We start from the raw sequence: 52,639 nt of genomic DNA on the forward strand, positions 1-52,639 counted from the left end.
TGACATACTCCTGATATAAAAATCAGGAATATCTCATAAGTTATTTGAAATTAACAATTTTTAATGCGTTTGCCCTGCCCCCCCCCCTTACTTTAAAGCACTTTTTTAATGAGACATCAAAACGGGAACGATCATAGACTTAAGTAATATCGCTGAGACACTGCCAAATACTTTCTGTTTTAAAGTGGGTGTTCCGTAACCGCCAATAATCAATAAATCGATATCATATTCTGAAATTTTATTAAGAATTGTTGTGGGTACATTATTCGAGCCGGGATTGACGCGCAGCAGTTTTGCGTTAATCTCATGATGCGATAAATGCCTAATTAAACGATCTTCCAGTAAATTTTTCTTTTGCTCTTTTTGCTTTTTACTTTCAACAATAAGAATAAAGACTTCCTGGGTTCTTGCTAATAAAGGTATTGAATCATGGACTGCACGGCTTGCCGCTGGGGTACCATCCCAGGCAATCATCGCTTTTTTAAATCCTGTTCTTCTAGTGCCAATGTATGGCATGAACAAAATTGGCCGACCGCTGCGAAGAATGACTTCTTGAGAGAAGCCCTCTAGCCTTGAGAAATTGTCTCTAGATGGGTCAGGTTGCCCGAGTATTACAAGGTCTGCATTACGAGCGTATTGCGCCATCTTGAGGGCACTTTTAGATGCGCCTCCGTTAATCACTAGTGATTCGACATTAATGCCTTCAGTCTCAGCATTTTCGGCGAATTCACCAGCTATTTTGTGGGCTTGTTTATCCGATATGCGCATGAGGACTTCCTCATTATCGGACTTTGCGTGAATTGGCTTCATAGAAGCCAATGAGGCCCCTGTTAAATGGGCCCCATGTGCTTTGGAAATATCAAATGCAGCATTAACTCGATCTTCGTGTCCGGCACTATCATCGAGAAAAACAAGTATGTCTTTAATGCTCAAATGTAATTTTACTAACTATATCGCGAGGTATTCATGACGAAGTTCTTCGTTATCTAGTACTTCTTTAGCAGTACCGTCAAACACGATATTACCCATATCAAGAATTAACGCGCGATCTGCTAAGCGTAAAGCGGCAACCGCATTTTGTTCAACGATAATGGTTGTAATACCTTGTTTTTTAATACTATCAACGATGCTAGCAATTTCCTGAACGATAACAGGTGCTAAGCCTTCATAAGGCTCATCGAGCAGTAATAATTTGATATCGCGAGCTAGTGCTCTTGCAACCGCAAGCATTTGCTGCTCACCACCCGATAGAGTAGTACCCATTTGATTGCGACGTTCTGCAAGACGTGGAAAATGCTCGTAAAGTCGCTCTATGCTCCAGCCTACAGGTGGAGCAATTTGTGCTAGCTCTAAATTCTCATGAACGGTTAAACCGGCAATAATTCGGCGATCTTCTGGTACTAGTGCAACACCACTTTGAGCCGCTTCGTAAGAAGACATTTTATGCAAAGGTTTATGGTCTAGCCAAATTTCACCGTGAGTTACTTGAGGATCGTCAACACGTGCAATAGAACGTAGCGTTGATGTCTTGCCCGCACCGTTTCTACCAAGAAGTGCAACAACTTCGCCTTCACGAATGTCAAAATTTACACCTTGAACAATATAACTCTCACCGTAGTATGAGTGCATATCCCAGCAAGAGAAGAAAGCAGGATCAGAACCTTTGCTATTGACTGGGGCAACTCTATCTTTGACCTCAATATTTTCTATTATACGATCACTCATCTTCAGTTTCTCCCAGATATGCTTCTTTTACTTTTGGATCATTTTTAATATCTTCAGGTGTTCCAGTGGCAATGATGTGTCCACGGGCTAGTACACTGATTCTATCTGCTAGGCTAAATACAACGTGCATATCATGCTCGATAATAACTTTAGTCATCGCACCCATCTTGCCGCTTTTGAGTAGATCAATTGTTGCGTTAGTATCGTGTCTCGCCATACCTGCAGTTGGTTCATCTAACAACAGTAAAGTAGGGTGTTGAATCAATCCCATTGCAAGCTCAAGACGACGCTTGTCACCACGAGACATACTGCCAGCGTGATGGTCATGAAATCTATCTAAATTAAAGTCGGCTAGTGTTGCCATCGCCTCTTCATGTATGGCAGTTTCTTTAAGGAGACTTTTAAATGGATTGAATTTGAATGTTCCATCACGTTTTGCAAGTGCTGGAATCATCACGTTCTCAAGAAGAGTGAGTTCAGGAAAGATTTCTGGTGTTTGGAATACACGAACCATTCCTGCATGATTAATATCATGCGCTTCCATTCCAATCATATTCTTTCCATTGAACGTCACACTTCCGTTATCTGGAATTAATCGTCCAATACAACAGTTAAGAAGTGTTGATTTACCCGCACCATTGGGGCCGATAATCGCGTGTGTCTCACCTTCCTCAATTTGTAGATTCACATCTTGTAGAGCGTGCAAGCCACCAAAGGTTTTATTTACGCCTTTAATCTCAAGGATATTACTCATTTTGCCTCTCCTTCGATTTCAGCAGTTCTATTGTCTTCGCCCTTTCCAAAAATACCTAAAATAAAGTCTTTAATTTTGGTTACACCTTCCATAACACCACCTGGTAAGAATATAACTATCAGCATGAATAATGCACCTAGTGTCAAATGCCAGCCTTCTCCAACAAAAACATTCGAAATATTCACTACAATGGTTTGTAACCACTCTGGCATAAAGCTGAATATTTCTGTTAATTCGGATTTATTTAACGCAGAGAATATATTTTCAAGATACTTAATGATTCCAGCGCCTAGTAATGGTCCGATTAAAGTACCAACACCACCCATGATTGTCATCAACACTACTTCACCAGAAGCTGTCCATTGCATTCTTTCAGCACCCGCCAGTGGATCGATTGACGCCAAAAGTCCTCCAGCTAAACCTGCGTACATACCAGATATAATGAAAGCTGTTAATAGGTAAGGTTTGGTGTTGAAGCCTGTGTATTTCATTCGGGTTTGATTAGACTTTATCGCTAACAACTTCATCCCAAAAGGTGATCGAAAAATCTTTAATGAAATATAAAATGCGAAAATCAAAAAAGCTGCAGCAACATAGAAACCAGAATACCCACTCATCAAAGTGCCGAATAAATTGGTAGATGGGAGGCCATCCGTTACAACAACGCCAAACATTGAATCTATCACGCGTGGGTCTTGTTGTTCCAGCTGCAAACCAGTTTCACCGTTAGTTATAGGTGTCAGTACAGAATAAGCAAGACTATATGCCATTTGCGCAAAAGCTAAGGTTAATATTGAGAAGTAAATGCCAGAACGTCTCAGACTCAAGTAGCCAATAATCAAAGCGAATATGCCTGACACAATGACTGCGAGAATTATTGCAGGCACGACATTCATCGTTAGTAATTTAAAAGACCAAACGGCTGTATATGAACCTATTCCTAAAAAGGCTGCATGACCAAAGGATAAATAACCCGTTAGACCAAATAGAATATTATAACCAACTGCAAATATTCCAAATATTGCAAACTTCTGAAGTAGGTCAGGATAGTTGGCACCAATTGGCGCAGTCCACATTGGCGCAGTTAAAACAACAGCTGCAAATATCAGCATGATGACGGTATTACTTTTAATTAAATTTTTCATCATTAATCCTCAAATACGCCTTCGCGTCCCATTAATCCACGCGGTCTTACTAGAAGTATCACTACTGCCACTAAGTAAATAATAATTTGATCAATACCAGGGAATAACGATGACACTTCAGTCATCGAAGCGAATGATTGTAAAACACCCAATAAGAATCCAGCTGCGACAGCGCCCGGTAAAGAGCCCATGCCACCAACAACCACTACAACAAAGGACAGTACTAAGAAGTCCATGCCCATGTGATAGTCAGGTGGTAATATTGGTGCATACATAACACCTGCTAGACCAGCTACTAATGCAGCAATAGCGAATACGATAGTGAAGCGCTTTTGAATATTGATACCCAATAAACCGACAGTCTCACGGTCTGCCATACCCGCCCTAACTACCATTCCGAAGGTAGTAAATTTCAAGAATGCAAATACGGCAAGGATTATGGCTGCAGAGAAGACTAAATATATTAATCGCCACCATGGGTAAACTAAATTTTCGTTGAGTCCAAAGAATGCTCCAACCGCGGCACTACCAGAAACTAAATCTGGCGCAGGTGTTGGAATTGGATTTGCTCCAAAAAAATGACGAATGACCTCTTGTATAATAATTGCCAAACCAAAGGTCACGAGAATTTGTTCTGCATGTGAACGTTTGTAAAAATGCCTGATTAGGCCACGTTCCATTATAAAACCAATCAATAGCATCACTGGAATTGCCATTATTATTGATAGTGGCACGGCATAATCAATGATCGCGGTTCCTGTGTCACCCCACCATATTTCTAAATAGGGCTGCTCCTTATACGCATCGAAAAAAGTAATACTTTCGTCTTTTACTTTTTTTGATATCGTAAGAATTTTTTGAAAGCTGACGGCGCAAAAAGCACCGAGCATGAATAATGCACCGTGTGCAAAGTTAACAATACCCAAGGTGCCAAATGCTAGAGTCAGACCTAATGCAATTAATGCATAAGCTGCACCTTTATCAAGGCCATTGAGTAGTTGGATCAGAATCGCATCCATGATTTTATCTTCTCTTTTTGTGAGCTAAAGTATTTGAATCAATTTAGAATTTATATAAAAAGATAGCGAGCATTTAAAAATAAACACTCTTTGCGTATATTTCAAATTATTAGTAAAAATGAAATTTTTTGATTCAAGCGTGTAGGTAACCGTTCATAAATATTGAAACTATTATTTATAACGATTCAGTATTTTAAAATTTAAAACCCCATCAGAAATATTCTAATGGGGTTAATTTTACGACTACTTATACTTCGTATGGACCTAATTCGCCACCAAGCATGTCATGTGGATATTCAACCTGTGCACGAGGAACTTCTTGTACAACTTCAAGCAGATCGAATTGACTAGTTGGTTTTTCATTACCACGTACAACCAATACATCTTTGAAACACTGATGATCTTCTGCACGATATTCAGTAGGACCATTACCCATTCCGTCAAACTTAAAGCCTTCAAGCGCTTTGATAACTTCAGGTGGATAGAAAGTACCAGCCATTTCACATGCATTTGCATATAAAAGAGTCTGAACATAACAGGTATGCGCCGCCATTGATGGTGGTTGACCATACTCAGCGCCAAATGACTTAACAAATGCAGCTGAACCTTCGTCTTTAAGTGCCCAGTTCCAGTTAGTAGAACCTAAGATACCTTTGATATTTTCACCAGCACCCTGTGCCATTAAACGAGAGAATAAAGGAACAACTATCTGGAAATCTTTACCATTAACTTGCTTATCACGTAAACCAAACTGTACTGCCTGGGTAAGTGAATTAACCATGTCTTTACCGTAATGGTTAAGAACAAGTACGTCAGCACCAGAGTTTAGTACCGGTGTAATAAATTGTGAGAAGTCACCTGCGCCAACAGGAGTTTTAACTGCTGCTTTGGTTTTCCAACCCATTTTCTCAGTATACTTCTTGATTGAACCTTCTTGAGACCAACCCCAAGTATAGTCAGCCGTTAGGTGATAAGCAGTACGATCTGTACCATACTCTTTCTCAAGTACAGGACCAAGTGCAGCACCAGACATTTCAGTATTGAAGAAATGACGGAAACCGTAACGACGTCTGTCTTTACCCGTTGTGTCATTTGAGTGAGTCAAACCAGCCATGAAAATGGTGCCCATTTCCTGACATAGACCCTGTACAGCTATTGCAACACCAGATGAAGAACCACCTGTGATCATTAAAGCGCCATCTTTTTCGATCATACGCTTAGCTGATGCGCGAGCAGCGTCTGATTTAGTTTGAGTATCACCTGTTGAGAAGACAACTTTCTTACCGAGAATACCATTGCCTTTCAGCATGCTTGGCTTCATGGTCTTCATCATTCCGCCATCGCCTTCGCCGTTAAGATGCTTAACAGCTAATTTGTATGCGCGTAATTCGTCAGCACCTTCATCGGCATAAGGACCAGACTGTGGTACGTTGAATCCTAATGTTACTGTTTTAGAATCTTTAGGGTCATTTCTAAAGTCCTTTGCCGCGTACGCGTCTTTCATAAAAATCATTGGTGCAGAAGCAGCTACACCTGTAGCACTCGCAACTTTGAGGAAACCACGTCTGTTTAGATGTGGCGTATTTTCATTTTTTTTCATTGTTTCTCTCCTTGGGGTTTAACAAGACTGCGGGTAAAAATATTATTATTGTTAGCGATCTAATAATGCAATTTGCACATTTACTAGAAAATGGCTCTTTAAGAGAGCTCTAAATACAGGCTATCATCAATAAAGATTAAACCTAAACAGTCGTTTTTTCTATTGCACCATGTGTGTACATCAATGATGTTGGTCAAAATAGATCGCCGAGTATAAGCTATGTTTTTGTTTTTTCTAAGACTATTGGTAGAATTTATGTAAATTATTTCAAAACTTAATATTAGTAAATTTAATATTAAGGTTTTCAAAACTTTAATTTAATACTAGAGAAATATCAATTATGAAAGCGCTATCAAAGGCTTAGAGGATTTCACATAAGTCTGATTATTTGTGTTTTTTGAAACTATTTCACACCAAAAATGAATTTTTGCCGTGCTAAAGATTTGGATTGATCGAATTTAATTTGATCATTTTTTAAGCTAATCCCAAATTTTTTCCATATATTTTCAAGCTCAGGATCAAAAGCCTTGCTTTTCATTTTGTTATATAAATTCATAAGTGTTTGAGTGCCAACAGCTTTATCTCCGATTGAAAATACCTCGCTTATTGGCCATGTTCCATCAGCAGCCATACTTGCACCAGAATGATTGATCGCCCTTAGCGCATCTTCCAGCCCTAACTTATTATTGGTCTGTTCACGTATTTCAATATCGGCTAGTAGAAAATATATGGCACCACCCCAGTATTTCATTCCCCAGCTACGGGTGTTGTCTAATCCTCTGTCGCCCTCTTTGGGAATGCCGTTGGGTGTCCCTTTTAATAACCAGAGCCAGACATCTTTCTCTTTAACTATGCCAGCTTTGAGTCTAACTAGGGGCTCAACATAGGTGGCAAGACCTTCTTGAGCCCAGCCATGATCATCCTCCATCAGGGGAAATGCCAGATGAACCATTTCATGTACCAATACCCAATCCTTTTGTAATTGTTGTTCTGTGATGTCAGGTTGAATTCTTAAAACGATTAAGGGAGTAGCCCGGTAATAAGCATTGCCACCAATTCTTGAGCCAGAGCCCGGGGTGATTGCAATTTTTAGATTTTTCACGGGAAACTGCTCAAAGTAATCGGCAACGGCGATTGCAGATTTTTCTATCCAGTTAACGATGGTTTGTTGATCCAGCGCAAGATGCTTATCTGACATTTCTGGCGAAAATTTCAGGTTTATTAAGCTACCTTTAATAGTTAATTGATACTCTGAATTGGCAATAGCGTTTGCACTGCTAATGCTGCTACTAAGAATGGTTAACAGTAACAAGAAATAACAAACGTAGACTCTAACTGGTCTGAGTATCATGGATAACCCTCCTGTAAGACACTCTAAACAATACGTTTACTATTGACTGTTAGAGGCAGGAAATTGAAATCAGGATAAGTACCTTGTAAAAAAGTGCCTATAAGTAAGGGGGTGTCTTAGTATATTCATGAGTAGTTAAACACGAGTAATTGATGAATAACACTCAGCTAATCGCTCTATTCCAAGCTCTATCTGGTCACAACTCGAGTTGCCATAACCAATTAATAAACCGAGGTTTTTAGGCGGTTTCTGGTAAAGCTTATTCGCAGAATAGATGCCAACGGATTTATTTTTTGCAAGTTGAATAAAGTCTTTTTCTTTGACCGCATCAAGCTGTTTGAACCAAACTAATAAATGAATACCTGCATTGGTTCCTTCAACAGATATTTCATCACCAAAATATTCTTCAAGCTTTGATATCAAAATTTCACGTCGTCTGGAATAGATCTTACGCATGCGTTTTAAGTGTCGTGCATATAGCGGAGAGTTAATAAATTCTGTAAGAATTTGCTGGTTGAGCAATGGGCTGTGTCGATCGCTGCACCACTTTAAGGCGGTAAAAGGCTCAACCAAAGGCGTCGGTAAAATGACATAGCCAATGCGTAAAACGGGCGAAAGTACTTTCGAGAAGGTGCCTATATAAATAGTCTGACCCGATTGATCCAATCCCTGAATGGCCTCGATTGGAGGACCTTGATAGCGAAATTCACTGTCATAATCATCTTCCACGATAAAAGCATTATTTTCATTCGCCCATTCGAGTAATTTAATACGCCTCGATAATGGCAGAACAGCGCCAGTAGGAAATTGATGAGAGGGCGTTGTGTAAACCAGGCGTACCTTGTTATTTCCTGTCGAATTTGATTTATTGTCTGGATCGATTTTATCAAGATCAATGCCTTCAATATCCACATCGCATCTGATCAATTCTGCGCCGGCATTCGAAAACGCCTGTGCCGCGCCACGATATCCCGGTTCTTCGATAATGACTTTTTCACCTTTTTGAATCAACAAGCGTGCGATTAAATCCAAAGCCTGCTGTGACCCATTAGTGATGACAATATTATCGGCATTACATTGGCATCCCCTGTTTTGTTGCGCATAGCGTGCAATGCTTTCACGCAATTTTAAAAGCCCTTCGGGTCTTTGGTAATTTGAGTCCAAGGTTTGGCTAAAGCGACGAGAAATCTGATTGATGTCTTTTAATAAGTACTCATTGATATCAACGGGGCCATATTGAAAATTGACATCAAGCGCAGCCCTATCAAGATGATTCAGGTCATAAGCTTGCCATTGTTTCAATGAATATTGTGCTGAGTCGCTGAGTTTGGGCGGTCGATAGTGTTGTTTTGGTAACTGTTGTTGCTTGCTCAAATCATTATCCGCGACAAAACTGCCAGAGCCAAACCGTGTCTCAATATAGCCTTCTGCTAACAGTTGTTCATAACAATTAATCACCGTATTACGAGAAACATTTAATGATTTGGCTAATTCACGACTAGACGGTAGCTTTTCACCCGCTTTGTATTCCCCAGCTAGAATTGTATTTTTTAGGCTTTCATAGAGTTGTCTATACAGAGAGCCTTGGCCGCTTAATTTAATCATTATTGGTCGAAGTGGTTCCTAAATATTGTATGTAATTGGCGCTTTAAATAAACCAATGTTCTTCGATAATAGACTATAAATAAAAGATGTTTTTATAAATTTAAGTATCAGTAGCGAAAACAATCAGCACGGAGAAAAGATCAATGAGCGAACATAAAAACAGCCTGGGGCAGCCAATTGGTTTTCCGATGCAAGATTGGACCGGCTGCGAATTACCCTCCCGTTCTGAAATGGTAGGGCAATACTGTCGGCTTGAACCGATAGATATACAATTACACGCAGACGATCTTTATCAAGCCTATGGCAAAGACCAGGATCAGAGCAACTGGACGTACCTACCCTATGGACCTTTCGAGAATAAAGCAGACTTTGTCAGGTGGTTAGAAGCAACAAGCCTCGGAGATGATCCGCTGTTTTATACGGTGATAGATTTAAAAACAAATCAGGCCGTTGGAGTGGCGACTTATTTGCGCATTAACCCTAAAGATGGCGTTATTGAAGTAGGACATATTCATTTTTCACCACTTATGCAACAAACGCCTATTTCTACAGAAGCCATGTATTTAATGATGCGACGTGTATTCAACGAATTGGGGTATCGCCGTTATGAGTGGAAGTGCGATTCACTAAATGGTCCATCAAGAGCCGCGGCTTTGCGACTGGGTTTTCAATTTGAAGGGGTTTTCCGTCAACTGACCATGTACAAAGGCAGAAATCGTGACACTGCCTGGTTTTCTATTCTGGATAAAGAATGGCCGAAACTAGAAGCGGCGTTCAAAAGTTGGTTAGACCCACAAAATTTTGATGAAAACGGAAAGCAACGCTCGAACCTGGCAAGTTTCAGAACGTGATTTAATTCAGGGGATTAATTCATTAGAAAAGACTAGCTGGTTAGAAGGAAAAGCCACCCCCCTACTTATAGGCACTTTTTGTAAGCACTTTTTTATTGATTGGCTAGACATCGATGCTCATTTGAACTGCACAAAATCTCCATATAAAATTTGCTAAAGTTACGCATAACAGTGGAACTAACCTGTTATAGTTTGATCAATTAGCTTACTTTCTATGAGGGATAAATCAGTGCTATTTAAAGGTTTTGCTGGCGATCTAAAACGCTCACTACCCCTAACAATTATTTTTGCGCTTATGCTAAATGCATGCGGCGGTGATAAAGGTAATACGAACAGTACTGACAATTCAAACAAGACAGAGGCCATGAAGACTGCCTCGAAATCAGCGCCTGCAAGCAATACTGCTGACAATAATAGTCAGGCAGCGAGTCCTTCGAGTAGCGTTGATCAAGCAACGGCAATTATTCAGGATACTACCGAAGCAGAACCCCCGTTAGAAACAAAGGATGATTTATCTGCATTTAGCTGGGAGCAACTTGGCGGCTGGCACACGCAGGGGATTGTTTCGCGTGACACTCCTATCCATATTGATTTTAATCGTGATGTTGTTGATGAATCGATGGTGGGAAAAGACGCCAGTAAGATCATGTTCATCTCACCCGAGGTTAAAGGCAAGCCGGTATTTGCCAGTAAGTCCAGCATAGTGTGGAAACCTCTCGAGCATTTAAAACCGAGCACCGTTTACAAGGTCAGCATTAAACCCGTTGGGCTTTTTGATATTCCTAATAAAGCGGCTCCTTTTCAATATACGTTTCAAGTCATTCCTCTCGAATATGAAATCAAAACTGTAGGTTTAACAACCGATCCAGCGGTCAGTAATGGAATGATGCTGGAAGGACAATTACTGGTGTCTGATCGTGTGCCCTCGAAACTTGTCGAAAAAGTAGTCTCTGCAAAATTTCAGGACAAAACATTGCCCATAGAGTGGACGCACAACACCAATGGTAAGAGCCATAAATTCGTTGTAAGAGATATCGTCAAAGAGACCTTTGATGCTGATTTGCATTTATCATGGGATGGTTCAGCCATCGATATCAAAACCAAGGGTAGAAAAAGCATAACGGTTCCCGGATCTGATAAATTTGAAGTCACTAAAATCGCCGTGATCCACAAAGCAGACAGTTCTCCTTTTGTAGAAGTGCGTTTTTCAGATGACCTGGACCCGAATCAAAACCTGAAAGGGCTGGTGGAACTGGCAAAAAATAAATACAAAGTCAGCATTGATGGAAATCGAATCAATATCTACCCAAACCGAAATCTCGCAGGAAGTTTTTTAGTAAGACTATACGGTGGCATTAAATCCAAAGAAGGTAATAAAGTTTTATCTAAGAAAATAGAACAAAAAGTAGCCTTTGATGATGCCAAGCCAAAAGTTAAATTTGTCAGCAAAGGCTCTATCCTTCCAGAAAATTCTACCTTGGAAATCCCGTTCGAAGCGGTCGGTGTTAATGCGGTAGAAGTCACCGCATTTCGTATTTATTCAGACAATATGAAGCAGTTTCTGCAGGTTGGAAACTTATCGGGTTCAAATGAGTTAGGCCGTAGCGGTCGTCATCTCTGGCGTAAAGTGATTCCACTGAAATCTGCTGATCCAAATAAATGGAATCGCTATACCTTTAACGCAACGGAGTTAATGAAAAAATACTCCGGTGGAATGATTCGCCTTACGTTATCGATAAAACGTCGTCACTCAACGTATCGTTGTGCTGCAGATACTCCAGTGGCAGATAGTAAAGACGCACCGCTTAAAGATATGGAAGATTATGGTGTGTTAGAGAATAGTGGCTGGGATGGAATCAGCGATTATGTAGAAGGTTATAACAATGACAATTCTGGCTGGGATAGCAGAAACGATCCTTGTACCGATTCGTACTATCGATATAACAGCGACAAGACAACTGCTAGTCAAAACTTCATTGCGAGCAATATCGGCTTAATCACGAAACGTGAAGCGAATGGTGATTTAAGTATTATTTCAACCGATATCAGAACGGCAAAACCGTTAACGGGTACGGAGTTTGAAATCAGGAATTATCAGGGTCAGTTACTTTCAAAGGCAACGTCTGATGGAGAAGGTTTTGCCAAAGTGCAATTATCAGAAACGCCTTTCCTATTAGTTGCTAAAAAGTTTGAAGATACGGCTTATTTAAAACTCAATACAAAAACAGCTTTGGCAATCAGTCATTTTGATGTTGGCGGCAAAAAAATCAAAAAAGGAATTAAAGGGTTCATCTATGGTGAGCGTGGTGTGTGGCGCCCCGGTGATGATATCTTTTTGACATTTGTGCTGCAGAATCAGGCATTAAATGAACAAGATGCCAAGAAGATTCCAGACAGCCATCCAGTAACAATGAAGCTCATCGATCCTAGAGGCAGAGTGGTTGATACAAAAACCAGCGTTGATTCGGTCGGTGGCTTTTACGCGTTTAAATTTAAAACGGAAGAGAAGGCGCAAACAGGAAACTGGATGGTAAAAGCCTTTGTCGGTGGAAGCTCTTTCAGCAAGTCTTTGATGATCGAAACTGTCCGTCCAAATCGCTTAAAGCTGGAACTCAACTTTAATGCGCAAGGGGAAAATGCCAGCGATAAACCTGCCGAGGTAATTTACAGCAGTGAAGGAACACCAGAAGGGACGTTATTTTCGCAATGGTTACACGGCGCTACAGCAAGTAATCTGAAAGCAGATGTCTCCGTTAAATTCACCCAAAAGAAAACACAATTCGGCAAATTCACTGACTATGTGTTTGATGATCCAGCACGCTCATTAAGAAGTCAGGACACAATGCTTTTAGAAGGTCGTTTAGATGATGAAGGCTACTTAAAATTTAGCAAAGACTTCAAAGTGAAAGGTAAGCCAGCTGGCATGCTCAAAGCTAAATTTACTTCGAGAGTGTTTGAAGAAGGTGGAGCATTCAGTATTAGCCGCAGCAATATCGACTACCATCCATACACTAATTACGTTGGTATCAAATTACCTAAGGGAGATGCTACACGTGGCATGTTGCTCACTGATGTTAAACACAAGGTAAGCATTGCCAGTTTGAGTGCTAAGGGTGAAGAAGTATCATTAAATAAAGTCCAGGTCAGTCTGTATAAAATCAAATGGAAGTGGTGGTGGGATAAATCCAGCGAATCTCTCGCAGAGTATGCAGATAGCCGTTATCAACGACTTTTACAAAAGGATATCGTCAGCACAACAGATGGCGTGGGCGAATGGAACTTTGAAGTTAAATACCCTAGTTGGGGCCGTTATCTAATCCGAGCGTGTGATTTAGAAGGCACACACTGTACGGGTAAAACAGTTTATATCGATTGGCCGGGTTGGGCAGGACGCGCACAAGAGGAAGGTAGTGGTGCTGCTAGCCGGTTAAATCTGTTCTCTGATAAAACCGCTTACAGCGTAGGCGATGTTGCAACAATTCAATTACCTGCAACCTCTCAAGGCAGAGCATTACTGAGCATTGAAACCGGTAGCCGAATTCTGGAGCAGCGCTGGGTCAAATTTACAGAAGCATCAACGGCAGCTGCTGCAGGCGTCAATAGCTCCGAGAAGCGATTGCAGTTTGAAGTGCCTATTACCGCAGAAATGGCACCCAACGCTTATGTGCACATCACTCTATTACAACCTCATGAAGGTAAATCTAACGATAGGCCGATTCGCCTGTATGGCATTATTCCATTAGATGTAAAAGATGCTGAAAGTTATCTACTACCTAAAATTCAGGCTGAAAAAGAATGGAAACCAGAATCTAAGCAGACCTTAACGGTTAGCGAAGGCAATGGTAGAAGCATGAATTATACCTTGGCAGTTGTTGATGAAGGCTTGTTGGGTTTAACCTCATTTAAGACGCCAAATTTACATCGTCATTTCTACAGCAAAGAAGCACTCGGCATTCAAACCTGGGATTTGTTTGATCATGTTGTCGGTGCATATGGTGGCAAGTTAGAACGCATGCTTGCACTCGGTGGTGGCGATGATGAAGAAACGGATGATGACGATAGCAAGAAGCGTCGCTTCCCACCTGTGGTTAAATACCTCGGTCCCTTTACTTTAGCTCAAGGCGAAACCAGAAAACACGAAATAGAATTGCCTCCTTACTTAGGCGCAGTTCGTGTGATGTTGGTTGCGGGCGAAAAAGGAGCTTACGGTAAATCCCAGCAATCTATTTTTGTGCGTCAACCGTTAATGTTGCAAAGCAGTTTGCCTCGTGTGCTTGGACCTCAGGAAGAAGTGTCTATTCCTGTGACTTTATTCTCGATGGACGACAGAATTAAAGATGTGACCGTATCGGTCGAAACAGATGATTTAGTCAACGTTATTGGAGAACCCACTCAACACATTAGCTTTAACAAGATGGGTGAGAAAATTGCCTTTATCAAAGTTAAAACGGCCAATAAAGTCGGCAAGACGCGTTTACGCTTTACGGCGACTGCTTCTGCCAACAGCACTTCAACGTCTTCTGATAAGGATGGACGTAATGGTGAATTTAAATCTGAAAAAGTAGTTTATCTGGATATTCGCAGAGCCAATCAGGAAACCACACGCACCATTACTCAGGTCATCGAGCCGGGTAAAAGCTGGGATAACAAAGCAGTGGCCTTTGGTCTGGAAGGCACTAACCAATCGATACTAGAGTTATCAGCAGTGCCACCATTGAATATTGAGAAAAGACTAAATTTCTTAATTCGGTATCCACATGGTTGTTTAGAACAAACCTCGTCATCGGCTTTCCCACAATTATTCTTGTCGAAGGTGATGGATTTAACCGATAAGCAAAAGCAGGATACTCAGCTACACGTTCAAAAAGCGATTGATAAGTTAAGACGCTTCCAAACCGGAACCGGTGATTTTAGTTATTGGCCGGGCGGTAATTATCAAAACGATTGGGCAAGTATTTATGCCGGTCACTTTTTATTAGAGGCAAAGAAACTGGGTTATAAATTGCCAGCGAACCTACTCAATAACTGGCTGAATTATCAGGTCGGAGCAGCGCAAGGCTACATCGTTGCGAGCAATCAATATTCTCATACTCAAGCTTATCGTCTTTATGTACTTGCGTTAGCAGGTCAACCGCAATTAGGCGCGATGAATCGTCTTCGTGAAGCGGCTAATACGGCGAGTACCGAAACTGGTGGAAACAACAGTCGATTGAACACCAAAGGTCGCTGGTTACTCGCAGCTGCATACCAAACGGCATCACAACCTGAGGCGGCAACAGCATTGATTCAGGGTATGGATTCCGATGCTACTGCAGTGAATAATGTTACTACGCCTGATAAAACATTCAGCTCGACGCTGGGAGATCTTGGATTGCAGTTAGATAATCTGGTTGCCTTGAACAAAAAGCAGGATGCGAATCAGTTATTAGAAAAAATTGCAGAGCAAATGAGTGGCGATGGATTCCAGAGTACTCAAGGTATATCCTGGGCATTAATGGGTGTTTCCCGTTATTTGGGCGGAGATACCAGTAGTTTCACTGCAAATCTGTCGCAAGATGGCACGCCAAAAACCATCAATAGCAGCAAGCCTATATCCAGCACCATGCTGGTAAAAGCAGATTCTAACATCAGTGTAGAAAATACATCTGGAGTGAGATTATTTGCGAATCTGGTGACTAAGGGTGTACCTGTAGCGGGTGATGAAATCAGTCAATCAAAAGGCTTAACCATTGATACTGAGTTTAGCGTGCGCGATGCTGAAAACAAAAAGCTGTGGAATGATCTTGCTGATGATAGCGACTGGAAAGTTGCTCAGGGCACTGATGCGAAGTTATCTGTGAGCATTCAAAATAACGGTAATTATGACGCTGAAAATATAGCACTTACGATTCCAGTAGCAGCAGGTATGGAAATACTGTCAGCATCAGAACAAGCCGCGACCAAGAGTAAATATGATTATCGAGATTTGCGTGATGATCGCATTTATTACTATTTCTCATTAAAGAAAGGTGAAGTCAAAAACTTTGAATTATTGGCGAATGCTTCCTATCAAGGGCGTTATTACCAACCTGCGATAACTGTTGAAGCAATGTACGATGGTAATTTAAAGGCCATTGAGAAAGGTCGCTTTATTAATATTATCAAGTAGAAATGAGGAGTTAAAAAAACGCCTCAAAGGTGGGGGGTGGCTTTTCTAGGCTCACCAAGAGCGAGAAATGTCTAGCCAAATAAATGAGTTATTCGTTTTAAAATACAAAACGATAAGCTCACTAAAGTCTATCGTAGATTCCATAAGGAATCGTCGATGTACAATGGTTATGCTGGGTTAACTGTTATTAAGTAACTCAAGCCACCCCCCACCTTTTAGCCACTTTTTTATATAAGAACCGTGAAACCATTCAAGTCACTAACAAAAAGCAAAGGCAGGTCGTTACTGTTTATCTTTGTCTTGATCGGAATCACCGCCTTCTACTTTTGCCTGCCTGAGCCGCTGTTTAAGTCGCCTGTATCAAGTATCTTGCTGAGTAAAGAAGGTAAGTTGCTAGGTGCACATATTTCAAAAGATGGGCAGTGGCGTTTTCCTCCGCTAAAACAAATCCCCGATAAATTCAAAGCCAGTCTCGTCGCTTTCGAGGACAAACGTTTCTATAAGCATTTTGGCGTGGACCCTTTAGCCATTGCGCGTGCGCTTAAATTAAACCTGAAGGCGGGTCGCATTGTTAGTGGCGGAAGTACCATTTCGATGCAAGTGATTCGACTTGCCTCACAAAACCCGGAACGTTCACTGACTGAGAAAGCCATCGAAGCATTTCGTGCGCTACGTTTGGAAACTCGTTACAGCAAGGATCAAATCCTGAATTATTATGCAAGCCACGCACCGTTTGGTGGGAATGTGGTTGGTTTAGAAGCGGCATCGTGGCGTTATTTTGGGCGTAATCCGCAACAATTATCCTGGGCTGAAAGTGCGATGTTGGCGGTACTTCCAAATAGTCCTGCACTGATTCATCCCGGTAGAAAGCGTGATACCTTAAAAGCCAAGCGCGATCGTTTATTACTCAAATTACTCCAGCAAGAGAAACTCAGCAAGCTTGATTATCAATTAGCAATTGCCGAACCATTGCCTGAGAAACCCAATTTATTGCCAAGAATGGCACCGCATTTATTAGACACTTTAATTGCTAAAGCGAAGGCAAATTCTACCGAAAATCACAAGCGGTTTAATACCACCATTGATTATGTATTGCAGTCTCAAGTCAATCAAATCGGCAAACACTACGGTCAATTAAACGCGTTAAAGGATATCCATAATCTCGCAATTGTCGTTATCGACAATAACAGCTTTGAAATAAAGGCATATGTTGGCAATGCGCCGCCACTAAAAGAAAAAGCTGAGCATGGTCAGGCGATTGATTTGATCCAACGCCCTAGAAGTACCGGAAGTACGCTCAAGCCGTTTCTGTTTGCAAGCATGATTGAACAGGGTGAGTTGTTGCCTGAAATGCTAGTGGCAGATGCACCGATTCGTTATACAGGATATCGCCCTAAAAACTTCGATCGTAAGTACCGGGGTGCTGTGCGGGCAAAACAGGCATTAGCCAGTTCGCTGAATATACCTGCGGTGAATATGCTGAGTTATCACGGTGTAGAACGCTTTTTAGCAACGCTAAAGAATATGGGCATGAGTACGCTGCATAGACGTTCTCGTGAATACGGTTTGCCGCTGATACTTGGTGGCGCAGAAGGGACGCTTTGGGATTTAACCGGAATGTACGCCAATTTAGCTAATCGGGCTCAGCAAGGTTTAGATTCTGATCATGACTCGGATGCTCAACAAGGAAAAATGTTACAGCCGATTATTCTACAGCAACAAAAAGCGCAAACATCCAAACAAAATCAACTCAGCCCTGCAAGCGCCTGGATGACCTTACAAGCGTTGTTAGAAGTTGGCCGACCGGGAAGTGAAGCGTACTGGAAACGCTTTAACAGTACGCATAAAATAGCCTGGAAAACCGGCACAAGCTTTGGCCATCGTGATGCATGGGCATTGGGTACCACGCCAAAATATACCGTTGGAGTCTGGGTTGGAAATGCCGCCGGAGAAGGACGGCAAGGTATGACCGGAGTGAAGGTCGCTGCCCCAATTTTATTTGATGTCTTTAATCGGCTTTCACTGGATTCAAAATGGTTTAGAAAGCCTATCGAGCAAATGAAATTGGTTTCTATATGCAAAGACGATGGTTTTTTGGCTAATCAAAATTGTGAAGCGAAAGATTATTATATTCCTGCAAGTAGCCATTTCGATCGTGTTTCACCCAATCATCAGCGTATTCATCTGGATAAGTTAACCCAGCTTCGCGTGCATAGCGGTTGTGAATCAGTGGCTGCAATGGAGCATAAAGACTGGTTCGTTTTGCCGCCCGATGAGGCTTATTACTATCAACAATTTCATGCTAATTACAAAGTCATGCCTGAGTGGCGAGAAGATTGCCAAAAAGTGGAAACAGTCGCATCAAAAGACAGTCCGATTTCATTGATTTATCCCAGACGAAACACGCAGATTTATATCCCTAAAGAATTAACGGGAGAGAAAGGTAAAACGGTCTTTCAGGCAATCCACGGAAATCCAGAAGCACAGTTATTCTGGCATCTGGATGATGATTTTCTGGGAACAACACAAACTTATCATGAGCAAGCAATATGGCTGGCGGCTGGCAAACATCGACTTACTTTGGTGGACGAGAAAGGGAATCGTGTTGAACAGAGTTTTCAGGTGCTGAGCCAATAACACTGTTTTTAGAATGAAAAAGAGCTAAAACGTGCGACTGCTTAGTAAGGCCTCATACCCGTAAAGTTACCGGGTGGGTTATAACTACAAACCCATGTTTGTGATTTGTCGTTGCAGACTTTTACGGCACAGCCAACTTCGGTTGTGTTCTTCCAAACGACTTGCGTGTAGTGACCGCATTTTTGTCCAGGTTTACAACTATTGCTTTGGTAATCATACCAGCGCTCTTCATCTGTCCACGCTTTTACGACATCTTTAATGGTCACCCGATTGGTTTCGCGAAATCCATCGCTCCACACTACTGCGCTTGACCAGTATAGATTCTCACCATAAGGAGGTTGCCCGCTTCTATGACGCATTGTACAGCTTGACCCTGAACCTAAATGATTAGCCCATTCTTTTGAATATCTTGCTAGTTTATTTGACCACTTTAGTGGCTTAAGACGATGTTTGGCTCTTACTCTATTATGAGATTTTAGTACTCCTGAAAAAAGCTGAGATTTTGATAAAGGTGGTTTAGCGGGTGGTCGAACTTCAATGATTTGCTGCTCGATTGGATCTTCAGGAGGCAATTCAATATTTTTTGGGTCATGTGTAAATCCCTCTACTAATTCTTCTGTAGGTTCGATAATTTCAAGCGGGGGAGATTCTTTTTGTTCAACAGAACAGGAGATTAGTAATAAGCTACTTATAAAGAAGAGCATGCTTCTTTGAATGGGTTTGATACGTGTACGCATAAGTCAGTGTATAGATATTTTCTTTAATGGCCCCGAAAAACCCGCTAAAAGTAGGGGGGTGACTCTAATTATTGTTATTTCTTAAAGAGTTCGGGGTGCGGCTTAAGTTCGTTATTAAATTTACTTTTTTACTGCTGGCGGCATTTTTTCAATCTCTGCCTCGATCCAGTTTCTTACTTTATCATTGATCTGTTCTGCTGTTAAACCTTCTACGCTAAACGGTTTTCCGATACTCACGGTGATTGTACCGGGCAATTTGATGTAACTATGCCTTGGCCAACATTCTCCGGCATTATGTGCAAGCGGGTAAACAGGATAACCACTGTATTCAGCAAGCAATGCAGCACCCATTCGATAGGCTTTCTTTTGTCCTGGTAAAACACGGGTTCCCTCTGGAAACATGCAAATCCAATTGCCTTCATCAAGACGTTCCTTACCGCGTTTTTTTACTTGCTCGACCGCAGAAGCGCCCGATTTTCTGTCTATTGCAATAGGTTTGGTGGTTATGAGCGCCCAACCAAAAAAAGGTATCCAGGTGAGTTCTTTTTTCAAGACCCACGATGTTGTCGGTAACAGCGTCGGTATTAACATGGTTTCCCACGTTGACTGATGATTTGCGAGAATAATGCCACGATTATTCAGGTCGATATTCTCTTTGCCGATAATGTTGTAATTGACTCCACAGGTTACTTTTAACCACCAGATATTAAAGTGTGTCCATGGCAATACTGTTCGATAGCTGAGTTTTGGCCCTAGCATCAACAAAAGGGGTGAAAATAAACCGTAGAATATTGTGCTGGTGAGTAATCCAATCCAATATAAAGTAGCGCGAATGTAAAGTAGAGGCGTATTCAAAGGATTATGAGTCTTCAACGGTTAGAGAGTCTTCAGCGTTTAGAGAGTCTTCAGCGTTTAGAGAGTCTTTAACAATTAGAGAATCTTCAACGGATAAAGAGTCTTCAACAGATAATGAAACGTTATCTTTCATCAGCTGCAACATGATTTCTAGTGCTTTACCGCGATGACTAACGCTATTTTTTTCGTCTGAATTTAGCTCCGCTGAGCTTTTACCAAAACTAGGTACATAAAAAAGAGGATCGTATCCGAAGCCATTTGCGCCTGATAGCTCCTTTAAAATAGTACCTTCCCAACTCGCATCTGCAATTAATGGAGAAGGGTCTTCAGCATGTCGCATGAAGACGATGCAACAGCGAAAACGCGCCGTGCGCTTCTCATCTGGTACATCTTTCATTTCTTCTAGCAGTTTTTGATTGTTTGCCGCATTACCTTCGCCGGAATAACGCGCGGAGTAAATACCGGGCTGACCGTTCAGTGCGTCAACCTCTATTCCTGAGTCGTCCGCTAAGGCAGGTAAACCTGTTTGTTGTGCTGCATTTCGTGCTTTGATAATTGCGTTTTCAACAAATGTAAGGCCCGTTTCAGGCACCTCTGTTACATCGTAATCAGACTGCGCCACAACTTCGAAACCCGCGCTACCGAGAATTTCAAAGAATTCGCGCAACTTTCCTGCATTTCCGCTGGCAAGTACGACTTTCTGTTTTGGTGCTGTGGCGTCTGTATTCACTATTTTAGTGTTTCATCCTGTATTTCAATGATTTCGTTGATGCCTTTCTCCGCTAAATCAAGCATAGCATTCATTTCATCGCGGCTGTAAGCATGACCTTCAGCAGTACCTTGCACTTCTATGAAGTGTCCTGCGTTGTTCATCACGACATTCATATCTGTTTCTGCGTTAGAGTCTTCCGCATAATCAAGATCGAGTACTGGGTTTCCCTTATAAATACCGACTGAAACCGAAGCAAGTTGCCCCATCAGTGGATCTCTCTTGATTTTCTTAGAGTCTAGTAGAGTTTGCACCGCATCGCACAAAGCAACGTAAGCACCACTGATAGAAGCGGTTCGGGTGCCGCCATCTGCCTGAATAACATCACAATCGACGATGATTTGGCGTTCGCCCAATGCTTCAAGATTAACAATCGCACGTAAAGAACGCCCAATTAATCGCTGAATTTCCATGGTGCGACCACCTTGCTTGCCGCGTGCCGCTTCACGACCCATACGTGAATTAGTCGAGCGTGGCAACATGCCATATTCAGCCGTTACCCAGCCTTGGCCTTTACCGCGTAACCAGGGTGGTGTGCGTTCATCAATCGTCGCCGTACATAACACTTTGGTGTTTCCAAATTCAACTAAAACTGAGCCTTCAGCATGCATGGTGTAATTACGGGTAAATTTAACTTGGCGCATTTCATCGTTGGCGCGACCACTAGGTCTCATAGACGTATCTCTTGAATTTGAAAAACGCAGATTATACGGAGCTTTGTAAAAATTTCATTTAAATACGATTATTTTAAGACTACTGACACAATGCTGTCAGCAGGGCTGTCGTATAGTTTGTTTGTGGGTAGGCAAACACAGAGCAAATACCAGTAGAAGCAAACAAGCTTTTAAATAACGCAATAGACACAAAAGAAAGGAGATAGGAATGAGTAACCCAATGAAACAACACGGTGCATTTAGCTGGAATGAATTAATGACAACAGATGTGGCAGGCGCAAAAGCCTTCTACGGAAAAATGTTCAACTGGCAGATGGAAGACATGGAAATGGATCAACCATATACACTGGCAAAGATTGACGATGAAATGAAAGCAGGCTTAATGCCATTAACTCCAGAATGTGGTGAGATGCCTCCATACTGGGGCGCTTATGTTACAGTTGATGACGTCGAAGTCAGCGCGAAACAGGCCGAAGCACTGGGTGGTAAGATATTATTAGAGCCTAGAGATATTCCTACGGTAGGGCGCATGTGTGTCATTAGTGACCCTCAAGGTGCTACTCTAACTATTATCAGCTATTTTGATCAGGAATAATTGCAATCGTTTTATTAAGTCACCCCCCTACTTTGAGGCACTTTTTTAAAGCGTATCACTTATGACAGAACTGAGATCAGAGTTAAAAACTCAAATGATTCAGATATGCGATAAGAAAATATCGGAAAAAGGGCAATCGGTGGGGGTGTCTTTCTACGCATTTTTTGCGAATAAAAACACTGACCCTGAGAGTTTGATGGAAGTTGCCACCTGATGGATTCAAACGCATCGATTAGATCATTTTGAGAAGGCTCATAAGATTAGGGATATGATAGAAAAGGGCCTGTAAGTAAGGGGGTGACTACCAATAATTAAGGATAAATGGATCTATGAGGCGTGCTGACAGACTCTTTCAAATAGTACAATTTCTTCGTACTCGACGTGTAACGACAGCAGCATGGTTAGCAGAAAGACTAGAGGTATCTGAGCGCACAATTTATCGAGACATCAAAGATTTAATGCTTTCGGGTGTGAAAATTGAAGGTGAAGCGGGCATAGGATATGTCGTCAGGCGCGGATTTGATTTACCGCCACTGATGTTCTCAAAAGAGGAAATTAGTGCTCTAACGTTAGGGGCACGATTAGTAGATAGCTGGGCAGACCCTGAACTAGCGACCGCCGCTCAATCAGTACTGAGCAAAATCGAAACGGTCCTACCCGCTGATTTAAAATCCAGTCTCGATGAAACCAAAATGTTTTCACCCTATATGCGGATTCACCCCAAAGTCGCATCGATGATGACGCAGGTGCGCAAAGCAGCTGATAACCGTTTTAAATTGAGTATGCAATATACGCGTGCTGACGGCACAGCATCGGAAAGAACAATCTGGCCGTTAGGTCTGTTTTTCTGGGGATCAATCTGGACCATTGGTGCGTGGTGTGAATTACGTCAGGAGTTTCGTGTTTTTCGTTTGGATAGAATTCAGGTATTGAAGGTTCTCGCTGACAGTTATCCGCACGAAAAGGGTAAAACTCTGGAAGATATGATTGAACACGAAAAGAAACAATATTGCAGTTAATCTGAATCTCGTTGAAATAGTTGAAAAGCTGGTTATGATTGAAATAACGGTAATTGATTGGTGAGAGCAAATATAAACCAAATCTAAAAAACCGATGGCACAGGTGCTTATAATTTTAAAAATAATCAAACCATCATGAATAAAGCGCATATTATTAAAAGCCTACAGCAGGCTAAACCAGACCATATCGAATGGATCAAACAAGGTTACAAACTGGTTAAAGGTGTGCCTGAAGATCAGGTAAAAAAACCAGTAGATTGTAAAGACTGTGCCTTTGGTAAGTGGTATCAAGAAGAAGGGTTTAAGCTGGTTAATATCCCGCAACTGAGGGATGTTTATGCACTTCATGAAGAGATTCATAAGGCCTATACGTCTTTGTATTACATTACATTCGATCGACGTAAGAAAGCTCGGTCTACCTTAATCACAGCAGATGAGGTTGAAGTGCCAGTCGATGAAACACCATTCCGTATGAAAAAACTTAAAGACTTGGAAAAGAAAACAGTCACCATGATTCGGGCATTGAATACTATCGAGAAGAAAGTCGATGCGATGCAGGAACAAGATTTTGATAATGGCTGGTTGAATTAGTTAATACATCGATAGTTATTTCATGGCTAGTTACTCAATGACTGTGTGAGCAAAGGTCTTAAAATAACCGCGTAAATATAATTCTCATTTTTAAAAGATATTTTTTCCGTTAGAATAGCCAATCTAAATAAGCAAATCCTAATGGAGTTCCAATGAGTTCATCAAACCAGAAAATGCTAGAAGAAGCCCTAGCTTTATACGATGCAGCGAATAGCAAAGATCCAAATATTGAGAAAGAAGACGGGAAAGATATTCCTAAAGAGTTGCTTTACTCAAAACGTATGTTGGATATGCTTTCACGTTTTATTCCAGATGCTGAAGATGTTGCTAAACTTTCCGTTGCGGCACAACACATCGAGCGTTGGAAATCTCCAAGAAGCGACTACCCAATGAACCGCAAGGGTTATCATCTTTGGCGAACCAATCTATATAAATTTCACGCAGAAACTGCTGCAAAATATTTAACAGAAGCAGGCTATGACGAAGAAACAATTGAGCGGGTTAAACTCGCTATAAACAAGAAAAACTTAAAAACAAATCCAGATACACAAGTCGTTGAAGATATTGCGGCATTAACGTTTATCGAACATTACATGACGGCGATGTATGAAAAGTTTACTGAGTATGATGAAGATAAATGGATCGACATTATTATTCGTACCTGGAAAAAAATGTCACCAGCAGCACACGATTTTGCGCTTTCTGGCAGTGTGAAATTACCTGAAGGTTTAGTGCCAGTCATTCAAAAAGCATTAGCAAAAGCTGCCGCTACTTAATTTAAAATACATGATCTGAATATCAGTCTAATAAGATCAAAATATAATAATTACTGAGGTTGTTCTAAATCTCAGCTGAGTGAAGTCTTTTCATATAAAAACCCCCTAAAAGTAGGGGGGTGTCATTTTCAATTTAAACTCATTATCTAAAGTAAGCGTTCTGAGATCACACGATAAGTCTCGGGGCTAGTGATTGTATCGATAAAAGCTCGGGTATCAGGTGTAACAAACCATAGTCCGACAATAGCTAAAATGATGACTGCACTGCTTGTTTTGTCTTTATAGTCAATGAGCTTGAGCGCGGTACCGAAAGATTTTTTGAGTCGATGCCCCATAAAATCAACGCTATACATTTCATCTAATAATAAATGCAAAATAAACCCTGAAAAGATAAAAAACGCAATCAACCAGGAAATAAATGCCGGTCTGGCAAAAAAGTGATAACTGATTGCTGCTGTTGCAAAGGCGAATAGAATAGCGACACCAATAGAATGAATTGCTCCGCGGTGGACAGTCAATTTTTGAAATACGCTCCAGATGGGATAACGAACGATTAAATACACACCTAAACCTGCTCCCCACAGATAGATGATGGGCAGATCATTTTCTGCGGCAAACACCCAGAGAAATGCCGCCACTATGCCTAATAACGAGAACAAAATACGACTAGGGTAGGAATAGTGTAAATCGATATCGGGTAAAATTCCGCCTACCACCCCCATACTTGCAAGCAGTATTGCGTCTTTTGCATCGACTAAACCTACTTGTAAACAGAGCGTCGCGAGCATGCCAGAGCCAACGGCTGCTACTCCTAAATGCGTATTGAAATTTGCCATTTATTATTAGAATCTCTTTTAATGAGCTTAAATATTGAAGGTAGAATCATAGACTAGGCTTAATATAAATCAACGACTTAAATATCAATATGTTGTCGTAGTAGTGATTATTTTATCTAGAAATTTACTAAGGCTTTTTTATTCTTAAGGTGTGCCTAGTTCTTCAATTGCTTTCTACGTTTTCGTTCTTTTCTTCTCATCCCCGCAAGATACAGGGTAGGAATAGCAAACAGTGTGAGTAGGGATGAGAAGCCGACACCCCAAACAATGGAAGTGGCAACAGGCCCCCAGATTAGGGATTGACCGCCTAACCCAACTGCTAATGACATTAATCCGGCAATAGTGGTTAACGTCGTAATCATTATAGGAATTACGCGTCGTCGTGATGCATAGATGGTTGCGTGAACAGCCGACATACCGGTATAAATTCGGTCATTGGCAGCAGATATAAGCACAATCGCCGCATTTACTGCAATCCCGGCTAAAGCAACAACACCGTATAAGGTATATAAACTCAGCGGGTTTTGCGTGACTAATAACCCTAAAATAACACCTGTAAAAGCAAGTGGAACGGTTGCAAGAATAATAAAAGGTTGAAAATAACTTTTGAATTGAGTGCCTAATATCAAATACATCAAACCTATTCCAATCAAAAACAGCTTGGCTATGGAGTTAATACTGTCTTTGATATCATCCAGTTGTCCTGAAAAATCGAGGTCAATACTGGGGAAATCCTTACGATACTTTTCCCAACCATCTAGCATCAATTTATTGGCGGTCACCGTATCTAATTCACATTGACTGTAGTCACGCTCTTCTCCATAAAGTGCGGGACGTAAACGGCAAGCCATAAAGTCTTCTTTTCCTTTGGGCTTATCAATATCTGCCTCTAATGTAATCGCTCTTCTGAAATTGTAATGACGAATATTACCCAAAGATACGCCACGTTCCTGAGTCATTAACTGGTTTAGTGGAATGCTCGAACCACTAGGAGTGGGTATTCTGAATCTTAGTAATTCGCCAATATCATTGCTTTTGGTTGAGTCTGCTTTCACGCGGATTTGTAGTTTTTCACCTTTGTCTTGCATCTCTGCTACGACTTCACCGTCAACGAGCAAACGAACGGTTCTTGTTATATCCATAGGGTTTATACCCGAACGGCGAACCGCATCGTGATTCATCTTCAAGGTGAGTTCCATACGACCACGACTGGCATCATCACTGATGTCTTTTATGCCTTTGATGCCTTCTAAAATTTCACGAAGTTTGTCGCTGGCTTGCTTGATAGTCTGGTAGTCATCGCCTCTAACTTTAACACTGATTGGCTTACTGGAAGGTGGACCGCCCTGAAGTTTTAAGAATGAAATGTTGTTTGCCCCAACGACACTTGTGACGTCTTCTCGCATTTCATTGATAATAGTGTCTACATCGCGTGAGCCTTGATCCATCGGCAACAGGCTTACAACAATCTGTCCGTATTGATCGCCGTACATGGGTTCTGTTTCGGTAAACATAAGACCAGCATAACTAGCGACTGAGCGGGCATCTCTAACAGTATCCGGGTTTTCTTTGATATTTTCTGTAGCGCCTTTAAGGTGTTTTTTAATGGCTGCCTCTACTTTCAACGTGGTACTTAGCGTTTCATCCAAAGGGGTTGATGTTGGCATTTCAACATTTACATAGAAAATTCTTAAGGTATCTGAAGCGAAAAAATCGACTCGAATCATTCCTGCACTAAGGGCACCAATGGCCGTGACAAACGCTAGGAAAATTGTGAGAAGCGTCATTTTCGGCCAACGCAATGCACGGATTAGAATTTTAGAGTATTTGAGCTGAATCCAGTGAATAAAGGATTCACGCCATCGTTGAATTCTTGAGGGTTTAGAAAAGTTAATTCTAGCGCCATGAACGTGAGATGGAAGCATCCAAAAGGCTTCTATCAGGCTAATAATTAAAGCAATGGTGACTACCATCGGTATCACACGCATGAATTTACCCAAAATTCCTGGCAATAACATTAATGGTAGAAAAGCAGCAATCGTGGTTAAAACTGCCGTAGTAACCGGAAGAGCAACTTCTTTCATAGCGCCAGTTGCGGCATCTAGAGAATTCATGCCTCTTTGAAGTCGGTAATAAATTGATTCAACCACAACCACTGCATCATCTACCAGCATTCCTAATACAATCACAACACCTAGCAATACTGTGATATTCAGGGTTTCTCCATTAGCCGCCAATACCCAGAATGTGGCTGCCAATATAAAAGGAATACCAATGGCAGTTAATAGAGCTATTCGAGTGCCTAAAAATAGCCATGCCACAATCAATACCAGTAACAAGCCAATCAGTGCATTACTTTGCATGATGTTAATCGCTTGTTTTGTCGGTAAGGTTTGGTCATCGACCATTTGTAATTGGATGCCGGTGTTTTCTGTAATGCTATTTTGTTCGTCAACCCACTGATTTAACTGGTCAACAAGTTGAATAACGTTAGTGTTATCTTGCTTCATTACTGATAGTAAAACCGCGGGTTTTCCATCGATACTGACTTCTTGAGAGGCTTTTTTACGTGCTCGTTGCACAACGGCAACACGAGAAAGTGGTACCTCACCATTTAAACCAGGAATAGGAAATTGAGCCACTTCAGATGGGTCACTGTTTTTTCCCACTATTCTAACTAGCCAACTTTGTTTGCCGATGCTTGTCGTTCCGGCTGATACGTCTTGAAACCAAAGTTTGAGTGAATCAGCGAGTTTTCCAGGTGTGAGTTGTAACGATTCCAGAGCTTCGGGAATAAAATTAATTTGCAGTTCAGGGTCATCAAGTGCGACAGAATCTACACGATCAACGCCTTTCATTTGTTCTATAGAGTCACTAACAGTCTGGGCACGTTTTCGTAATCGCTCATCATCAGCATCTGAAACTACAGCAACTAGTGCTGCGGGGAATGCATTGCCTGAAGTAATTTCTAATATTTGAGAATCTAGTGCTTCTTCGGGTAATTCGTTTTGTACATTTTGTAATTCACGGCGTAAATCAGCGAGCCTTTTGTCATAACGTCTTTCAGGAATATCTTCGAAGCGGACTAGTATGCTTGAAATATTTTCACGGCTATTACTTGAGACGAAGTTCATGTCTGAGATGCCATTGATAGAATCTTCCAGTACATCTGTTACTCTTTTTTCTACATCTGATGCGGAAGCGCCGGGTAACGCGGTGATGATGGTTATCCAATTAAAATTTATGGTCGGATCTTGTTGGCGAGGCATTTCTTTATAGGACAAGAATCCAATAATCAGCACTAATACAAATGTTAGGTTTGCAAGTACGTGATTTTGGATGAGGCGTGAATACATAAATGTTAGGGATTATTCTTATTAGCTACTGAATACTAATAAGTTGTCCATCACTGACCCTGAATTGATTTTTATTGATGATTGCTGTTTGTTGGGGTAAATCGATATTTGCTGGTTGTCCTTCTATGGCATTTTTTAGCACGATAAACTTTGCTTTTCCGGTACCATCAACGATATCTTCAGCAATCATAATGCCGAGGTTTTGGCCTTTTCTTTGAATAAATTCGGTTGGTATTTGCAAGTTGCCATTGCTCCATTCAATTCTTCCGGATATTCCAGCAGCAAGGTGAGTAGAGTCAGGTAAGATTAAGCGAACTTCCTGGGTTCGGCTTGTCACGTCAACATTTTGAATAATACTTCGAATAGATGTTTTGATTCTTTCTTCGCCAGCAACAAACTCAATCAGATTTGCGCCTTTAACCTCATTGATAGATGTCACTGGTATGTCCGCTTTAACTTCTAATGCCGCATCTTCCATTAATTGAAAAAGAGCAGTGCCGGGTAAAACAAGTTGTCCTTGTTGTACGATTTTTTGGGTGATTTGACCTGAAAAAGGCGCTTTGATTGTACATCGCTCAATAGTCAGTTCTGTGTTCTCTATTGATGCTTTCTTTAGTTCGATATCCGCTAGCGAAGTCTGTTGAGTGGCTTCTGTTCTCTCGAATAGTTCTCGAGGTATTGTACCATTTTTGATTAATCGTTGATTTCGAGCAAGCTGTTTCTTGGCTAAATTCAGTTGGGTTTCCGCGACTTTCAGTGCAGCTTTTGCTTGTTTCTTAACTAAAAGGTAACTTCTACAATCTAATGAAGCGAGTTTTTCCCCTTTTCGAACAAAAGAGCCAGCTTCAGTGTTTATAGAATTTACTCTGCCTGTAATTTCCGCACTCAATGTAGAGTGATTTGTGCTAATAATATTTGCAGGGCCGCTATTTTTGGTAGAAATGAGAACAGAGGAAAGCGGCACAATGCTTACGTTTAATAACTTGTTGTCGCTATATATTTTATAGGGCATTAATATGCAGAGAATTAACAATGCATATTTGGATAAATTCATTTTTATTGTTCGAGCGTTCATATAGGTAGTCTCCAGCATACCTATTGGTATGTCAATTTCACTGGCTATTACTCAATATGAGATGTCTTAACGTATTATCCTAAGGAGGAAACTCTTCCTGGTAAGTTGTCTTTTAAGCTAAACCAAAATAATTTGACATAGAATTTATGATGGGCTCTCTCCATATGAATCCAATAAAACCTGCAAGTGCTAACCATGGTCCAAATGGTATTGGTTGACTCTCTTTCTGGCCTTGTAAAACCATCATTAATATACCAACGATAGCTCCAACTAAAGATGCGGCGAAAATTGTAAAAGGTAACACTTGCCAGCCTGCCCATGCTCCAATAGCAGCTAATATTTTGAAGTCACCATAGCCCATTCCTTCTTTTCCAGTGATTAATTTGAACAAGTGGAAAAGACTCCATAAGGACATATAGCCTATCATTGCGCCCAAGATACTGCTTTTTAGATCTACAAACATTGCTTGAAAATTTACAGCAATTCCTAACCACATTAATGGAATGGTGAGGTTGTCTGGTAGTAACATGGTTTTCGCATCAATCAACGACAGTGTTATTAATGTCCAGGTGAAAATTAATGCAGCAAGTGTTTGCCAACCAAAACCAATTTTCCACGCAACAAAAACTGAAACTGTAGCTGTTGCTAGCTCTACCAGAGGATATTGAATTGAGATGCCTGTTTTACAAGAGGAGCATTTTCCTCTTAAAAATAGATAACTTAGTACCGGTATATTTTCTATAGCAGTAATCATATGCCCACAGTGAGGGCACTGTGATCTTGGTACGAATAAGTTGAATTTTTTGGAAGAGTCATGGTTAGGATCTGAGTGATCCCCGCCAAATAGTTCTTCGCACTCTTCCCTCCAACCTTGCTGTAACATGATTGGAATACGATATATAGCCGCGTTTAAGAAACTACCAACAAGTAGTGAAAACAACCCTACAACCGTGAGGAAGAACATAGTGTTCTCCCTCAATAGTGAAATCAATTCCATTTATTTCCCCTAAGCCCTTTAGATTAATTATTTTAACCTACTGCAGCTCCTAACTTAAAGATCGGTAAGTACATGGCTATAACTAAACCACCGACTAAAACACCAAGAACAGCCATTATCATAGGTTCCATTTGTTTTGATAGTGTATCTACCAAATCATCAACTTGCTCTTCAAAATAATCTGCAACTTTATCTAGCATTTCTTCAAGTCGCCCAGATTCTTCACCTATTTTAGCCATTTGCACTACCATGCTAGGAAATTCCTGTGTAGTTGTCATTGCTACATGAAGTTGCACACCTTTAGAAGTGTCTTCTTTAATTTGCATGGTAGCTTCTTCGTAAACTATATTGCCTGTAGCTCCTGCTACAGCGTCCATCGCTTCAACCATTGGTACACCCGCAGCAAACATCGTTGATAGTGTACGCGAAAATCTTGCAACAGCTGATTTATTGATGATAACTCCCATTAATGGGATTTTTAATGATAGTCTGTCTACAAAACGATGAAACTTTTTGGATCTCCTTCTCGCCTGAGTAAATCCAACAATACTACCTATTGTTATAATGAGGGGTAACCACCAATTAGCCTGCAACCATTCAGATAATCCAATAACCCAAAGTGTAAAGGCAGGTAAATCTGCACCAAAACCTGCAAATATGTCTTTAAAGGTTGGAATAACCCACACAAGCATTATCACCGAAACAACGACCGCTGCAATAATAACAATGACAGGATACATCATCGCTTTTTTAACTTTGGCTTTCATCCTTTCAGTTTTTTCTTTATAGGTGGCTACTTTGTCAATCATATCTTCCAAAGTACCGGCCTGTTCACCTGCTCTTATTAAATTTACAAATAAGCTATCAAAATAGAGTGGGTGATGAGAAAGCGCACCGGCTAAGTCTTCACCACCTTCTATATCTTTAGTAATTTTTTTGATTAATTCACGCATTTTAGGGTTTTCGTGACCATTACTGATAAGTTCTAAAGATTGAACCATCGGGACACCAGCTCGCATCATCGTAGTTAACTGACGTGCAAATTGAGCAATATCGACAGGCTTAATTTTCCCACCTGAAAGTCTATTGCTTTTCTTTTTGATAGACTTTGGGCTAATGCCCTGTCTTCTTAATTCAGCTCTAAGGAAGTTTTCATTCGTTGCTTGATTCTCACCACGAATTTTTACTCCACTTTTATTAATACCTTCCCATACAAAAGTAGGCTGATCTAATTTACTGTTTTTTTTATTTGCTACTGCGGTTGCCATATTAATTTCCTGATATTAATCTTTAGTGACACGTTCTAATTCAGCAAGAGAAGTTACACCTTGTTTTACTTTGTTCAATGCTGATTGCCTTAAATCATTGATTCCTTCTTTTTTAGATTGAATTGCTATTTCTAAGGAATTTGCACCATCCATAATCATAGTTTCCATTACTGAAGAAATAGGCATGACTTGATAGATACCTACACGACCTTTATAGCCATTCGCACATTCGCCGCATCCATTTGGCTCATATATTTCAATGGAGTCTATCTCTTGTTCATCGAACCCAAGCTGAATGAGAGCCTGTTTTGGAACATCTTCAACTAAAACCTTACACTCTTTACATAATCTTCGAGCAAGGCGTTGGGCAACAATTAAATGAACTGAGGATGCAATATTAAATGCAGGAACACCCATATTGATTAAGCGAGTAAGTGTTTCTGGAGCACTATTTGTATGTAGGGTTGATAACAGCAAGTGACCTGTTTGCGCCGCTTTAACAGAAATTTCTGCGGTTTCAAGGTCTCGAATCTCACCAACCATTATTATATCTGGATCTTGACGTAAAAAAGCTCTTAGTGCACTTGCAAAGGTAAGTCCGACTTTATTGTTTACGTTAACCTGATTGATACCAGGTACCTGTATTTCCGCAGGATCCTCTGCAGTCGAGATGTTTCTCTCTGAAGTATTAAGAATATTTAGACCGGCATATAACGTTACTGTTTTACCACTACCTGTAGGCCCTGTTACCAAAATCATTCCATCTGGTTTGCCTAGTGCCGTTAACAGGTCTGTTTTTTGTTTGTCGTCAAAGCCAAGCACGTCGATGCCAAGAGCTGCAGTATCAGAATCAAGAATACGCATTACGATCTTTTCACCGTACAAAGTAGGTAATGTGTTGACACGAAAATCGATATATTTATCTTCACCCATTCTGAAGTGAATGCGACCATCTTGCGGTATACGTCTTTCAGAAGTATTCAGCTGGGCCATGACTTTGATACGCGAAGTCATTTTTCTCGCTAAGGCTTTTGGTGGCATACTTACCACTTGCAACATTCCATCTAAACGGAATCTTACACGTAAAATTTTCTCATAAGGCTCGATGTGTATATCTGAAACCTTCTTTTTAATTGCGTGTGACAAAAGCTCATTTAAGAACTCAGTAACATCTACGCCAGAATCATCTTCTTCCTCTTCTGATTCCAATTCATTGGTTTCTATAACGAGGTCTTGAGCCGCTGTATCAGAAGAAATAGTCATTCCTGAGCTAACGGCAGAATCACTGTATTCAGGATTTAAAAGTTTTTGTAGTTTAGAGTATTCAACAATGACAGGTTCAGGCATTAACTCTGTTGCAAATCTGACATCACTTAAGTGAGAGAGAAAGAAAGGATCAGCTACAGCAATTGTAATAGCTTTACCCATTCTGAATAGCGGATAAAGCTGAGTTTTCCGCATCATTTCTTTTGGGAGCAGGCTTTCGACATCCATAGAAATATCTATAGTGTCAATATCCACTAGACTTAGGCCGAACTCTTTACTGTTATAAACAGCGAGATCATTCTCATCGATTAATTTCCGCTGAGCTAGATGCGTCGTAATAGAAACACCCCTTTCAGTCGAATCAGCTACAGCCTTTTCAGCAACTTCTTGGGTTAGTTTCTTATCAGCGACTAATTTCTTTAGCAGGCTGGGAAGATTTTTGTTTTGAACCGTTGTCATTATTATTTAAGGACTCTGTCTCTATTTATTATTAGATTTATTTAGGAAGACACATTAAGCATTCTAAAGTTACTCAAGAAGATTTGGAAGATTCTCAAGATAATCGGTAGTTTTCTTTTGAGTCATTCTTTCTATTTATATAGAAATTAATTGATAACCTTAGTTAAAATAGAGAATATTTGATATTACAGTTTCCACCTCCATGCTAAAGATTAATCTAATAGTTATTAAAGAGTTTTAAACCATGAAGTCATATATGTGTATTGTTTGCGGTCTTGTTTATGAGGAAGAACAGGGGTGGCCAGAAGATGGAATCGAACCGGGTACAAAGTGGGAAGATGTACCAGAGAGTTGGGAATGTCCAGACTGCGGCGTAGGTAAGTCAGAATTTGAAATGATTGAAATTTAATCTTCAAGGACAACAGCTCTATTATCTCACTTTTCCCCTTCTATGTTATTATTTGAATCAAAATGATAATTAGGGGAAAGAATGATTAAAAAGAAAGAGAGACGCTGCAATACAAAGATCTCTATAACATGTTCCTGTATCACTTCCTCTAAATATTAAACTGGTTTTATTATGAGAATTCTAGGAATAGATCCAGGCTCAAGAATTACAGGTATTGGGATTATTGATAGTGATGGCCGATACAGTCAGCATGTACACAGTACTTGTATTCGTTTAGGCAACGATCCATTTCCTATACGTTTGGGAAAAATATACAAAGAAATCGAATTAATCATAAGAGAATATCAGCCAACCCAAATGGCTATTGAAGATGTTTTCTTATCAAATAATCCTTCTTCTGCATTAAAACTAGGGCAAGCAAGAGGGGCGGCTATTTGTGCAACTGTGATGCAAAATGTTCCAGTTTTTGAATACAGTGCCCGCGAAATTAAACAAGCTGTTGTAGGAAAGGGTAATGCAGATAAATCACAAGTCCAGCACATGGTAAAACTGTTATTAAACCTATCAGGTAAACTACAATCAGATACAGCGGATGGCTTGGCAATAGCGTTAAGCCACGCGCATGTGGGTTCTACTAAAATACGTCTACAGGAAGCACTGTTAAAATGATTGGTTTATTACGTGGCATCATCTTACAAAAACAAGCACCTGAATTATTATTAGATGTGGGTGGTGTCGGATACGAACTGCTTGCCTCTCTTACTACTTTTATTGATCTTCCAGCAATCGATACTGAAGTCACCTTATACACACACCTGATTGTTAGGGAAGATGCACATACCTTATACGCATTCAGCTCAATTGAAGAGCGTGCATTATTCAGGATTCTATTAAAGGTAAATGGCGTAGGGCCTAAAATGGCACTAGCTATTGTTTCTGGAATGACAGCTAACGAATTTTCCCAACGTGTACATGCCAATGATGTTGCAGGTTTAACAAAACTACCAGGAGTCGGTAAAAAAACGGCAGAAAGGCTGATTATAGAGATGAGAGATTGCTTGCCAGAGCCTTCAGGACAATTAGAAGCAGATATTTCTATACCTGCTTCAGCGAGAAATATGGAAGAAGAAGCAACAGAAGCATTGCTCGCTTTAGGTTACAAACCTGCTCAAGCCAGTAAAATGGTCTCAAAATATTCAAGGGAAGGGCTATCAGTAGAAGAACTTATACGAAAAGCTCTTAAGGCCAGCTTATCGTGAGTGATGACCCATTTAACGACTTTGGTAACGATAGAATAATTTCACCAGTGGCAGGATTGGATGATGCCACCAATGATATCGAAGAGAAGATACGCCCCAAATATTTAAAAGACTACGTAGGGCAACCGGTTGTTCGTGAGCAGATGGAGATATTTATCCCTGCAGCCAAAGCACGTGGGGAGGCACTTGATCATGTGCTAATTTTTGGCCCTCCAGGTTTAGGTAAAACCACACTCTCACACATCATTGCAAATGAATTAAACGCTAATTTAAGACAGACCTCAGGTCCGGTTTTAGAAAAAGCGGGTGATTTAGCGGCACTTTTAACCAATCTTGAAGAAAACGACGTGTTATTCGTTGACGAAATTCATCGTTTAAGCCCCGTGATAGAAGAAATCCTATATCCAGCAATGGAAGATTTTCAGCTCGATATTATGATTGGTGAAGGGCCTGCGGCTAGATCAATAAAATTAGACCTTCCTCCATTTACCTTAGTCGGAGCAACAACAAGAGCGGGGTTATTAACGTCTCCGTTAAGAGATCGATTCGGTATTGTCCAGCGCCTCGAATTTTATAATGTTAAAGACTTAACGCATATCGTTAAAAGAGCAGCTGGAATCATTAAGGTAGAAATTGATGATAATGGCGCTGCGGAAATTGCGTGTCGTTCGCGTGGCACGCCTCGTATTGCAAATCGATTACTACGTCGTGTTAGAGATTATGCACAAGTAAAATCGGATGGAAAAATCACAAAAGAAATTTCAGATTTAGCACTGAATATGCTCAATGTAGATAATCTAGGTTTCGATCACATGGATCGACGTGTCTTGCTTGCCATTATGGAAAAATTTGATGGTGGCCCAGTAGGTGTTGAAAGTATTGCGGCTGCGATTGGTGAAGAGCGCGGCACTATAGAAGATGTGATTGAGCCATTCTTAATTCAGCAAGGATTTTTAATGCGTACTCCAAGAGGCCGTGTTGCAACTCGCCATGCTTGGCAGCATTTTGGTTTAAACGCTCCTAAAAGCTCTCAAGAGAGTGGCGATCTACTATAACGACCTTTTGTAACTAAAAGTTAAGTAAAGAAAGCCACCCCCCACCTTTAGGGCACTTTTTTAATTAATTATTGCTCGTTAATAATTGGGAATAGCAATCCACAGCTATAAAATGTTCAGTGTCTTTAGCGGCTTGATTAGAATCTGGTCTAGAAATTGATAGTAAATGTTTTACTCCAGATTTTTGCGCTGCTTTTAAAACATCTAAATTATCATCAATAAATAAACTTTGTTCTCGCGAAAAAGCTTCAGTCTTCTCGAGTTCATCCCAAAAACCATCTTCTTCTTTGGCGATTCCAATATCGTGCGAAGTGATAATACGATCAAAATATTGTTCTATAGAAATGTATGAAAACTTTACCTCAATGGTTTTTTTGTGCGCATTTGTAAGCAACACAATTCTTTTATTCAAAGCTCGAAGATGTTCAAGAAATTCCACTACATTTTCACGAATAGCAATTTTCTCTGCCACTTCATGTTTTAGACTCACAATATCCATATCCAGATTATCTTGCCAGTAATCAAGACAATACCAGTCTAGAGTGCCAGCAATTGCAGATGTCTTTTTCTCTAACAGCTCACTTGCTTCATTAATGCTCAAATCGTGCTTTTCTGCATAGCGTTTAGGGATATGTTCTAACCAGAAGTGGTTGTCATAGTGTAAATCCAAAAGGGTGCCGTCCATATCAAGAAAAACGGTTGATATGTTTTGCCAATCAATGGGAATTGCCTTCATCTGCCTGTAAACTCCTCAGCCATGAGCGATCAAAAATTGAAAAATAAGTTACCCACCATACATCAAACCAGAAAAGTTGCCAGTAGCCGTTTATTTGAAATAGAAGCATTGGATCTCGAGTTTTCAAACGGCGAAAAACGAGAATATGAACGATTAGTCAGTCGTGGCGTTGGCGCAGTGCTTATTGTCCCTATCCTGCGAAAAGAGGGTCAAGAAGACACCGTGCTATTAATTCGTGAATACGCAGCGGGTACAGAACGCTATGAATTAGCTTTTCCTAAGGGCAAAGTGGAAGTAGGCGAAGAAACCCTGCATGCAGCGAATCGCGAAATTATGGAAGAAGTTGGTTATCAATCAGGTAAACTAACCTTGTTAAAAGCATTGAGTTTAGCGCCTGGTTATTTGGGGCATGTAACTAATATTATTTTGGCTGAAGATTTATCTGAACGTCGTGAAGAAGGTGACGAGCCTGAACAAATTGAAGTGGTTCCGTGGAAGTTAAGTGAAATAGATCAACTCATCGAAAGAGATGATTTTGCAGAAGGTAGAAGTGTGGCGGCAGTGTATTTATTAAAACAACACTTAGCTAAAAACCCATAAACGATAAGAGCCGAAGAAATGAATCAAGAACAGCTATTAATATTATTGCCAGAAATTCGTCGTATCGCAGTAGGTGCGGGTGAAAAAATAATGGAGATTTATAAGAGTGGTTTCGACACAGAAACTAAATCTGATGATTCCCCTGTAACATCGGCAGACCTTGCAGCAAATAAATACATCGACGAAGAATTAAAAAAATTAGACCTGCAATTTCCAATCCTCTCAGAAGAGTCAGCTCATCTTCCTTTTGAAGAGAGAGCGTCAAGAGACACCTACTGGCTGGTCGACCCCCTGGATGGTACTAAAGAGTTTATCAATCGAAGGGATAGCTTTACCGTAAACATTGCTTTAATTGATCAACATAAACCTATTATGGGTGTTGTTTATGCGCCTGCTTTGGGTTTAAGTTATTTTGCCGGTAAAGGTCTTGGGAGTTTTAAGACTAGCGATAAAAGCTCGACTGAACCAGAAGCGATTCATTCTCGTGATGTGCCGGATACTGCTATTTTCGTTGGTAGTCGTTCGCATACGGGCGAAGACATGGTTAAGTTTCTGGAAAATTATGAAGCAGATAATGGCCAGTATGATCTACAGAGCATGGGTAGTTCACTAAAAATGTGTATGGTGGCTGAAGGCAATGCTGATTTGTATCCACGATTATGGCTAACCTCAGAATGGGACACGGCTGCAGCTCACTGTATTTTGAATGAAGCGGGTGGAAAGATCGTGAACATTGATATGTCGCCGTTGCTCTACAACACTAAAGATTCATTATTAAACCCATATTTCTTTGCCATAGGTAATAACTCAGTCGCCTGGAATAAGTACCTTCCCAAGTCTTTGATTGATTCGTAATAGATAATCCAACGCGTCCACTAGCGGAGCATAAATGCTATTTACGTTTTAAAAGAACAAAAACGTAAATAGCATTCATAAGTAGGGGGGTGACCCAAGGGTTTTTCTTCTAGGTATTGATTTGATTAAGCAGTTCAAGTGTCTTACTCGAGTCGTTATAATCCAGTGGTAGATATTCATATCTACCCTCTACCTCCAGCATCATGCTCGGAAATCCCTGCGCGCCAATTTGTCTGGCAAAGGTCATTTCTTCTTCAAGTTGTTGCTGGGTTTCAGCTGAATTAAGGTCAGCTGAGAAAGCTTCTTTGTCTAAGCCTAATGATTCTGCAATGTCGATTAATGTTTCATCATTAGAGGGGTTTTTTGCGTTTAGATAATAGGCTTTTTGAATAGCGTCGATCATCTCGCGCTCGATTTCTGGTTTTTGCTTTCGTGCTGCAATTACCGCTCTGCAAGAAGGGTAGGTCGATCTTCTCGGTTCGCATTCTTGCCAAAAATTAAAGTTGAATTCAGTTCCGGGAATATGTTGCTGGATTCGTTTCCAGTAGCCCGCAATCGCTTCCTGCATTTGCTCTGGCATCGGCTCGTCAGAGTCAGGAGCGAGTCCACCCAACAAGTATTTCACTTCAATATTGTCAGGAAGTTGCGTTCGAATTTTAGACCAGGTAGGGCTAAAGCCCCAGCACCAGCTACACATTGGGTCATGCACATAGTAAAGTATCATGAAGACAAGTATAGGAGACATTTTATGAAACAAAAACTTTTTATTATCGCAATTTTAGTCGCACTGGCAGGCTGTACTCAGGAAACCCAAAACCAGCTCGGTAGAGCATTAAATAACTGGACAGGAACCAATGGAATCCTTGAAGTGTATGCGGGAGAGAAATTAGTCAGACGCTTTATTAAAATAGATAAGCTAAGTACAGCAGGTGGAACTGGTAATGAGGAGCATCGCCCTTATCGATATGGATACGGATATCTCGATAAAAATCTGAATGATATTGTTGATGCAGATGAAAAGAAAAAAATATATTTTGAATTTAGCGACTACTCTACTTCTTATGTTTTCTTTGAAAGCCCTAAATAAGAGCAAAAGCCACCCCCCTACTTTGGGGCATATTTTACGGATACGAGTGTCTTAATTATCGTTAATCTTGCATAAATGTTCTCTCTAGTAATATAACTCTTAATGGTAAATCCATTAGGGGATATAAAAATGAATAAGAAAACCTCGCCGAATATTTCGGCTCTACAAGGTAAAAAAGCCTATTGCGGGCGTAAGCCTTTAACTAAACAGACCGGTTCTATTTTAAGTAAATTGATGCTTATGATCGTCATTGGGGGTATTGGTTATGGGGCTTATATTGCGAATGATAAAGGCTTGATCAACGCGAAAAAATTTACCTCATTAAAAAGCACTATTTCCAATAAGTTCTCAGGTTCTGATAGTTTCAAAGGGTATGGCGTACAGCTAATGGCAACGAAGCAGCTGGAACAAGCAGAAACGGTTATGAATGATTTTGCGCGTGACGGTTATTCGGCATTTGTTTTGGCAAGTCAGTCAAAAGGCCGGACGATTTATAAAGTCCGCCTTGGACCTTATAGCCATAAACCAGAAGCAGTCGCGGTAAAAGATAAAGTGGTGCGTCGTTATCCGCAGAATCCGTTTGTTAAAACAAGTCTGGTTATTTACAAGCCAAACTAAGTGATGGAAACAGATTGAGATTATTTAATTTCAACGACTGTTTTTACAGAATTAGCAATAAAGCATGCTTCGTGAGCAAGGTGGTGAATTTTCGCCTCTTGCTCTTTCGAGGGTGTTTTTCCTGAATACTTGATTTCAGGGTCTAGCACGACTTTCGTCATCGCTAACTTACCTTCTTCGTTTTTCTCTAAAGTACCACTTGCGCTATCTTCATAACTATCAATGATCCATTTATTTTTCGCTGCGAAGGATAAAAAGAACAACATATGGCAACTGGATAGCGAAGCGACGAAAGCTTCTTCAGGGTCGATATTCTCGTCCACAGAATAGGGCAGGGGAACAATATGTGGCGATGAGGACGCGGCGATACTCGTGCCGCTATCGAATACCCATTGATGGGCACGACTATATTTATCATCGGAAAAGGTTTGAGAGCCACGTTGCCAGACGACAGTGGCGTTATAGTGTGAAGCGTTATTCATATTGAAGGCCTCGTAATTTCATAAGCCACCCCCCTACTTTGGGGGTATTTTTCAGGTCAAAATTGACTGAAAACTATTAATGACCCGCCGCCTTCATCTTCTCTAGGCGTTGAGTTGCCAGTTTCACTGCATTCTCATTTTTAGGGAAGTATTTCAAAACATCTTCAAAGGTTCTTCGAGCATAAGGCCAGTTTTTTAGTGCATAAAAGCTATAGCCGAGTTTGATTGCGGCATCTGGGGCTTTGTTACTGTTCTTATACTTTTGTAAAACCTTGATAAATTCATCTACCGCACCTTTGTAGTTATTGTGCGAGTACATGATCTCACCAATCCAGTACTGCGCATTAGCTGCAAGTGGACTATTTGGCTGCATTTTTATGTATTCTTGAAATGCTTTGGTTGCAGCAGTTGGTGAAGAGCCCATCTTATTAAACGCAGCTTGATAGGTTTCTTTCTCGTAATCTGTCGGTGCTCTAGGGCTTGACTGACTAGATCCTGATGCTGTGGTGCTCGCAGTTGGCTCGGGTTTAGCTTCCTCCGTTTTTGCCGCTGCAGGTTTCTCAGCAGCTGGCGTTTTGGCCGCAGGAGGTGTTTGTACTGAAGGTTTTGCCACCTCAGGTTTTGCTACAGGAGTTTCTTTTTTCTCAGGTGTTGCTGCAGGAGTAGCAACGGCAGGTTTGGGATCAACCACTTTCACCGTTGGCTCAGGTTTTGTTTCTGAGCTTGCTGCGCCCTGACTACTACTGGCTTTAATGGTCTTAGAAAGCTCATCAATACGTTCGTCAACATTAAGAAAACCCTGTTTCTGGGTTTTCTTTAATTGTTCGATTTGATTGGTGAGTACTTCATTTTCACCGTGAAGCTCTCTGGTTTTCTGCTCTAACGTTTCTAAGCGCTGAAAAATTTGGATGATTGACTCCGTGTTTACTTCAGCAAAACTCGGAGTAAAAAATACAAATAAACCCAGGATTAGCCCTAAGCTTAAGTTTTTCATAGGATTCCTTTCATTATTTTATTCATCTATTATTTTCGATCTGTTTGTTTCGATCTAGCCCATTTAGTTCTATGGCTTGTCATCTATTGATAATCAATAGTCATCGTATTTGATTTCAACACGACGGTTTTTCTGCCAAGACTCTTGAGATTGTCCACGTACTATCGGGATTTCCTCACCGTAACCTATGGTTTTTATTTGAGAACTAAGTGCCCCTTGAACGCCCATAATATTCTTTACTGATTGCGCACGTGACTCGGATAATGCCACATTATATGCACGTGATCCACGTTCATCAGCGTGGCCTTCCAGACGCATTTTAAGGCTAGGGTATTTTGCCAGTAGTTTAGCGTGCGTATTGATTAGCACCATGTACTCTGGGCGAATAGCGGCTTTATCATAATCGAAGTAAATGATTCGTTGTGAAAGTAAGTTATCAGGGTTGTTTAACCCAGCTAACGTAATATCATTTGTATTATTACCGTTATTTTCACCGGGTAAATAATTAAAGTTAGAACGATCACCCTGACTATCTTTAGAATTAACACCTGAAGCGCCACCAGCACCTACTGTTCCCGTTTTAGTGCCATCTTCAGTGGTAGTTGAGCTGGTGATAGAACCATCAGCTGTAGTATCTTTATCTACATTCTGACTACTACAACCAACAATAGTTAATGCCGATAGTAGAATAGGTAAAACAACTAACTTTGTTCTGATACTTCTCATATTTGATTCCTTTCTTGCGTGTGAATTTGATTATATATTAATCACATAAGGTTGGTGACTTAAGCTTAGTGACTTTAATTTTTTCAGTAAAATTAGTGATTTAAATAAGGAGACCATGCAGGCTCTCTGATATCACCAACTGGAGAGGTTAGAAACTGTCTCGCTTTTGAGTTATCACTGACAACCGCTAGCGAGTTTTCCCCGTTTTTCATGGTTGTGTATGCAACCATCGCGCCATTAGGAGACAGAGTGGGCGATTCGTCTAAGGTTCCATTTGACAGGAAGTCTTTGCCCTCTCCGCTCAGGGATTTAATAGCTACATTGTACGCACCACGATTTCCTGTGATAAATGCCAGTTTCTTGTTGGCGATATCTGCAGCACTGTTGTACTTGCCATCAAAAGTCAGTCTTTTTGCCTTGCCACCTGTTGCCGCAATTTGATACAGCTGCGGGCTGCCACCTCGGTCAGAGGTAAAAACGATCGAATTTGTGCCACTCCAGCTCGGTTCGGTATCAATCGCCGATGAGGTTGTTACGCGGGTAAAATCGCCACTTTTGGCATCAACTATGTAAATATCTGGGCTTCCATTAAATGAAAGACTCATGGCTACTTTAGTTCCATCAGGAGACCATGCCGGCGCGCTATTGCTTCCTTCGCGTGAAGAAAGCATAAATTTCTCACCGGTGAAAATATCCTGAACATAAATAGCAGAACTATTATCTTCAAAAGAGACATAAGCTAGTTTTTTGCCATCGGGTGACCACGCCGGAGACATAATGGGTTGCTTGGAGGTTAAAATAACTTGGGGTTTATGCCCATCAGAATCAGAAACATATAATCTAAATTGACGATTGTCACTGGTTTTATTGGTAACCGTTACATAAGCCAAACGCGTATCAAACGCCCCTTTTTCACGAGTAATTTTTTCGTAAATTTTGTCAGCCGCTTTATGGAAAACACGTCGAGGATTGGTATTTTTAGAGATGGTATAGGTTGTTTTAGCATTATCAGAAGTGCTGATTAATTCAACTTGAAGACCGCCTTCATGCTCTTTGCCACGAACAATATAATCCGTAATATCGTTGTATTCACCGCCGTTTAATTCTCCACCAAAAGCGCTTAAGTTAGTTATTTTTGAACGCTCAATGATAGTGAAACGACCACTACGTTTAAGATCACCTTCAATCACACCTGTCGCGCCACCGGGAATATTCGCGATATATATAGGAATACCGTCGTCGCTGGTTTTAGAGATCGTTAATTCTAACTCTGCAAGCGCAGGGACGCTGCTAGCAAGTAAAACGACAAGCGCTATGGGTTGCAATAGCAAACGGGATAGAGAAGGGGATAGAAAATGCGATAGAAATTTTTTAATCATAATTGATTAGTCCATTTTAAACGTAATAGTTCGATCTGATTTGCTTAAATTATATTTGCTCGGCGGTCTGGGTAACGGTTCTGAGCGTTCGAACGCTTCTTTCACCGATGCGCAAAACTCAGGATTGCCACTACAGGATTTTATCTGTATCCCGCTTGAAATAAAGCCACTATTAGAAATGGTGATTCTAACTTTTGCCTGTTCTCCCTTTGTTCCTGGAGGTGGATGCCAACGCCTTTTTACGTGTTGCTGTATTTTTCCGCCCCATGAAACCAAAGCACCGTATTTAGCTTTTTCTAACGATTTGTTTCTAGCTGCTGCTTCTGCATCAGATTTTCTTTTGGCATCTGCGGCGGCGGCTTCTGCTTTTTTCTTCGCTTGAGCTTCTTGCCATTTACGATGATATTCCGCTTTCTTTGCCGCTAATGCTTCAGCTTTTTCACGTTCAGCCTTTTCTGCTGCTGCTTTGGCTGCCGCTTCTTTTTCTGCCTTTTCTTTCGCAGCCTTAGCACGTTCTGCTTCCTCTGCTTTTCTCTTTTCTGCGAGTTTGCGTTCGGCAGCTTCTTCAGCCTCTTTCTCTTTTTTGCGCTCGGCTGCGAGTGCTGCGGCTTTTTTCTCAGCTTTTTCTTTGGCTAGCCGTTCCTGTTTCTTTTCTTCTGCTCTTTTCTTCGCGGCTTCCTTCTTTGCCGCTTCTTTCTTGGCTTTGTCTTTAGCTTTCTTTTCAGCAAGTTTTTGAGCTTTGCGTTCAGCTTCTTTTTCGGCTTTTTCTTCTGCCTTTTTTTCCGCCGCTTTTTTAGCAGCTAATTTTTTCTCTTTTTCTATTTGCTCAGCTTCTAATTTTGCCGTCTGTTCTTTTTTATCTTGTTCCTTAGCTTCCGCTTCAGCCTGTGCCTTTTCAGCTTGAGCTTTTTCTGCCTCATCTGCTTTTCTTTGGGCTTCTCGTTCTGCGATCGCTTTTTCTTGCTCTGCGGCTTCGCGTTCCAGACGTTCTTCTTCCTGTTTAGCTTCTAACTGAAGACGTTTTTTGTTGTCGGATTCTTTTTTCAGTTTTAATGCCTGAGCTGCAGCTAGTGCCGCTTTTTGTTTTTCAGCCTCAGCTTTCTTTTGTGCTTCGGCTTGTTTTTTTGCTATTTTCTTTTTTTCCGCGGTGGCTTTTTTCTGCGCTTCAGCGATTTTTTGTTGTTCTAGTTTCTCTGCCTTTTCCTTGGCATCCGTCGCTTCTTGCTTCTCTTTGATAATTTGTTTTTCAGACGGTTTTGCTGATTCTTCCTCGGCAACACTATTTGCCTGAGTTTCTAAAGAACCTTCTGTGATAATCGCAATGGGAATTCCGGCTTCATGAAGATCTGGCTTCTCGGACCAATCAAAACTGAAAAAGAATAATCCACCCAATAACAGGTGCAAAATAATTGCGCCTAGTACTGCCCCCGGGTGTCTTAATAGTACTTTTAACATGTCTTTTTATTGCTTATCTTGTAGATAATGTATTAATTATTAGATTCTGGATCTGTCATCCAGCTGATCTTTTTTGCGCCTGCTTTCTGCGCTGCAATCATGGCTCGTGTTACATAAGTATGTATTGCGTTACCATCTGCGCGTATGTATACAGGACGTGTTCCTGTCTCACCTAATTGACCTTTCATTTGTTCGGTTAGTTCAGTGGTACTAATCACCTCATCTGACTCCCCAAGGCTTATTTCCCCATTTTCCCTGATTGATATATACAGAGGCGGTTGCTTGCTGTCGCTCTCTAACATCGCTGCATCGGCGTCTGGCATATTCACATTAACGCCAGATTGCATCATTGGAGCCGTTACCATAAAGATGACCAATAGCACGAGCATGACGTCGATATAAGGTACGACGTTCATCTCTGCCATAGCGCGACGTTTTTTAAAACGACGAGACATTACTGAGCATCCTTCTTGATGTGCGCCTGGCGCTCTAACAAGGTGGTAAATTCTTCACGGAAGTTTTCATAACGAACGGCTATACGATCGACTTTATCGCTGAATCGGTTGTAGGCAATTACCGCAGGAATCGCCGCGAATAAACCAATTGCAGTTGCAATCAAGGCTTCTGCAATTCCGGGAGCGACTACCGCTAGCGTTGCCTGTTTCATCTCACTTAAAGAAATGAATGAATTCATGATTCCCCATACCGTTCCGAACAGACCAATATACGGACTGGTAGAACCGACGGTTGCTAAGAAAGACAGGTTTTGTTCAAGCTTATCCATTTCGCGGGTTTCTGCAACTCGCATGGCACGGTGAGCTGTATCAGTTGGCGGTAAGTGCCTAGGTGTTGCACCTTTGTTTAAGCGCGCATATTCGTGATAGCCATTAAAAAAGATCGCGGCCATGCCATCTTTATCGCTACGATTAGCCAGATCGCTATAGAGTTTATTAAGAGAGATTCCACTCCAGAAGCGGTCTTCAAAAATTTCGAGTTTTTTCTGTGCTTTGCTCAATTGACTGCTTTTTATCAACATCAATGTCCATGATGCGAGTGAAGCTAAAACTAAAATGGCCATTACCACCTTAACGATAAGGCTGGCGTCCATAATGAGTTTTAAAATAGTTTGGTCAAATGACATTTTGTATTCTCTCTAAAATATTTTTTGGTACGCGTTTCGGTTTGAACTTAATGGTATCGACACTGACTACGGTGACGTTTCCAATTGCTAAGGTTTCGTAACGTTTTTCTGACGTTTTTTCTTCAGAACCATCTCTGTCATCGGCATCTTTTACTTCACGAAGTATCTTTTGTTCAAAGGTGATACTGGTGTTTCCCAGCTTTAAGATTTCAGCGGAGACAAAAAGTTCGTCATTAAATAGCGCAGGACGTAAATAATCACAATTGAGTGCTTTTACCACGAAGATTACATGCTGCTCTTCAGAGAGCACATCCAATTCATAACCTAGGTGTCTAAGCCACTCAGTACGGGCTCTTTCGAAGAAACTGATGTAATTCGAATGATACACAACACCACCTGCATCGGTGTCTTCGTAGTAGACACGAACCGGGAAAGTAAATGTGTCCGAATGAATGGGTTTAGCGATAGCTTGCTTGTTTTTTGATCTATTTATATCTGTCATGGCGCAATCCTATCACATACTTCTTAGAAGTGATTAAATGAAAAAAGGCCTCCAAAGTAGGGGGGTGGCTTTCATTTATTATCTACTTTTCAGTTTTAGATAAACGTTTCGCTATACGAACCATTTGAGCCAATTCAACTTCTAATTCATCTCTTTTCGTTTCTAAGTAAGCCTTGAGGTCTTGCTTGCGCATAAACAGAAAAAAGACTTTCAGATTTACCAATGTACGGCGGTATTCTCCTTGTAATGATATCGCGACCACCGCGCTGATAAAGAGACTGGTGAGATAGATAATCGCCCAGTGCAAACTGAAGTTGTCGTATATGAGGTAGCTCTGGATTCCCCAGAATAAACTAAAGGCAGACATCCCAATCAGAACACGCGCTGTGTCGTACTGATCTACGTCTTTTGATAATTTTCGGGTTAAATATTCTGTAAGCTTAAACGGGATAATGCTGTTTAGAATTCCCCATAGCGCAATTGGGAAACCGATCAAAACGATACCCAGAGTCCTTAAGGTGTACAGGATCAAAAATAGCGGTTTGTAATTAACCGCAAGGTGGTAATGGTCGATACCGCAGGCATCACAGAGGCGTTCGAACATGCGCATTTTGCTCATCAGGCTGCGTACTTTGTCTGGCTCGTGCTGTTGTAATAAATCCTGTGCTTCTATGAGTCGTTGAAGTGCGGTAAAACGTTGGGTGAGACTGGTTTTTCGTCGTTTGCCACCGCGCAACGCAAAAAAGCGTTCTAGTCGATGAACCAATGCCATGTCTTTCCAGGATTTAGTATTTAAGGTAACCGACTCAATCCCTTGTTTAACGCGTAAAGTAATCAAGCGAACGGCATCTTGCTCGCTCATTTCTTCATCTACAGATAGATCAATGGCTTTACCGTAACGCACTAAAACTTCGGTTCTAGCACGCTTCTTTCGTGTAAAAGTCATGCCTACAGGAATAACGACAGGGGCAACGCCATTGGCTTTGATTGCTCCAAGCGCCATACGCGCTGCACCTGTTTTGATCTCCTGAACATAAGGATTGGCGTGGCTTTGCCCTTCAGGGAAAATAACAATCGTCTCTTTTTCAGCCAACAGCTTATAAACTTGCGAAAAGCTGTCTTCGTTTTTAGAGGTATCGCTGGTTTCGGTATTGCGTCGATAAATCGGCACCGCCCCAATAGTTTGCAAAATAGGCCTGAGAATGGGGTTTTCGAATAAGCCGCTGCGGGCTAAGGGTCGAATGTTTCTTTTGGTTGATGCTTGCAATACAACACCGTCAATCAATGCGTTCACATGATTAGCGCACAAGATGACGCCCGCATCATTCGGAATAGTCTCTTCACCGCTGACTTCAAAACGACTGTAGAAGGTGTTGATGACAAAACGCCCGAATCGTTTCCATGCGGATAAAAAACCACGTCTAACTCTTGATTGTTTTTGTGGTTTTTTATCAGGTGCTTGCATGAAAGGATAATAGCAAACCTTTGTCTGACTACCTACAGTCTAAAAAGTAGCTATAGATAGAGAGATGGAATTAGATATAATCTCGCTAAATTGAATTAGAGATATAGCATGAGCGATAAAAACATCTACGAAAACCTGCAACAATTAGGTGGGGATACAAAACTGCCTGATTCTCCAGAGACTGCGATTTTAGAAAGTGTAGAAAATCCACAGTCAGACGTTGATTATGTGGTGCGTTTTACCGCACCAGAATTTACATCATTATGCCCAATGACGGCTCAACCCGATTTCGCCCATTTAATGATTGATTATATTCCAGATCAGAAATTGGTAGAGAGTAAATCACTAAAGCTATTTCTTGGTGCATTTAGAAATCACGGCGCATTTCATGAAGATTGTACGGTAAGTATCGCGCGCCGCATTATTGATGAAATTGCCCCGAAGTGGTTACGCATCGGCGGTTACTGGTATCCACGTGGCGGCATACCGATTGACGTATTTTTTGCGCAAGGCGAAATCCCGAAAGGTGTCTGGGTGCCAGAGCAGGGCGTTCCGCCTTATAGAGGTAGAGGGTAAAATAGAATAAGTCACCCCCCTACTTTGAGGGGGTTTTTTATAGAAGTTGTAATAGTAATATCGAGTTACTCTGTAACCAGCGCTACTCGAATCGCATCCAGCTTCAATTGTGCATTTGCTAAATAACCCGCTAACGCTTTCTGGTTTTCTTCCAGTTGCGTAATTTCTTCAGCACGAATATTCGGATTCACTTTAGCCAAAGCCTGCAGTCTTTCTAAATCATCTTTCGCTGTCACTGCAAATCTTTGTTGTGCTTCCTCGATGATTTTTGCTTGTTGAGGCTTCGCTAATTTATTCGCAGTATCGATCAATGTTTGAATTTGAGGACGCGCATGCTGGATTAAATCTTGCGTAGTGCGTTTGTTAACACGCTCTGCCAATTGATTAATCTGTTGATGCTTAAGGAATTTACTCAAATCACGATTGTGGTTATCAACCGCAACTCTAACGCTGGATACAGGCAGATAACGATGCACTTGTAAGAAGCTGGGTGCAGGACAATTAATCGTATAAATTGACTCTAAAATCAGCGTTCCAGCAGGGACTTGCGCTTTTTTCAGTGCGATTGAGCAGAATGTCGCGTTACCAAATTCACTGGTTAAAATCATATCAATTGCGCCAGTCACCATCGGGTGTTCCCAGCTAATAAAGTGCATATCTTCGCGAGATAGCGCTAAATCACGTTGATAGGTGGCGGTTAAGCCCTCATCGCTTAAGCCCGGAAAGTCGGAATTGATCATGTGATCGGTTGGCTTAAGGATAAAGCTATCAATACCATGACCTTGCTGATCTACACCATATTCATCAAAAACCGCATCCATATAGCCACTTAATTCAGCCGTATTCATGGTGGTGATTAATTCATCGATGACTTCTTCAGCATGCTCTTTATTGCACGAATTTAATTCTAATAAACGATCTCGACCTTGCTGCATTTGCTCGAGTGTTTCATCTGCTAATGCTTTGCTTCGAGTAATGAGGTCTTCAAAGTTATCATTGTCTGTAGTAATCAATTCACGGCGTAATTCATTCTCGAACACTTCGAAAATGCTGTGACCCACCGGGCAAACATGTTGAAAAGCGTTTAAGCCTTGGTGATACCAGTTGAGCAATTTTTCTTGCGCTGTATCTTTGAAATAAGGCGCATGTATTTTAATCGTGCTGGTTTGCCCAATACGATCAAGACGACCAATACGCTGCTCTAACAAATCCGGATTTAGGGGTAAATCGAATAAGATCAGGTGATGTGCGAACTGGAAGTTCCTGCCTTCACTGCCTATTTCAGAACACAAAAGAATCTGCGCGCCGATTTCTCCATCTTTCGCTTGTGCAGCGAAATAAGCGGCCGCTCTATCACGCTCGATAATGTTCAAGCCTTCGTGGAAGGCTGTCGCGTTTATTGATGTTCTTAAACGTAAGTGCTCTTCAAGCGCTAGAGCTGTTTCAGCATGAGCACAAATTAACAGTACTTTGTCTTTTGGATTTTCAATCAGCCAGTCTTCTAACCACTCGACACGAGGGTCTTCAGCTAACCAGTTGTCGGCATCATGTCCATTTTCAGGATGTAATTGTTGCTCAAGGTCATTTGAGTCAGCGGCGTAAATCTCAGGCGCTTCCAAGGCATAGCTATGCAGTTCGCGTTCTGGAAATCCACCTACTGAATCACGTGTGTTTCGGTAAAGCACTCTGCCAGTACCGTGTCGATCCAGCAGATCTTGAATGAGGTGATCGGTTTCGTAGTCTTTTTGGTAGCTGGCAACAGCTTCTTTACCGAGGTATTTTTCTAGTTCAGCGAGCATTTTCGTATCGTTAGGTTCGCTGTTTTCATCTTGCAGCCATTGCACTAAATCATTGACTGGTTTGTAGTTTTTCTCTTCTTCGACGTATTTGTGTAAATCGTAAAAACGATCAGGGTCTAACAGGCGTAATCGAGCGAAATGACCCTCAACACCTAATTGTTCAGGAGTTGCTGTAAGCAATAATAAGCTAGGAATTTTTGAAGCGAGTGACTCAATGCACAGGTATTCATTACTGGTGTGTTTTTCACTCCAGTTTAAGTGATGTGCCTCATCGACAATCATCATGTCCCAGCCAGCATCAGCCGCTTGCTGGTGACGCATTGGATTTTCAGTAAGGAAAGATAAACTGCACAGGACTAATTGGGCGCTTTCGAAGGGATTGATGTGAGTTTCTTCGTCACCTTCATCTTCAATCGCAAAACATCGCTCTTCATCTAAAACGGTAAAATGCAGATTAAAACGACGTAGCATTTCAACAAGCCATTGATGAGTGAGTGTTTCGGGCACAACAATCAGTGCGCGTTTAACGCGTTCCGTAAGAATTTGTTGATGCAGAATCAAACCCGCTTCGATGGTTTTACCCAAGCCAACTTCATCAGCCAGTAGCACGCGTGGTGCATGACGACGAGCCACTTGGTGAGCGATATAAAGCTGATGCGATAAAGGTTGAATACGTGGACCAGCAAGTCCGTAACTATCTGATTGTTGCTGGCGATGCAGATGCTCTTGTGTAGCCACACGAAGTTCAAAGTGCGTGGTTTTATCTACTTGGCCGGCAAATAAACGATCTTGTGGCTGACTGAACTGAGAAAAACTATCCAGTTCCAACTCATGAATCTGTACTTCTTCACCGTTTTCATCAATGCCTTTATAGACAATGCAATGATTATGCTCTGAATGACCCGTGATATTAATTTTACTGCCTTCACCTTCGGTGCTGATCACTTCACCAACAGGGTACTTAACGCGATTCAAAGGAGCATTGTCAGTCGCATAAACGCGAGTTTCATCAACAGCAGGAAAGATAATAGTCAGATGGCGACCTTCAACCTTTTCGATAAAGCCTATGCCGAGCGCTGCTTCCGTATTACTAACCCAACGTTGGCCGGGATGAAATTCTTTAATCATGCGTTTTAGTCCTAAAAATCAGGGTGGCTATTCTGAATAAAAATACCAGCAGGTCAAGCTTAAATCTATAGAAAGTGCCTTACAGAGCATAAATTGCAATATCATTTTTAAAAAACAAAAATGAGTTGCCATTTCGTCACGCATCAGCACGTTTTGCCATTTAGAAAAGGGATGAAAAAAACGCCACGAAAGATACTCTGTTCACCGTCAAGTAAATAATCCCATTTCGAATAGAAAAAACTAATGGATCACGATGCTACTAAAT

The 52,639-nt window shown here is 41.1% G+C and carries 46 protein-coding genes and 1 pseudogene; 17 read left to right on the forward strand and 30 right to left on the reverse strand.

Going from position 1 to position 52,639, the window contains the following annotated elements; translation table 11 throughout:
• Nucleotides 1–105: 105 nt before the first annotated feature.
• The 8 genes from Q1A31_RS16385 to Q1A31_RS16420 all read right to left on the reverse strand — a co-directional run bounded on the left by Q1A31_RS16385 (nucleotide 106) and on the right by Q1A31_RS16420 (nucleotide 9,199).
• Nucleotides 106–933, reverse strand: a complete 828-nt coding sequence (locus tag Q1A31_RS16385) for a universal stress protein (RefSeq protein ID WP_299879224.1) — start codon at nucleotides 931–933, stop codon at nucleotides 106–108.
• 15 nt (nucleotides 934–948) lie between these two features.
• Nucleotides 949–1,725: an ABC transporter ATP-binding protein gene (locus Q1A31_RS16390; RefSeq protein WP_299879227.1), complete on the reverse strand. Its 777-nt coding sequence runs from the start codon at nucleotides 1,723–1,725 to the stop codon at nucleotides 949–951.
• On the reverse strand, nucleotides 1,718–2,479 hold the full coding sequence (locus tag Q1A31_RS16395; protein ID WP_299879230.1) for an ABC transporter ATP-binding protein: 762 nt from the start codon (nucleotides 2,477–2,479) through the stop codon (nucleotides 1,718–1,720). Before Q1A31_RS16395 ends, Q1A31_RS16390 begins: the two co-directional genes overlap by 8 nt.
• Nucleotides 2,476–3,627 (reverse strand): branched-chain amino acid ABC transporter permease, encoded by a 1,152-nt coding sequence (locus tag Q1A31_RS16400; protein ID WP_299879233.1) that lies wholly within the window; start codon nucleotides 3,625–3,627, stop codon nucleotides 2,476–2,478. Before Q1A31_RS16400 ends, Q1A31_RS16395 begins: the two co-directional genes overlap by 4 nt.
• Nucleotides 3,627–4,643, reverse strand: coding sequence for a branched-chain amino acid ABC transporter permease (locus Q1A31_RS16405; protein ID WP_299879236.1), 1,017 nt, complete (start codon nucleotides 4,641–4,643; stop codon nucleotides 3,627–3,629). The genes Q1A31_RS16400 and Q1A31_RS16405 overlap by 1 nt, the downstream gene beginning before the upstream one ends.
• Nucleotides 4,644–4,890: 247 nt before the next feature.
• Nucleotides 4,891–6,243 carry a substrate-binding protein gene (locus tag Q1A31_RS16410; RefSeq protein ID WP_299879239.1) on the reverse strand — a complete coding sequence of 451 codons (1,353 nt, stop codon included), beginning with the start codon at nucleotides 6,241–6,243 and terminating at the stop codon, nucleotides 4,891–4,893.
• Between the two features lie 403 nt (nucleotides 6,244–6,646).
• The gene (locus tag Q1A31_RS16415; RefSeq protein ID WP_299879242.1) at nucleotides 6,647–7,594 is read right to left on the reverse strand and encodes a hypothetical protein; all 948 of its coding nucleotides are present in this window, start codon (nucleotides 7,592–7,594) and stop codon (nucleotides 6,647–6,649) included.
• Nucleotides 7,595–7,729: 135 nt separating this feature from the next.
• Entirely contained in the window at nucleotides 7,730–9,199 is a 1,470-nt protein-coding gene (locus Q1A31_RS16420; RefSeq protein ID WP_299879245.1) for a PLP-dependent aminotransferase family protein, read from the reverse strand.
• A 143-nt stretch (nucleotides 9,200–9,342) separates the two neighbouring features.
• Between Q1A31_RS16420 and Q1A31_RS16425 the strand changes: the two genes are divergently transcribed.
• The 3 genes from Q1A31_RS16425 (at nucleotide 9,343) to pbpC (ending at nucleotide 18,835) form a co-directional block, all read left to right on the forward strand.
• Nucleotides 9,343–10,050, forward strand: coding sequence for a GNAT family N-acetyltransferase (locus Q1A31_RS16425; RefSeq protein WP_299879247.1), 708 nt, complete (start codon nucleotides 9,343–9,345; stop codon nucleotides 10,048–10,050).
• Nucleotides 10,051–10,264: 214 nt separating this feature from the next.
• Nucleotides 10,265–16,198: an alpha-2-macroglobulin gene (locus Q1A31_RS16430; RefSeq protein WP_299879250.1), complete on the forward strand. Its 5,934-nt coding sequence runs from the start codon at nucleotides 10,265–10,267 to the stop codon at nucleotides 16,196–16,198.
• A 240-nt stretch (nucleotides 16,199–16,438) separates the two neighbouring features.
• Complete coding sequence (gene pbpC, locus Q1A31_RS16435) at nucleotides 16,439–18,835, forward strand: penicillin-binding protein 1C (protein ID WP_299879253.1); 2,397 nt, start codon at nucleotides 16,439–16,441, stop codon at nucleotides 18,833–18,835.
• Between the two features lie 41 nt (nucleotides 18,836–18,876).
• Here the strand turns inward: pbpC and Q1A31_RS16440 are convergent, their stop codons facing one another.
• The 4 genes from Q1A31_RS16440 to rph form a co-directional block, all read right to left on the reverse strand.
• On the reverse strand, nucleotides 18,877–19,572 hold the full coding sequence (locus Q1A31_RS16440; protein WP_299879256.1) for a pathogenesis-related family 1 protein: 696 nt from the start codon (nucleotides 19,570–19,572) through the stop codon (nucleotides 18,877–18,879).
• A 120-nt stretch (nucleotides 19,573–19,692) separates the two neighbouring features.
• A complete protein-coding gene (locus tag Q1A31_RS16445) occupies nucleotides 19,693–20,445 on the reverse strand; it encodes a 1-acyl-sn-glycerol-3-phosphate acyltransferase (protein WP_299879259.1) in 753 nt (250 codons plus the stop codon).
• Entirely contained in the window at nucleotides 20,432–21,157 is a 726-nt protein-coding gene (gene rdgB, locus Q1A31_RS16450) for an RdgB/HAM1 family non-canonical purine NTP pyrophosphatase (RefSeq protein ID WP_366943040.1), read from the reverse strand. The genes Q1A31_RS16445 and rdgB overlap by 14 nt, the downstream gene beginning before the upstream one ends.
• Nucleotides 21,157–21,870 (reverse strand): ribonuclease PH, encoded by a 714-nt coding sequence (gene rph / locus Q1A31_RS16455; RefSeq protein WP_131904603.1) that lies wholly within the window; start codon nucleotides 21,868–21,870, stop codon nucleotides 21,157–21,159. The genes rdgB and rph overlap by 1 nt, the downstream gene beginning before the upstream one ends.
• A 208-nt stretch (nucleotides 21,871–22,078) precedes the next feature.
• Here rph and Q1A31_RS16460 point away from each other — a divergent pair, with 208 nt between their 5' ends.
• The 5 genes and pseudogenes from Q1A31_RS16460 to Q1A31_RS16480 all read left to right on the forward strand — a co-directional run bounded on the left by Q1A31_RS16460 (nucleotide 22,079) and on the right by Q1A31_RS16480 (nucleotide 24,851).
• The gene (locus tag Q1A31_RS16460; RefSeq protein ID WP_299879262.1) at nucleotides 22,079–22,465 is read left to right on the forward strand and encodes a VOC family protein; all 387 of its coding nucleotides are present in this window, start codon (nucleotides 22,079–22,081) and stop codon (nucleotides 22,463–22,465) included.
• A 94-nt stretch (nucleotides 22,466–22,559) separates the two neighbouring features.
• Nucleotides 22,560–22,754 (forward strand): annotated as a pseudogene (locus tag Q1A31_RS16465) (DUF6500 family protein).
• A 40-nt stretch (nucleotides 22,755–22,794) separates the two neighbouring features.
• Entirely contained in the window at nucleotides 22,795–23,484 is a 690-nt protein-coding gene (locus Q1A31_RS16470) for a YafY family protein (protein ID WP_299879265.1), read from the forward strand.
• Between the two features lie 135 nt (nucleotides 23,485–23,619).
• Nucleotides 23,620–24,075 carry a CZB domain-containing protein gene (locus tag Q1A31_RS16475; RefSeq protein ID WP_299879268.1) on the forward strand — a complete coding sequence of 152 codons (456 nt, stop codon included), beginning with the start codon at nucleotides 23,620–23,622 and terminating at the stop codon, nucleotides 24,073–24,075.
• A gap of 152 nt (nucleotides 24,076–24,227) precedes the next feature.
• The gene (locus Q1A31_RS16480) at nucleotides 24,228–24,851 is read left to right on the forward strand and encodes a DUF4202 domain-containing protein (protein ID WP_299879270.1); all 624 of its coding nucleotides are present in this window, start codon (nucleotides 24,228–24,230) and stop codon (nucleotides 24,849–24,851) included.
• A gap of 146 nt (nucleotides 24,852–24,997) precedes the next feature.
• Here the strand turns inward: Q1A31_RS16480 and Q1A31_RS16485 are convergent, their stop codons facing one another.
• From Q1A31_RS16485 to pilB, 6 genes are all read right to left on the reverse strand, one after another.
• The gene (locus tag Q1A31_RS16485) at nucleotides 24,998–25,687 is read right to left on the reverse strand and encodes a metal-dependent hydrolase (protein ID WP_299879273.1); all 690 of its coding nucleotides are present in this window, start codon (nucleotides 25,685–25,687) and stop codon (nucleotides 24,998–25,000) included.
• Nucleotides 25,688–25,842: 155 nt separating this feature from the next.
• Nucleotides 25,843–29,043 carry an efflux RND transporter permease subunit gene (locus Q1A31_RS16490; protein WP_299879276.1) on the reverse strand — a complete coding sequence of 1,067 codons (3,201 nt, stop codon included), beginning with the start codon at nucleotides 29,041–29,043 and terminating at the stop codon, nucleotides 25,843–25,845.
• Nucleotides 29,044–29,068: 25 nt separating this feature from the next.
• A complete protein-coding gene (locus tag Q1A31_RS16495) occupies nucleotides 29,069–30,118 on the reverse strand; it encodes an efflux RND transporter periplasmic adaptor subunit (RefSeq protein WP_299879279.1) in 1,050 nt (349 codons plus the stop codon).
• Between the two features lie 112 nt (nucleotides 30,119–30,230).
• Entirely contained in the window at nucleotides 30,231–31,082 is an 852-nt protein-coding gene (locus Q1A31_RS16500; protein ID WP_299879282.1) for an A24 family peptidase, read from the reverse strand.
• A 65-nt stretch (nucleotides 31,083–31,147) separates the two neighbouring features.
• Nucleotides 31,148–32,383, reverse strand: coding sequence for a type II secretion system F family protein (locus Q1A31_RS16505; protein ID WP_299879285.1), 1,236 nt, complete (start codon nucleotides 32,381–32,383; stop codon nucleotides 31,148–31,150).
• A 15-nt stretch (nucleotides 32,384–32,398) separates the two neighbouring features.
• On the reverse strand, nucleotides 32,399–34,108 hold the full coding sequence (gene pilB / locus Q1A31_RS16510; protein ID WP_299879288.1) for a type IV-A pilus assembly ATPase PilB: 1,710 nt from the start codon (nucleotides 34,106–34,108) through the stop codon (nucleotides 32,399–32,401).
• A 244-nt stretch (nucleotides 34,109–34,352) separates the two neighbouring features.
• Between pilB and Q1A31_RS16515 the strand changes: the two genes are divergently transcribed.
• The 4 genes from Q1A31_RS16515 to ruvB all read left to right on the forward strand — a co-directional run bounded on the left by Q1A31_RS16515 (nucleotide 34,353) and on the right by ruvB (nucleotide 36,831).
• Nucleotides 34,353–34,517 carry a rubredoxin gene (locus Q1A31_RS16515; RefSeq protein ID WP_299879290.1) on the forward strand — a complete coding sequence of 55 codons (165 nt, stop codon included), beginning with the start codon at nucleotides 34,353–34,355 and terminating at the stop codon, nucleotides 34,515–34,517.
• Nucleotides 34,518–34,688: 171 nt separating this feature from the next.
• Nucleotides 34,689–35,186: a crossover junction endodeoxyribonuclease RuvC gene (gene ruvC / locus Q1A31_RS16520; protein WP_299879293.1), complete on the forward strand. Its 498-nt coding sequence runs from the start codon at nucleotides 34,689–34,691 to the stop codon at nucleotides 35,184–35,186.
• A complete protein-coding gene (gene ruvA, locus Q1A31_RS16525) occupies nucleotides 35,183–35,776 on the forward strand; it encodes a Holliday junction branch migration protein RuvA (RefSeq protein ID WP_299879296.1) in 594 nt (197 codons plus the stop codon). The genes ruvC and ruvA overlap by 4 nt, the downstream gene beginning before the upstream one ends.
• Entirely contained in the window at nucleotides 35,773–36,831 is a 1,059-nt protein-coding gene (ruvB, locus tag Q1A31_RS16530; protein ID WP_299879299.1) for a Holliday junction branch migration DNA helicase RuvB, read from the forward strand. Before ruvA ends, ruvB begins: the two co-directional genes overlap by 4 nt.
• Before the next feature lie 64 nt (nucleotides 36,832–36,895).
• Here the strand turns inward: ruvB and yrfG are convergent, their stop codons facing one another.
• Nucleotides 36,896–37,567, reverse strand: a complete 672-nt coding sequence (gene yrfG / locus Q1A31_RS16535) for a GMP/IMP nucleotidase (RefSeq protein ID WP_299879302.1) — start codon at nucleotides 37,565–37,567, stop codon at nucleotides 36,896–36,898.
• 21 nt (nucleotides 37,568–37,588) lie between these two features.
• Here yrfG and nudE point away from each other — a divergent pair, with 21 nt between their 5' ends.
• Both nudE and cysQ read left to right on the forward strand, forming a co-directional pair.
• On the forward strand, nucleotides 37,589–38,167 hold the full coding sequence (gene nudE, locus Q1A31_RS16540; RefSeq protein ID WP_299879305.1) for an ADP compounds hydrolase NudE: 579 nt from the start codon (nucleotides 37,589–37,591) through the stop codon (nucleotides 38,165–38,167).
• Nucleotides 38,168–38,185: 18 nt separating this feature from the next.
• The gene (gene cysQ / locus Q1A31_RS16545) at nucleotides 38,186–39,022 is read left to right on the forward strand and encodes a 3'(2'),5'-bisphosphate nucleotidase CysQ (protein WP_299879308.1); all 837 of its coding nucleotides are present in this window, start codon (nucleotides 38,186–38,188) and stop codon (nucleotides 39,020–39,022) included.
• Between the two features lie 109 nt (nucleotides 39,023–39,131).
• Here cysQ and Q1A31_RS16550 read toward each other — a convergent pair whose 3' ends face one another.
• Nucleotides 39,132–39,767, reverse strand: a complete 636-nt coding sequence (locus Q1A31_RS16550; protein WP_299879311.1) for a DsbA family protein — start codon at nucleotides 39,765–39,767, stop codon at nucleotides 39,132–39,134.
• Between the two features lie 3 nt (nucleotides 39,768–39,770).
• Here Q1A31_RS16550 and Q1A31_RS16555 point away from each other — a divergent pair, with 3 nt between their 5' ends.
• Together Q1A31_RS16555 and Q1A31_RS16560 are read left to right on the forward strand one after the other, a co-directional pair.
• A complete protein-coding gene (locus Q1A31_RS16555) occupies nucleotides 39,771–40,109 on the forward strand; it encodes a hypothetical protein (protein ID WP_131904586.1) in 339 nt (112 codons plus the stop codon).
• Nucleotides 40,110–40,238: 129 nt separating this feature from the next.
• Nucleotides 40,239–40,727 (forward strand): SPOR domain-containing protein, encoded by a 489-nt coding sequence (locus tag Q1A31_RS16560; RefSeq protein WP_165874609.1) that lies wholly within the window; start codon nucleotides 40,239–40,241, stop codon nucleotides 40,725–40,727.
• A 20-nt stretch (nucleotides 40,728–40,747) separates the two neighbouring features.
• Here the strand turns inward: Q1A31_RS16560 and Q1A31_RS16565 are convergent, their stop codons facing one another.
• From Q1A31_RS16565 to Q1A31_RS16605, 9 genes are all read right to left on the reverse strand, one after another.
• The gene (locus Q1A31_RS16565) at nucleotides 40,748–41,209 is read right to left on the reverse strand and encodes an OsmC family protein (RefSeq protein WP_299879321.1); all 462 of its coding nucleotides are present in this window, start codon (nucleotides 41,207–41,209) and stop codon (nucleotides 40,748–40,750) included.
• A 76-nt stretch (nucleotides 41,210–41,285) separates the two neighbouring features.
• Nucleotides 41,286–42,203: a tol-pal system protein YbgF gene (ybgF, locus tag Q1A31_RS16570; protein ID WP_299879324.1), complete on the reverse strand. Its 918-nt coding sequence runs from the start codon at nucleotides 42,201–42,203 to the stop codon at nucleotides 41,286–41,288.
• Between the two features lie 93 nt (nucleotides 42,204–42,296).
• The gene (locus Q1A31_RS16575) at nucleotides 42,297–42,929 is read right to left on the reverse strand and encodes an OmpA family protein (RefSeq protein ID WP_131904582.1); all 633 of its coding nucleotides are present in this window, start codon (nucleotides 42,927–42,929) and stop codon (nucleotides 42,297–42,299) included.
• Between the two features lie 92 nt (nucleotides 42,930–43,021).
• Nucleotides 43,022–44,308, reverse strand: coding sequence for a Tol-Pal system beta propeller repeat protein TolB (gene tolB, locus Q1A31_RS16580; RefSeq protein WP_299879328.1), 1,287 nt, complete (start codon nucleotides 44,306–44,308; stop codon nucleotides 43,022–43,024).
• A gap of 6 nt (nucleotides 44,309–44,314) precedes the next feature.
• Nucleotides 44,315–45,763 (reverse strand): cell envelope integrity protein TolA, encoded by a 1,449-nt coding sequence (gene tolA, locus Q1A31_RS16585; RefSeq protein WP_299879331.1) that lies wholly within the window; start codon nucleotides 45,761–45,763, stop codon nucleotides 44,315–44,317.
• Nucleotides 45,764–45,795: 32 nt separating this feature from the next.
• Entirely contained in the window at nucleotides 45,796–46,218 is a 423-nt protein-coding gene (locus Q1A31_RS16590) for an ExbD/TolR family protein (protein WP_131904579.1), read from the reverse strand.
• Nucleotides 46,218–46,904 carry a protein TolQ gene (tolQ, locus tag Q1A31_RS16595; protein WP_131904578.1) on the reverse strand — a complete coding sequence of 229 codons (687 nt, stop codon included), beginning with the start codon at nucleotides 46,902–46,904 and terminating at the stop codon, nucleotides 46,218–46,220. The genes Q1A31_RS16590 and tolQ overlap by 1 nt, the downstream gene beginning before the upstream one ends.
• The gene (locus Q1A31_RS16600; protein WP_299879337.1) at nucleotides 46,894–47,406 is read right to left on the reverse strand and encodes a YbgC/FadM family acyl-CoA thioesterase; all 513 of its coding nucleotides are present in this window, start codon (nucleotides 47,404–47,406) and stop codon (nucleotides 46,894–46,896) included. Before Q1A31_RS16600 ends, tolQ begins: the two co-directional genes overlap by 11 nt.
• 82 nt (nucleotides 47,407–47,488) lie before the next feature.
• A complete protein-coding gene (locus Q1A31_RS16605) occupies nucleotides 47,489–48,871 on the reverse strand; it encodes a 1-acyl-sn-glycerol-3-phosphate acyltransferase (protein WP_299879340.1) in 1,383 nt (460 codons plus the stop codon).
• 108 nt (nucleotides 48,872–48,979) lie between these two features.
• On the opposite strand from Q1A31_RS16605, the gene queF reads away from it, so the two are divergent.
• Nucleotides 48,980–49,447, forward strand: a complete 468-nt coding sequence (queF, locus tag Q1A31_RS16610) for a preQ(1) synthase (RefSeq protein ID WP_131904575.1) — start codon at nucleotides 48,980–48,982, stop codon at nucleotides 49,445–49,447.
• Nucleotides 49,448–49,512: 65 nt separating this feature from the next.
• Here the strand turns inward: queF and rapA are convergent, their stop codons facing one another.
• A complete protein-coding gene (gene rapA / locus Q1A31_RS16615) occupies nucleotides 49,513–52,374 on the reverse strand; it encodes an RNA polymerase-associated protein RapA (RefSeq protein ID WP_299879345.1) in 2,862 nt (953 codons plus the stop codon).
• Nucleotides 52,375–52,639 lie beyond the last annotated feature (265 nt).

Source organism: uncultured Cocleimonas sp. (genome assembly GCF_947495625.1).
GTDB lineage: Bacteria > Pseudomonadota > Gammaproteobacteria > Thiotrichales > Thiotrichaceae > Cocleimonas.

What these genes read in the sequence shown, in the direction of transcription:
- Q1A31_RS16390 (WP_299879227.1), bottom strand. Translation starts at nt 1,725, where the DNA reads ATGAGTGATCGTATAATAGAAAATATTGAGGTCAAAGATAGAGTTGCC.
- Q1A31_RS16395 (WP_299879230.1), bottom strand. Translation starts at nt 2,479, where the DNA reads ATGAGTAATATCCTTGAGATTAAAGGCGTAAATAAAACCTTTGGTGGC.
- Q1A31_RS16400 (WP_299879233.1), bottom strand. Translation starts at nt 3,627, where the DNA reads ATGATGAAAAATTTAATTAAAAGTAATACCGTCATCATGCTGATATTT.
- Q1A31_RS16405 (WP_299879236.1), bottom strand. Translation starts at nt 4,643, where the DNA reads ATGGATGCGATTCTGATCCAACTACTCAATGGCCTTGATAAAGGTGCA.
- Q1A31_RS16410 (WP_299879239.1), bottom strand. Translation starts at nt 6,243, where the DNA reads ATGAAAAAAAATGAAAATACGCCACATCTAAACAGACGTGGTTTCCTC.
- Q1A31_RS16415 (WP_299879242.1), bottom strand. Translation starts at nt 7,594, where the DNA reads ATGATACTCAGACCAGTTAGAGTCTACGTTTGTTATTTCTTGTTACTG.
- Q1A31_RS16420 (WP_299879245.1), bottom strand. Translation starts at nt 9,199, where the DNA reads ATGATTAAATTAAGCGGCCAAGGCTCTCTGTATAGACAACTCTATGAA.
- Q1A31_RS16425 (WP_299879247.1), top strand. Translation starts at nt 9,343, where the DNA reads ATGAGCGAACATAAAAACAGCCTGGGGCAGCCAATTGGTTTTCCGATG.
- Q1A31_RS16430 (WP_299879250.1), top strand. Translation starts at nt 10,265, where the DNA reads ATGAGGGATAAATCAGTGCTATTTAAAGGTTTTGCTGGCGATCTAAAA.
- Q1A31_RS16440 (WP_299879256.1), bottom strand. Translation starts at nt 19,572, where the DNA reads ATGCGTACACGTATCAAACCCATTCAAAGAAGCATGCTCTTCTTTATA.
- rph (WP_131904603.1), bottom strand. Translation starts at nt 21,870, where the DNA reads ATGAGACCTAGTGGTCGCGCCAACGATGAAATGCGCCAAGTTAAATTT.
- Q1A31_RS16460 (WP_299879262.1), top strand. Translation starts at nt 22,079, where the DNA reads ATGAGTAACCCAATGAAACAACACGGTGCATTTAGCTGGAATGAATTA.
- Q1A31_RS16470 (WP_299879265.1), top strand. Translation starts at nt 22,795, where the DNA reads ATGAGGCGTGCTGACAGACTCTTTCAAATAGTACAATTTCTTCGTACT.
- Q1A31_RS16475 (WP_299879268.1), top strand. Translation starts at nt 23,620, where the DNA reads ATGAATAAAGCGCATATTATTAAAAGCCTACAGCAGGCTAAACCAGAC.
- Q1A31_RS16480 (WP_299879270.1), top strand. Translation starts at nt 24,228, where the DNA reads ATGAGTTCATCAAACCAGAAAATGCTAGAAGAAGCCCTAGCTTTATAC.
- Q1A31_RS16485 (WP_299879273.1), bottom strand. Translation starts at nt 25,687, where the DNA reads ATGGCAAATTTCAATACGCATTTAGGAGTAGCAGCCGTTGGCTCTGGC.
- Q1A31_RS16490 (WP_299879276.1), bottom strand. Translation starts at nt 29,043, where the DNA reads ATGTATTCACGCCTCATCCAAAATCACGTACTTGCAAACCTAACATTT.
- Q1A31_RS16495 (WP_299879279.1), bottom strand. Translation starts at nt 30,118, where the DNA reads ATGAACGCTCGAACAATAAAAATGAATTTATCCAAATATGCATTGTTA.
- Q1A31_RS16500 (WP_299879282.1), bottom strand. Translation starts at nt 31,082, where the DNA reads ATGTTCTTCCTCACGGTTGTAGGGTTGTTTTCACTACTTGTTGGTAGT.
- Q1A31_RS16505 (WP_299879285.1), bottom strand. Translation starts at nt 32,383, where the DNA reads ATGGCAACCGCAGTAGCAAATAAAAAAAACAGTAAATTAGATCAGCCT.
- pilB (WP_299879288.1), bottom strand. Translation starts at nt 34,108, where the DNA reads ATGACAACGGTTCAAAACAAAAATCTTCCCAGCCTGCTAAAGAAATTA.
- Q1A31_RS16515 (WP_299879290.1), top strand. Translation starts at nt 34,353, where the DNA reads ATGAAGTCATATATGTGTATTGTTTGCGGTCTTGTTTATGAGGAAGAA.
- ruvC (WP_299879293.1), top strand. Translation starts at nt 34,689, where the DNA reads ATGAGAATTCTAGGAATAGATCCAGGCTCAAGAATTACAGGTATTGGG.
- ruvA (WP_299879296.1), top strand. Translation starts at nt 35,183, where the DNA reads ATGATTGGTTTATTACGTGGCATCATCTTACAAAAACAAGCACCTGAA.
- yrfG (WP_299879302.1), bottom strand. Translation starts at nt 37,567, where the DNA reads ATGAAGGCAATTCCCATTGATTGGCAAAACATATCAACCGTTTTTCTT.
- nudE (WP_299879305.1), top strand. Translation starts at nt 37,589, where the DNA reads ATGAGCGATCAAAAATTGAAAAATAAGTTACCCACCATACATCAAACC.
- cysQ (WP_299879308.1), top strand. Translation starts at nt 38,186, where the DNA reads ATGAATCAAGAACAGCTATTAATATTATTGCCAGAAATTCGTCGTATC.
- Q1A31_RS16550 (WP_299879311.1), bottom strand. Translation starts at nt 39,767, where the DNA reads ATGTCTCCTATACTTGTCTTCATGATACTTTACTATGTGCATGACCCA.
- Q1A31_RS16555 (WP_131904586.1), top strand. Translation starts at nt 39,771, where the DNA reads ATGAAACAAAAACTTTTTATTATCGCAATTTTAGTCGCACTGGCAGGC.
- Q1A31_RS16560 (WP_165874609.1), top strand. Translation starts at nt 40,239, where the DNA reads ATGAATAAGAAAACCTCGCCGAATATTTCGGCTCTACAAGGTAAAAAA.
- Q1A31_RS16565 (WP_299879321.1), bottom strand. Translation starts at nt 41,209, where the DNA reads ATGAATAACGCTTCACACTATAACGCCACTGTCGTCTGGCAACGTGGC.
- ybgF (WP_299879324.1), bottom strand. Translation starts at nt 42,203, where the DNA reads ATGAAAAACTTAAGCTTAGGGCTAATCCTGGGTTTATTTGTATTTTTT.
- Q1A31_RS16575 (WP_131904582.1), bottom strand. Translation starts at nt 42,929, where the DNA reads ATGAGAAGTATCAGAACAAAGTTAGTTGTTTTACCTATTCTACTATCG.
- tolB (WP_299879328.1), bottom strand. Translation starts at nt 44,308, where the DNA reads ATGATTAAAAAATTTCTATCGCATTTTCTATCCCCTTCTCTATCCCGT.
- tolA (WP_299879331.1), bottom strand. Translation starts at nt 45,763, where the DNA reads ATGTTAAAAGTACTATTAAGACACCCGGGGGCAGTACTAGGCGCAATT.
- Q1A31_RS16590 (WP_131904579.1), bottom strand. Translation starts at nt 46,218, where the DNA reads ATGTCTCGTCGTTTTAAAAAACGTCGCGCTATGGCAGAGATGAACGTC.
- tolQ (WP_131904578.1), bottom strand. Translation starts at nt 46,904, where the DNA reads ATGTCATTTGACCAAACTATTTTAAAACTCATTATGGACGCCAGCCTT.
- Q1A31_RS16600 (WP_299879337.1), bottom strand. Translation starts at nt 47,406, where the DNA reads ATGACAGATATAAATAGATCAAAAAACAAGCAAGCTATCGCTAAACCC.
- Q1A31_RS16605 (WP_299879340.1), bottom strand. Translation starts at nt 48,871, where the DNA reads ATGCAAGCACCTGATAAAAAACCACAAAAACAATCAAGAGTTAGACGT.
- queF (WP_131904575.1), top strand. Translation starts at nt 48,980, where the DNA reads ATGAGCGATAAAAACATCTACGAAAACCTGCAACAATTAGGTGGGGAT.
- rapA (WP_299879345.1), bottom strand. Translation starts at nt 52,374, where the DNA reads ATGATTAAAGAATTTCATCCCGGCCAACGTTGGGTTAGTAATACGGAA.